We start from the raw sequence: 57,671 nt of genomic DNA, 5'->3' as shown, positions 1-57,671 counted from the left end.
GAATGGTTCTTTCAGCACCATAGATTTCAACGTCATACTCAATCTGCACACGAGGAGCGCGGTTTCGTGCAATGAACTTCTGGCCGCTTCTGCGTGACGACATTCGTGTAGCCATTCTTTTACTCTCCAACTCTTGGCCGGCTGAACCGGCGGATCATATTTATCTAAATCTGTCTACTCTTCGCGAGGCAGCCAGTTTTCAAACTGCTCGGCATTACCAGGGGTGAGGTTTTTCAGCATTTCATGAAAATTAAGGGGAATGGTCTGCTGAACCCGTCGAATCAGGAACGGAGCTGGGTGGCTCGGTTCATGAATTTCAAAATAACTGCTGACTTTTTCCAGTGCAACCATTGCCTCGTCGCGCGTTTTGATTTGTACTTCCGTCCATGACACCGACCTTTCTACCGTTTGCTGTGGTGCGGTTGCGATATCACCGGCGACCGGTTCAACCATACCTTGCCCGCCATTGTTGTCTGAACCCGTGTTATCGGACTGTTCCGCTTGCAAAGTTGCCGAAGCACCTAATGCATTTGTAATCAGCTCAAAACTTCGCAACAGCGTTTGCACGGACGGCGCCCACTCTGTGCCAAGCTTTTCGGTGACCAGCTCTACGATACTCTGCAGGCTAGTTGCTGCACTTGCCAATCCGACCATTTCCGGTGCACCCGCAATGGTGGCCTGGTTCAGCGTTTCCACCAAGCGAGCCCGGCCACCAGGAAACAGATCGGCGCGCGACCCTTCCATGATGGATTCAGCATCGCGCAACGACAACTGGCCGTGCGCGCCGGTGAGCAGGTTGGCGCTGCGTACGCTTCGTCCCACACCTTGCATGTCTGCCAGGGAGTTCAAGGCGTTGATGCGTGGCAACGGATCTTCGTAATCATCTTCGACCAGCAGCGGATAAACGCCCGCCCAGCATTTTTGCAGGGCATTGTGCGCCAACCGGACACCGCTGGCATAACCGACGAGACCATTTTGTGACGTCCATACGCAGGTCAGCGCGTGGATCACGCGCAAATCGCAGGTTCTGTCACAAAGCGCAAGCGCTTGCTTTTCAACCTGGTTCCAATCCGGAGCCTGAGCATCAATAATCGTATCGCCAAACTGTTGTTCGGGCTTTTCTACAACTGCCTGCTGCAATGCCAGGAAAGCGGCATCGTACTCCAGATTTTCACCACCGTTGTCTTCGCTAAACGCAGAGAACAATTCATCAAATGTTTTCATGTACCCCGGCTATCCTAAACATGCATTATGAAACGTGTGTGACGTTTGCTCTTCACACAAGTTGCGCATTTCGCTACACGTTACACATTAAAATTCATATTGAGAGTAGTGGAAACCCTAGCGATTCGTTTAAATGCCAGTTGAAATCTTACAAAAGTTATCTTTCATCAACAGATTTCAGTCTTAATACAATTACGCCCATTAAACTTAAAAACACTTTATTACATATGCACACAAAGTATTTTTGAGCTTTTTCGATTTACTTTGGCGATGATCCTGCATTTTGCGCCGCATTTGCCACACTCAGCCATGTACTATTGCAACATTTACATTACGCAACACGCGCGTGGCCTGTTGCGCTGCCCCCTCCTAGCGTACGTTCTGTGGCAGCCACAGCACCAGGTCCGGAAGCCAGTAAATAATCATCACGCCCACGATCATCAGAAAGAACATTGGCATTGATACTCTGGCGATATAGGGCAGTTCCTTTTTGGTCATACCCGACAAAACGAAGAGGTTAAATCCCACTGGCGGCGTTATCTGTGCCATTTCAATAACGAAAATCAGGAAGATACCGAACCACACCAGATCAATACCTGCCGCCTGCACAGTCGGCAACAACACGCCGATGGTGAGGACCACCATTGAGATCCCATCCAGAAAGCAGCCCAATATAATAAAGAACACCATAAGGGCCATCACCAGGCCAAACTGCGACAACCCCAGGGAGGCAATCCATTCGGCCAGCGCGCGTGGTAGCCCGATGTAGCCCATTGCCAGCGTGAGGAACTGCGCGCCCGCCAGAATCAGCGCGATCATGCAATACAGTCGTGTGGCGCCCAGCAGCGATTCCTTGAATGTTGCCCAGCTCATGGAACCCTGGACACTCGATAGAATGAGGGAGCCCACAACGCCCACAGCGGCCGCTTCCGTGGCGGTCGCAATCCCGGTATAGATGGAGCCGAGCACGGCCACAATCAGCAGCACTACCGGTATCAGATAACGGGACTCGGCGATTTTCTGCCGAAATGTCATTGTGTTCTGCTCAGACGGAATGGCCCCGGGATGAAGCAATGACCACACAATGATGTAACCCATGAACAAACCAGCCAGCAAAATGCCGGGCACCACACCTGCAATAAACAGCCGGGAGATGGACACGTTGGCGGCAACGCCATACACAATCATAATAATGGAGGGCGGAATAAGCAGACCGAGCGTACCGGCGCCCGCCAGCGTACCCAGCACCTGATCATCGGGATAACCACGACGCTTGAGCTCAGGAATTGTCATTTTGCCGATAGTGGCACAGGTCGCTGCCGATGACCCCGAGACGGCGGCGAAAATGGCGCAGCCAATAATATTGGTATGCAGCAGTTTGCCCGGCAACCGGTTCAGCCACGGAGCCAGGCCCCGAAACAGATCGGTAGAGAGCCGGGAACGAAACAGAATCTCACCCATCCATAAAAACAGCGGCAACGCTGTGAGCGTCCAGCTTGAGGAAGCGCCCCAGATAGTGAGCGACATGGCATCGCCTGCCGGCCTTGATGAGAACAGCGCCATGGTCAGCCAGGCGCAACCGGACAAAGTCAGGCCGACCCAGACCCCCGCCCCCAGAAAGCCGAAGATGGAAACCAGCAGGACAATAATGACAAGTGACTCATTCATAATGCTTTCCGCGCAGTATGCGCATGATTGGCCGGCGATGTTGCCCGGCACGGATTACCGAAAGAAAGAGGTCCTGACCAGGGATCAGGTCTGCATCGACACAGGTTCTTCCTCTGTGCGCGAGTAGCCTTTTTTGAGCGAACAGATGAACTCATCCACAATCGCAATACAAAATAGCAGGCAGCCAGCGGCCATACCCAATTGCGGTATCCACAAGGGTGTAGCATCTTCTCCGGTAGACAGGTCGTGATAGCTATAGGAATCCATGACCAGCTTGATACTGAACCAGGCCAGCGCACCCGATAGCACGATCGCAACCACAAGTGTGAACAGGTTCAGATAGTGCCGCGCGCGCGGCTTGAGCGCAGCCAAAACCAGCGTGACGCGGATATGTTCATTATTGCGAAAAGTACTGGCCAGCGCCAAAAATCCTGCCGCAGCCATGGAGTAACCGGCATAGGCATCAAGCCCCGGGAAATTGGTTCCCATTTGCCGGATGATGATAGACCAGAGCACAAATACCAGGATGCCGATCATGAACAGCCCGGCAAGCCAGGCGGCGCCTTCATAGACACAGTTGAGCAAACGTCTCATTTTGATTTGTAGTCGTTTAGCAGTTTCTCACCGTCTGCACCCGCTTTCTTGGTCCAATCGGCAATCATGCCCTCGCCGATTTTGGTCAGACCGGCAATCAGCTCACTGGAGGGTTTGACAATTTCCACGCCGTTCTTGACCAACTGCTCGTTGTACCATTTGGTTTTTTCCTGCGACAATGCCCAGCCGGTTTTTTCAGCTTCGGCCGCGGCATCCAGCAATGCCTTGCGCTCTTTGTCATCCAGTGCATCAAAGGCCCTTTTATTGACGATCAACGCATTTTTGGGTAACCAGGCCTGCGTATCGTAGAGCTTTTTCAGGTACTCATAGGTCTTGGTATCGTAACCCGTAGAGCCCGATGACATATATGAATCGACCACGCCGGTGGCCAGTGCCTGGGACAGTTCCGCTTGCTGAATAGTAACCGGATGGGCGCCCACTTCCTGTGCAATTTTGGAAGTAACCGGGCTGTACGCACGCCATTTCAGACCTTTCATGTCTTCAATCGAATTGAGCGCCTTATTGGTATAGATCCCTTGCGGTGGCCAGGCCACGGAATACAACAGCTTCATACCCTGGGATTCCAGTTTCTTTTCCAGATAAGGCTTCTGGGCCTGGTATAGTTTCCAGGCCTGTTCATAGCCTGTGGCCAAAAACGGCAGGCCATCCAATTCATAAATAGGATCTTCGTTGGCGAAGTTGCTAAGCAGGATTTCACCGGCCTGAGCCTGGTTACCTTGCACTGCCCGCTTGATTTCCGGCGCCTTGAACAATGATGCGTTGGAGTGAACATTAATTTTGAATTCGCCGCCCGTGGCATCGGACACGGCCTTGACAAATTTCATGGTAATTTCAGTATGGAAATTGGAATCCGGGTAAGCCGTGGGCAGGTCCCATTGCGTGGCAGCTGAAGCATTCACACTGAACAGAGCGGCAGCAAGCGCGGTCAGAACCAGAGCATTATTTTTCATGGGTGCATCCTTCAATGGCAGAATTACGCGGCCGCAGATGCAATCGACTCATCGACAAAATCTGGCGGACTGGCAGTTACGGTTATATCAGCCTCATGGCTGTCATATTTCAGAGAATATAAGATTTTTGCCGCAAGGGCACGAGAAGATTTTCAGGCAAAGGGAAAACACTGATAGAGTCTGCACCGAAATCGGGCGCTATTCGGGCATGCATGCCCGAAGCCCGTGCGGCATATTGACCGGCTCACGGGCAATTTACCGAAACGATCATCCCATGCAACCCGTGCATCTTGGCTTCATCCGCATTTCTGTTTAAGCCCGCTTCATGTTTTGCCGCACCCGCGACTTGCTGCATCGCTTCATGTGCGGCCTGATATGCCCGTTCGGGACGACAGTGCCCTTTGCTGCAGTGATACGCGCCACCATGCAGGCAGGTTTCTGAAGTGAGCGAGGCATGCATTGGTTTATGCAGTTCAAACGTGACCGGCAAAATCACTGGCATGATTTGTGCTGATACACTTGCATGACGCCCGTTTAGAAAAATGACGCGCGCAATTTTCAGAACCCGTATTTTTATCAGAGACAGGCAGGACGTAAAACATGAGCAAGTGGCAATTCTGGGTAGACCGTGGAGGCACCTTCACCGACATCGTCGCAATCACTCCGCAAAAAACCTTACTGACCAGAAAATTGCTCTCGGACAATCCCGATCATTATGAAGATGCAGCGATTGAGGCAATACGCGATCTTCTTGGCGTTACCAAGGGCGATCCGATCCCGGTGCAAAACATCGACTGCGTCAAAATGGGGACCACGGTTGCCACCAATGCACTACTGGAGCGCAAAGGCGAACGTGTTGTTTTTTTGACAACCGGTGGCTTTGCCGATGCCCTGCGGATTGCGTATCAGAATCGCCCGCGATTGTTCGACCGTCATGTCGTGCTGCCCGAGATGCTTTATGAGCTGGTGCTGGAAGCCGACGAACGGATCGACGCAGCCGGCCAAGTGATCACAGCAATGGACCAACAGGCGCTGCGCGCGCAACTGCAGGCCGCATACGAAAAGGGCTTGCGCAGTATTGCAATTGTATTTATGCATGCCTGGCGCAACCCGGCTCACGAGCAGCAGGCTGCACAACTGGCCCAGGAGATTGGATTCACGCAGATCTCTGCCTCGCACGACGTCAGTCCGCTGATTAAGTTTGTGTCGCGCGGAGACACTACGGTAGTGGATGCCTATCTGTCGCCAATCCTGCGGCGCTACGTGGATCGCGTCGCCACGCAATTGCCTGGCGTCAATCTGATGTTCATGCAGTCTTCGGGCGGCCTGTCGGACGCGCATCGCTTCCGCGGCAAAGACGCCATTTTGTCAGGCCCGGCCGGCGGCATCGTGGGGATGGCGCGCAGCAGCCAACAAGCGGGTTACAAGAAAATAATCGGCTTTGACATGGGTGGCACCTCGACCGATGTGTCGCATTTTTCCGGCGTTTACGAACGCGACTACGAAACCTCTGTGGCCGGCGTGCGCATGCGCACGCCCATGATGCGTATCCATACGGTGGCCGCAGGCGGCGGCTCCATTCTGCATTTTGACGGCGCGCGCTTGCGTGTCGGGCCGGATTCGGCAGGCGCCAACCCCGGCCCCGCTTCTTATCGCAAGCAGGGGCCCCTGACCATTACCGATTGCAATGTCATGCTGGGCAAAATCCAGCCGGATTACTTTCCAGCGGTATTCGGCGCGAACGGCAATGAGCCGCTGGATGCACAGGTTGTGACCGAAAAGTTCGGTTTGCTAAGCATTCAGGTTAGCCAGGCTACCGGCCGGCAGGTGAGCGCCGAGGAGATGGCCGCAGGCTTTCTGGCCATTGGCGTACAAAACATGGCCGAAGCAATCAAACGAATTTCCGTACAGCAAGGCCATGATGTCACGCGCTATACGCTCACCACGTTCGGCGGCGCTGGTGGCCAGCACGCCTGCCTGGTTGCCGATGCGCTTGGCATGACAACTGTGTTCGCCCATCCATTGGGTGGCGTGCTGTCAGCCTACGGCATGGGTTTGGCCGATCAGGTGGCCATTCGCCAGCAGACCGTGGAAAAGCCGTTACAAGACAGCCTGATCCCGGAACTGGAGCAATTACGCGGCCAGTTAGGCGAGACGGCCAGCGCAGAATTGTTGACACGGCTGACCACCGGCATGCAGATCGTGCTGAACACCCGCGCGCAATTGAAATACCAAGGCACCGACAGCGCCCTGGAAGTGGACTTTGCCAATGCCCAAGAGATGCTTGCTGCATTCAATGAACAATACCGCCAGCGGTATTCGTTTCTGATCGAAGATCGCCCATTGGTTGTCGAATCCTTGCTGGTTGAAGCGGTGATTGCCGGCACCCGGATTGATGAGGCGATTATTACCAGGCGCGATGACAGTGCGCCTGTGGCGGATGCACGTCGTCAAATGTACAGCAACGGCGCCTGGCATGACACACCGGTATTTCGGCGGCAAGCGCTGCAGGCAGGTGACGTTGTCGCCGGCCCGGCGATTATTTCCGAAGCTAACCAGACCACGATTGTTGAAGCGGGTTGGTCAGCAACCCTCAATAGCAAGGATCATCTGATTCTGACGCGTACCGTCCCCCTGCGCAATGCGCTGGCGGTCTCCACGGATGCCGACCCGGTGATGCTTGAAGTATTCAATAATCTGTTTATGTCGATTGCCGACCAGATGGGCTTGAGTCTGCAGAATACTGCCTATTCGGTCAATATCAAGGAACGGCTGGATTTTTCCTGCGCCATTTTCGATGACCAGGGCAATCTGATTGCCAATGCGCCGCATATGCCGGTCCATCTGGGCTCCATGAGCGAATCGATCAAGACGGTCATGCGGGAAAATGCCGGAAATATGCACCCGGGCGATGCCTATGTGGTGAACGACCCCTATCACGGCGGCACTCATTTGCCGGATATCACGGTTATCACACCCGTGTTTGATCGCGACCAAAAGCAGATCATTTTTTATGTCGGTTCGCGCGGTCACCACGCCGATGTCGGCGGGCTCACGCCCGGCTCAATGCCGCCGGATTCGACGACCATTGACGAAGAAGGCGTGCTTTTCACCAATTTCCAGCTGGTGCGCAACGGTCGGTTCCGTGAACGGGAAGCGCGAGACATTCTGATGTCAGGTAAGTATCCGGCTCGCAACCCCGACCAGAACCTGGCCGATCTGCAGGCACAGATCGCTGCCAATCAAAAGGGCGTCAGGGAACTGCATGCCATGTGCGAGACGTTTGGACTGGAGGTAGTGCAAGCCTATATGCAGCATGTCCAGGATAATGCCGAGGCGTCGGTGCGGCGCGTGATCCCTTTGCTGCGTGACGGCAGCTACACCTACAAGCTGGACAATGGCGCAGTAATACAGGTAGCGATCAGGATTCATGACGATCGTCAATCGGTGACTGTGGACTTTACCGGCTCATCTGCACAACTGACCAATAACTTCAATGCACCGGCCTCCATCGCCGTGGCCGCCGTGCTTTATGTCTTCCGTACGCTGGTAAACGATGAGATCCCGCTCAATGCCGGTTGCCTTAAGCCTATCAATATTGTGATACCGCCGGCGTCCATGCTCAACCCCGAGCCGCCCGCTTCCGTGGTGGCCGGCAATGTGGAAACATCCATGTGCATCGTCAACGCCCTGTATGGCGCACTGGGAGTGCTGGCGGCCAGCCAGGGCACCATGAACAACTTCACTTTTGGCAATGCACGCTACCAGTATTACGAAACCGTCTCTGGCGGCACCGGCGCCGGCCCCGTGAACCTGGACTCGGATGACGAAGGCTTTGACGGTACATCGCTGGTGCAGGCGCATATGACCAACTCCCGGCTCACCGACCCCGAAGTGCTGGAGCTGCGTTTTCCGGTACGTCTTGAATCCTATGCCATTCGTCACGGTTCTGGCGGTAAGGGCAAATGGCACGGAGGCGATGGCGGCGTCAGGCGCATGCGTTTTCTGGAATCGATGACCGCCGCCATTCTTTCCAATAATCGCAAATACGCGCCCTTCGGCCTCAAGGGTGGAGAGCCTGGCCAGACAGGCCGGAACTATATCGAGCGGGCCGATGGTTCTGTGACGGAACTGGGCCCGCAGGATAGCGCCAATCTGCTGCCGGGAGATATATTCGTGATTGAAACACCGGGCGGCGGTGGCTACGGTCAGGCACAATGATGGTCCTGATGCTGTCCTAATGCAGCCCGACGCAAGCCCAAGAACCCGGCACGGTTGTGCCGGCCGCCAATGGGCTGCTGCGGCTGCACAAAAGACCGGTTATTCAACTTGCCCAACCGACACTGGGCAACAGTACCGCTCGCGCGTTCAAATGATCTTAGCGCCACAATCAGCCATTCCGCCGTGCAAAACGCCCAACGAACCAACATCGGGCAGATGAAACCAGTTCATTCATATTTCATTTGTATTGGTCCTGGAAGCGGATACACTATGCGGAAGGGGTGTCCACCCGGACACCCGACAGTAATACGACATAACGATAAAAACACGCATCCAAAGGAGACATGCTATGACATCCACTTCCCATACGGTCACACCGATCCGGTCCCTGGCGCTGGCGACCCTTGCTGCCTGCTGTGTCGCCAGCGCAGCGCACGCAGCCGGTTATCCCGAACGCCCTGTTACCCTGATTGTGCCCTTCCCGCCTGCCGGCACGACCGATCTGATCGCCCGGCATGTTGCCCAGGCACTGGAAAAGGAGCTGGGCCAGACCATTGTGGTTGAGAACCGGGCCGGCGCCGGCGGCAATGTAGGCATGGGTGCGCTGGCACGTGCGAAGGCTGATGGCTATACGATAGGTTTGGGAACCGTGGGCACGCAAACCATCAATCAGTTTCTTTACAAGGATATGCCTTTTGATCCGCAAAAGGATTTTCTACCCATCGCACTGGCGGGAACCACGCCCAATGTGATTGCTGTGAATGCCAAATCAGATATTAAATCGCTGAAGGACCTGATCGCCAAGGCCAAAGCAGCCAAGGACAAGCCGCTGAGTTATGCATCGCCTGGCGTGGGTTCTTCCGTACATCTGACTGGCGCGTATCTTGAGGATGCCGCTGGCATCAGTATGCTTCACGTGCCTTTCAAGGGCGTTTCAGGCTCCATGCCGGCGCTCATCGGTGGGCAAGTGGATATACTTATGGACAATCTTCCCAGCACACTTTCGCAGGTAAAAGATGGTAAAAATGTGCGGGGCATTGCGGTGACCGGCGCACAGCGAGATCCATCGGTGCCGGATATTCCAACAGTGGCCGAATCTGGTCTTCCTGGGTTTGACGTAAGCGCGTGGTTTGCCCTTTACGCGCCTGCCGGCACGCCGCCCGGAGCAATGGAAACACTGACGGCGGCGGCAAAAAAAGTGCTGGCTTCAGACGATCTGAAGCAAAAGCTGCAACAGACCAGCACACGGCCGGGTACGCTTTTCGGTAACGATCTGGTTGCCTTCGAGAAGAAGGAACGCGAGCGCTGGAGCAAGCTGATCAACGACAAGCATATTCAATCTAAATAAATATCCAGTCCAAATAATTTTATTGTTAACCCGTTCCGTGCGCGGAACATAGTTGAAAAAGGTTTATAGATTCATGAACGGAGCAGACAGTCTTTGCGATACCTTGCTGGAAAACGATATTGATGTATGTTTTGCCAACCCCGGCACCTCGGAAATGCATTTTGTAGCAGCGCTGGATCGCAAACCGCAGATGCGCTGCGTACTGGGTGTGTTCGAAGGCGTGGTGACAGGCGCCGCCGACGGTTATGCACGGATGGCTGACAAGCCAGCAGCGACGCTGCTGCATTGCGGGCCGGGCATGGCCAACGGCCTGGCCAACATGCACAATGCCAGGCGCGCCCATACCCCCATGATCAATGTCGTGGGCGATCACGCCAGTTATCATTTGCAATATGACGCACCGCTGACCAGTGATATTGAAAGCCTGGCCACACCGATGTCCGATTGGGTAAGGCGTATTGCGTCGGCCGACGATGTATCGGGCGCAGCTGCGGCGGCCATCAGTGCGGCAAACAGCGGCTATGGTGCAGTTACCACGCTGATTCTACCGGCCGATGCCGCATGGACGGAAACATCGACGCCCATACAAAAGGCGACACCGGCCAAGCGCACTCAAGTTAGTCCCCAGGCCCTGCAAGCAGCAACCGAAGCGCTCAATAACGGTCGTAATACAGTGATCCTGCTGTCTGGCAAAGCACTGCGCAGCAAAGCGCTGGAGACCGCGGCCCGGATTGCCGAGCGTACCGGCGCGCGGCTGATGGCGCAGCAGTCCAACGGTCGTATTGAGCGGGGCGCAGGGCGTGTGAAGATAGAACGTGTGCCGTTCAGCGTTGATCTTGCTCTCAAAGCGCTACAAGATACCGAACAGTTGATTCTGGTGGGCGCGAAAACGCCCGTTGCCTTTTTTGCATACCCGGGCAAGCCTGGCGAACTGGTTCCGGAAAATTGCAAACGTATTGAACTGACGCAGCCGGACGATGATCTGCCCGACGCTCTGGAAGCCCTGGCTGATGCCGTAGGCGCAACCAACACGCCCATCAGCCTGCTGGCAGAGCGAATCGATATCGGCCTGCCGACCGGGACGCTGGACGCGGCTGCCGTGATTCAGGCGATTGGCAGCCTGCTGCCCGAGAACGCGATTATTTGCGATGAGTCTGTTACCTCGGGAAGAGATTCGTTCAAATCAACCTTTGGCTCGGCGCCACACGATTTTCTGCAGATCACAGGCGGTGCCATCGGGATCGGAATTCCTATGGCCACCGGCGCAGCTGTTGCCTGCCCGGATCGCAAAGTCGTGCTGATGCAGGCTGACGGCAGTGGCATGTATACCCTGCAGGCCCTGTGGACACAGGCCCGCGAACAACTGGATGTGGTCACTGTTATTTTTGCAAATCGCAGTTATGCGATATTGCATAATGAATTCAAACAGGTTGGCGCCGGCGCGCCCGGCCGCAATGCTCATCGCATGCTGGATCTGGACAATCCCGCATTTGATTGGGTGCACATGGCCAACGCGGCCGGCGTTGAAGCTGCCCGGGTGACCACGACGGCAGCCTTATCCGATGTGCTGCGCAGCGCCATGGCGCGCAAGGGGCCGTTTCTGATTGAAGCGGTTATCTGATCCAGAGCCCGGTGAGCGCAGCTGGGATGCTGCTGCGCTCACCACATATGTGTATTGCCTTTACTGTGATTTTCGGCCTGAGGATTTAGCCGGTAAGGCACCCAGCAGATCATCTATCTGTGTTTGCACTTCACTCATTTGAATACGCATGAATTTAAGAAACTGCTTGGAACTTTCCGAAAATAGTTTATCTGTACGAAACAGCAGGATCGCGCGAAACTCAACATCGAATGCGGCTCGTTTGATGACCAACCCGCTGTCGGCATAGCCTATCGCGGTGACCGGATTGGCAACGCCGATGCCCACCCCTTGCCTGGCCAGTTCACATACGGTTTGCGAATAAGGCGTTTCAATAATACGCCTGGGCACCACGTTGGCGTTCTGTAGCAGGGCATCCAGGCGAATGCGACTACTGTCTTCGGCGTTGAGTGCGATGAAATCCATATCCTGAAGATCGGTAAGCGCAATGACCTGCTTATTGTTCAGCGGATGGTCTTTGCGCATGACGACCACGGATTGGGTTCTGTAGAACAGCGAGTGCTCCAGGCCGGCCAGCGACATTTCATCTGCCATTAAACCAAAATCGGCCTGCCCTGAAGTCACATGCGCATGCACATCTTTGGAACTCATGATTTGCAATGAGATAAAAGTCTCGGGAAAGCGATGACGAAAGGACGCGACAACGTGCGGCAGAAAGCTAAAGCCCAGTGCAGGGTACACGGCAGCGATCAGCCGGTCGGCGCCACCGGACTTCAGGCTGCGAACGCGATGTTCTATTGCCTGCATTCCGATAAAATGCCGCTCTATGTCATTGAGCAGTATTTGGGCTTCGCGGGTGGGCACCAGGCGTCCGCGGATTCGTTCGAACAAGCACAGATCTGCAGAGGTTTCCAGCTTACGCAGTGATTGGCTGACTGCCGATTGCGAAATGCCCAGCAAAGCAGCGGTCTTGCTGGCCGTCCCGGACACCATGACCGAGCGGAAAATTTCGATGTCCCGGGCGTTCATACGCAGCTCCTGGAAGGAAAATGATCGCTGCCGGCAGTATGCACACAGACGTGAGCGGCCAGCTCAAACAGGCTAGGCCAGCCGCCCCACTACGAATTGCTAATGGTCAGGCTAGTCCACCTGTCCAAGAAACTGGGTAATGCGCGAATTGCCCAGATCGCTGAAAAAGCGTTTGGCCGGGCAGTTTTCCAGTATGGAACCCTGCTCCATGAAGATTATACGGTTTGCGACACTTTTGGCAAACCTGACCTCATGGGTGACAACAATCATGGTCATGCCATCATGGGCCAATGCCCGCATGACCTGAAGCACGTCGTCACGCAATTCGGGATCAAGCGCAGAAGTCGGCTCATCAAACAGGATAACCTCGGGATCCATCGCCAACCCCCTGGCAATGGCAACCCGCTGCTTTTGCCCGCCCGACAAATGGGCCGGATATTCATTTGCCTTTTGCGCCAGACCGACGCGCTCGAGCAGTTGCATGCCTTTGGCCGTTGCCGGCGCTTTGGCCATGCCCTGAACACTGATCAGGCCCTCGATGACGTTTGCAATTGCCGTCATGTGTGGGAACAGATTGAAAGACTGAAAGACCATGGCCGATTTTCTGCGTATCTGCTGGATCTCATGCTTTTGCCTGCCTGTATAGTGCTGTTTGGGCTCCACTGTTACGCGAATCCCAGCGATCTGGACCATGCCACTGTCCGGTTGCTCCAGAAAGTTCAGGGATCGCAACAACGTGGTCTTGCCTGAACCCGAGGGCCCCATGATAACGACCACCTCTCCCTTATCGACGTCCAGATCAACACTATGCAAAACTCGCGTCCCCGCGTAACTTTTGCAAATGGCGCGTGCCCGTACTGCGTTTGTAAGTTCTGATGTCATCGAATATGCCTCGCACACCGTTGCTCCAGATAAGTCTGAAGGATTGTCAATATTTGGTTGATGATCCAGTAAATGGCGCCAACCATCAAAAACATCTCCATGTAGCGGAACGTAGCCGCGCCTACCTGGTCAGCCACCCTGGTCAACTCCACCACCGTGACCGTAGATGCAAGCGAAGTGTCCTTGACCAGCGCGATCAGGCGACTGCCTACCGTGGGAATGGCAATAACCAGGCCTTGCGGCAAGATAATCCGCTGCATCAGCTTGCGATAACTCAATCCCATGGACAGCCCTGCCTCCCACTGCCCCTTGTCCACGGCATTGATACCGGAGCGAAAGTTTTCACTCAGATAGGAAGCGGAAAACAGCGTCAGGGCAATAATGGCGGAGGGCACAGGTTCAAGAACAATACCTATGCGCGGCAGACCAAAATAGATGAGCAGCAGTTGCACCAATAACGGCGTCCCGCGAAAAATGGACACATAAACGAATGCCGCATAGCGCAGTACTCTGAATGACGAGATCCGTGCCAGCGCAATAAACAGACCGAGTATGCAACCCAGGATGAAAGAGCTGGCCGATAGCAACAATGTCAAAAGCAGTGCGTTTTGCAGGAGCGGCAAGGCTCGCATGAACAGCTCTAGCATGGTTATTTCCCCTTTGCTGCAATTTCTTCTTTGGCCGCCGCTATTGAGCCCAGCATGTGGTAGTCCTTGCCGACAAACTCGTTGCTTATGCGTTCGACGGTGCCGTCCTTGAGCATGCTGTCCAATGCACTGTTGACGGCTTCACGCAAGCCATCCTGTCCTTTTGGCAGCGCCGCAGCGGCCAGTTGGTATGTCAGGGGTTCGCCAACCTCCTTGACCGGAATCCCTTTGGCATGCGCGTACTTCATACCACCGAAATGCGAAATGATGACGGCATCAATCCTGCCATTGGCGATATCATTGAAGATCAGCGCGCCATTATCGTAGCCTCTTATATCCGAATCGGTCAGATTCTCACGGGCCCAGCTTTCGTTGGATGATCCGGTCGAAACCCCGACCTTTTTGCCGGCAAGCGTTGCCTTGTCTGTAATATCAGTATTGTCGTTACGAACGAAAATGCGAAACACTTCGACCCCATAAGGGATGGAAAAATCAACCTGTTTGCGACGCATCTCGGTGGGCGTCATATCGTTCATGACCAGATCGTATTTATCGGTCTTCAACCCTTCTACAAAATTCTTGTAGGTATCGCCAACAAATTTTATTTTGGGCGTTCCCATGCGTTGTGCCATCTCCTTGGCAATGGCAACATCGTACCCGGTCAGCTGATTTTTTTCGTCGAGCATGCTCCAGGGTGGGCTGGCCTGAGTATTGGCAATGCGTATGACGCCTGTGCTTTTGATTCTTTCCAGCAAATCTGTTTGCTCTGCATGTGCGGGCGCAGTAGCGCTGGCTCCCCCTATGGCCAAGACCAGGATGGTTGCCAATTGCCGTGATCCACGTACCCATGTCGTTGTTTTCATATCATGTCTCCACATTGATTTGATGTTGCGTTCGATCGGCATCCGATGTCGCAGTTGCTGGCATATACCGGATGTGAGCTTCTTTGTTTTCAGCAGATTGATCTATTGACGCCTGCCGCCCACGCATTTTCTATGCGCAGGCCCGGGCATAGGCGCTGAGGGCCTTTTTTAAATCCTGGATAATCAGGTCCGGGTCTTCCAATCCTGCCGATAATCGGATGATGGCCTGGTCCGTTCTCGGAAACACCCTGTCGCGCTGCATTTGCGCCGGATAGAATGCGATCAGACTGTGCACGCCGCCCCAACTGGCGCCAAGTACAAGATGCTCCAGTGCAGCGAAAAATGCGCGATACGCCTGTTCATTGTCCTGGTTGAGCGTAAATGAAAACAGGCAGCCGCCCGGCCCGAAATCACGCTTCCATACTTCATGCCCCTTGTCACCGGGCAGGCAGGGAAACAGCATATCCCTGACTTCGGGCTGTTGCTGCAGCCATGTCGCAATTGTCATGGCATTCTCACTCTGCCGGCGGTATCTGATCTCGAAGGTTTCCAGCCCGCGCAATACCAGAAAACAATCGTCGGGGCTGGTCTGCAGACCCATAATGCTCTGCGTCTCACGTAACTGTGCGAACTGCTGGGCGTCATTGGTAGCGACAGCGCCAACAAGCAAGTCGGAATGGCCACCGAAAAACTTGGTTGCGGCCTCAACACATAAATCAACGCCGTGCTCCAGCGGGCGAAAGCCCAGTGGCGAGGCCCAGGTATTGTCCATCATGGTCATCACACCGTGCTTTTTGGCTGCAGCCACAATTGCCGGAATGTCGGGCATTTCCATGGTGACCGTTCCTGGCGCCTCGGTACAGATCATCTTCGTATTGGGCCTGATAAAGCGCGCTATTTCATGTCCAATAGCGGGCGGATAATATTCAACCTCGACCCCCAGGCGGGCCAGCCATTTTTCTGCATAGGTTTTCAGGGCACCATAGCTTGCTGCCGATATAAGCAAATGGTCTCCACCCTGAACAAATGCCATCACGGCAAGACATAATGCGGCCTGTCCGGATGGCGTCACCGCGCAGTGGCGGCCACCTTCAAGGCGCGCGATATCCTGTTCCAGCAAACGGGCGGTTGGCGTGCCCGTGATGCCATAGCTAAAGCCGTCAGGTTGCCGCGCCTTTCTGTGTATGAAGGATTCAACATCGTCAAAAACAACAGTGGAGGCGCGCCAGACCGGGGCCGACAGGCTTGCAAATGCTTCGTTCGCTTGGTAATACTTCTTCATGGTAGTCAGAACTCAAATGGGGAAAGTCTGGTCAGTGTTGCAGAAGTTGGTACCAGCGGCTACGCCTATAATTATTGACTCTATAAGTAAAACTTAAGTACTGCCGGGAAGCTGTCTTTGTTGCCCGCCAAAAACCGGCAATGCCCTGCACCTGACAATCACCACGTGGCCGGGCCCATTCCCTCTAGTTTTTTCTATAAAAACCGCATAAGCAGCGATCAAGTATCCATGTCACCCATAAGACATGACGCAATGCCTGACCCGCTCCAATGCCAACTGTAATACGTCCAGCGTGACCGACCCAAGCGCCAGGCGAATTGCATGCGGCACATGGACGGTGGTCGCAAATGGCTCTGCAGTTGAAACGGAAATCTGTTCGCGCATGAGGGCCATCGCGATCTGGTCAGCCCGCACCTCTTCGGCCAGAGGGATCCAGAGAAAATAGGATGAGGGGTGGCCAACGCACGCTATACCTGCCAGTATTTTTCGGGCCATTACCTGGCGGTATTGTGCGTCTTCGCGTTTTTCGCGTTCAAGCTGCAAAACGGTGCCGTCGCGAATCCATTCAATTGTCATGGCAGTCATCACGCCCGGCGTACTCCAGGTTGTGGCGCGTATAGCCCGTTCCAGCGATGAAACATGCGCAAGCGGCGCCGCCACCAGGCCCACGCGCAAACCAGCAGCAACATTTTTTGAAAACCCGGTGATGTAGATCGTAATATCCGGCGCCAGTTGGGCAATAGGCGCAGGCGCGTCGTCCACCAGAAAAGCGTAGGCGGCATCTTCGATGATCAGCAGGCTGTATTTGCGTGCGACCACCACCAGTTGCTCTCTGCGGGCCTCGCTCATGACCCAGCCCAGCGGGTTGTTCATGGTGGGCATGGTATAGATCGCCTTTATGCGACGCGAACGACACAGCTTTTCCAGCGCGGCAATATCGGGGCCATGATTGTCTGCCGGGATGGGCACCAGTTCCAGATGCAGCATCTGTGCCAGTACCCGAAAGCCGGGATAGGTCAACGCATCTACTGCAACCACGTCGCCTGGGTTCAGGCGTGCCATCACCGTGATGGCCAGGCCATCTTGCGCGCCGTTCACGATCAGAATCTGCCCGGCATCCACGGTAAGCCCGCGATGCGCCAGATACTGCGCCATCACGGCCCGGTCGTGTGCTCTTCCACCATAGGGCTGATAGCGCAACAGCGAAGCCAGGTCGCCCGAAGTGGACAACTGCCTGAGCGCGTTGCGCAGCAGTTCAGCCTGCTGTGGCAGCGAAGGGTAATTGAAATTGAGATCTATCATGTCGGCAGCAACCACGTGCTGATCCGTTCCCTGACCCGGCGTGAGGGTGATGGCACGCACATAGGTGCCGCGCCCGGTTTCGCCGCTGACCAGCCCCATGGCTTGCAGCTCTGCGTAGACGCGGGTTGCGGTTACCAGAGACATGCCTTCGCGCGCAGCCAGTTGCCGGTGGGTCGGCAGCCGGGTTCCGGGCGCTAACTGGCCTGCCTGAATTTGCTGCGCAAACCGATCGACTACTGTTTTGTATCGCAGGCGGGCCATAGGAAGATGTATCCATGACAATAATTTGATTGTCATGATTATAAGTTCTAAGATTGCATTTTGCCATTGCTGTTTCACGAATACGGGCGCAATTGCAGGTGTGATAGATGACGGATGTTCAATCGGGTGAATACATGAAACACGGAAATGGGCAGGCAAATACAGCAGGCGGCTGGCTCAATGGATTTCTGGGCGTGCTGATTTTCAGTGGTTCGCTGCCGGCAACGCGCGTGGCGGTGCTGCAATTTGATCCGATATTTTTAACGGTCGCCCGTGCAACCATTGCCGGCGTGCTGGCACTGATCCTGTTGCTGGTGTTCAGGCAAAAACGCCCCACCCGGGCCCAGTTGGCTCCACTGTTCATTGTGGCCCTGGGGGTGGTGGTGGGGTTTCCGCTGCTGACAGCGCTGGCGCTGCAGCATGTCACGTCAGCGCATTCCATTGTATTTATCGGTCTGTTGCCGCTGGCCACAGCAGTATTCGGCGTATTGCGGGGTGGCGAGCAGCCGCGCCCTGCCTTCTGGTTTTTCTCTGTCACCGGCAGCCTGCTGGTGGCAGGATTTGCCCTGTCGCAGGGCCTGAGCGCTTCTCTGACCGGCGATCTGTTGATGCTTGCCGCCGTGCTTGTCTGCGGACTGGGCTATGCCGAGGGCGCGGCGCTGTCACGCAAGCTGGGCGGCTGGCAGGTGATCTGCTGGGCTTTATTGCTATCTTTACCTGCCATGCTGGTTCTGTCGCTACTGACCATGCCGGCTTCATTCGCAGGTATCGGCACTCCCGCCTGGGCAGGGTTGGCTTATGTGTCGCTGTTCAGCATGCTGATCGGTTTTGTGTTCTGGTATCGCGGCCTGGCTCAGGGTGGCATTGCTGCTGTGGGCCAGTTGCAATTGCTGCAACCTTTCTTTGGCCTGGCGCTGGCCGCAACGCTACTGCATGAACCGGTCAGCATGCTGATGGTCGGCGTTACAGTGGCGGTTATTGCATGCGTCGCAGGGTCCAAGCGTTTTGCCTGAGGCAAGTGCAATAGCACCCTATGGTACAACTGTCACCGCAGTTGACCTACTCCTGTGGACTGCCCTGCTTCCAGTAATTGCTGATACGCATCCGTGATTTATCAATGCCCTTTTCTTCAAGCAGGTACTGGCTGATGGTCCGCATTTGAGCGGCCTGGCCACCGCCCCAGATATAGCCTTCGCCCGCCGGCAGCGTAAAGGCGCGCACGGCGTCAGCCAAAGTTTGCTCAGGCTGCTGCTGCCGATGCAGCCAAGTCGTCTGCACATCGGCCTGCGTCTGAAAGTGCTGTTCTTCGGCGGCGTTTTCCACCAGTGCAATCACGTGGACTTTGGCGCCTTTGGGTAACTCTTCAAGACGCCGACCGATAGCCGGCAAGGCGGTTTCGTCGCCGATCATCAATTGCCAGTCGAAGTCTGGCGCCGTGACAAATGAGCCGCGAGGGCCGGCAACAACCAGTTGATCGCCCGCAGTTGCGCCGGCGACCCAGGTTGAAGCCGGCCCATCACCGTGCAGGACAAAATCAATATCCAGTTCGTTATCCGCGGGACGGTAGCGTCGTGGTGTGTAATCGCGCGCCGGCGGACGCGCTGCTCCTTCAGGAAACTGCGGCCCGGCTTCGGTGTTTGTCGGAACGACAGGCTGGCCATCGGCAGGGAAAAACAGTTTCATATGGTCGTCAAACGAGGCGGAGATAAAATCGCCAAGATCGGGACCATGAAATGTGACGCGCACCATGCGCGGCGTCAGGCGGGTGACCTGCCTCACTTGCAACAGGCGGGCCTTGAGCGGGTGGCGCACGCGCTGGGGCATGTGTTCGGTGGAAATCGGGGTTTGCATCATTGTGAGGGTACTCATATTTTGAATCCGTTGAAAATGCCATCGATCAACAGATAAACAGGGTTGGGCGGCGCCTTCAGAGGCGCACATCTTAACGGCCCGCAGCTTCGGGCAGGCGCAGCGCCGCACAGGTGTTCACCCGTTTATCCTATCGTGGCGGTGTACAGGGCTGGTTAATTTGCGCAATGGCCTCTTGCAGAATTGAGGTAATGCGTTTTTGCTCCTGTGGATCGGCGGCGCTTTTAAGCAGCAATGCGCGCTTCAGGGCCAGGCGCGCTGCCAGAAACTCAGGGAGCCATCCGTCATTGCCAGTGGCATCGCTATCAGCGGCCATCGCTCCCTGGATGTACTTCATTTTGTTGGCCAAATGCACCAGCATGGCCAGCAGCTCCTCTGCCTGATCGCGGTGTTCATTCAGGAATGCCAAACCCTCAGGCAACAATGCATAGGATTTTTTATTGCTGCTGACCGACACCGAAGCGTAACCAATTTCCTGGATGTAGGTGAGCGCCGGATACACCATGCCAGGGCTGGGCTTCCAGTATCCGCCGGAACGGCTGTCCAGTTCCTTGACCAGTTCATAACCGTGACTGGGCTGTTTTTCAAGCAAGGCCAGCAACATAAGTTGCAGATCGTCAGAGGAAAATTTGCGGCCGCGAGTAAAATTGGCTTCCTGGCGATGCCGACCGTGTTCGCGCAAGCGGTGACCTGGCTGCTTGTCTTTTCTCATTTCATTTCCTTGTAAATATATATCTTACGATATATTTTATGATCTTAATAGTCAAGTGAAATAGCAGCATTACCAATTATTTTCATGATAATTTTTAGCTAATATTCTACGGAAAAGCCATTAACAGGGAATGGATACGTGGCAATTTATTCCATAATTCACTGATTTTTAATGATAAATTAAATATTCACATTACTCGCAGGATGGCCATAATTGATATATATAATAAAAATCATTACTATTTGCATAAGCGATACAAAATAGTGCGATGGAGGCTTTATGCTGAATGAAATAATGACCGAAGCGTGTGCTGTAAACGGCCAGGATTATCTTGTGCGCTGGCGTCAGGCTACGACAGATGGCAATGATGCGTTCAGCAGCGGCAGCTACAGGGAAGCGATCGGACACTATGATCTTGCCCTGACGATCGCTACGGATTTCTTTGGCCAGGTTGATGACGCCGATACCGTCGTTGCCGCCTATGTGATTGCCCATCACAATCTGGCCGACACTTACGAACGTCTTGGCAGCGTGGCGCTACAACGCCTGCACTTGTGCCTGGCACACGAGAAACTGTGCACGGCAATGAATGATCGCGCCCTGCCCCAAGCGTGGCAAATGGCGGCCATGAGTCACAGCCGGCGCACCTATGGCGAACTTACCCGTTTTCTGGGCTTGCACCCGGACGATAAGCAGGCGCAACTGGTGGCCAGCCAGGGCGCGGCAGGTATCACACTTGAGATAGCCGTTCATTGACGGGTTTTCTCTTGCATTCACGATCCGTAGGTTGAGCGTCTTGCATTGGATCAACATCGCCAGCCGGTGACTCATCCTGCTGATTCCTTTATCACTGAATTACATCAGGAGCAGTTCATGTCTTATACCCTTCCCGCTTTACCTTACGCTTACGATGCGCTCGAACCCAATATCGATGCGCAGACGATGGAAATCCACTACACCAAGCACCACCAGACGTATATCAACAACCTGAATGCGGCGCTGGAGGGCGCAAACCTGCCCAAGCCGGCTGTCGAAGAGTTGATTGCCGATATCGATAAACTGCCCGAATCCGTGCGCGCCGCGGTACGCAATAACGGCGGCGGCCATGCCAATCACAGCCTGTTCTGGCAAGTGATGTCGGCACAAGGCGGCGGCCAGCCCGATGGCAGTCTTGCCGCAGCCATTGACACGGACCTGGGCGGTCTGGACAAATTCAAGGAAGCCTTCACCAAAGCAGCCATTTCCCGCTTCGGCAGCGGCTGGGCCTGGCTGAGCGTTACGCCCGAAAAGAAACTGGTTGTTGAAAGCACAGCAAACCAGGACAGCCCGCTGATGACCGGTAACACACCGATTCTGGGCCTTGATGTGTGGGAGCATGCTTACTATCTGAAGTACCAAAACCGCCGGCCCGAGTATATTGCGGCGTTCTACAATGTGGTCAACTGGCCAGAGGTAGCACGCCGCTACGAAGCGGCAATAGGCTGATAGTATGTACCAGAGCGCTTTCACCTGATTGCGCCCGTCCGATCGCACTCATGTGAACCGGAAGGCAGGCCTGGCCTGCCTTTTAGAACACTGAGCACAGCGCAGGCCTGCCATGACACCAACGTAGGAAATCTGCGCGGCCGGCAGCGCGCTCATCAGCAAAACAATAACAGACCCGCTGACTTATTTTGCGCTGGCGTATTTGGCCGCCGCATTTCGCTGACGCGTTCAGTTTACGCGCGACGAGGTCGCGGAATATGACTCATGAGCGACTGCGTAAAGCCTCCATCCACCACTATTTCTGCACCATTGACGTAGGCCGAACGATTGCTTACAAGAAAGACGGCCACATTGGCGATATCCTCCGACATGCCGATGCGACGTTGAGGCACGGCATTTTCCCGTTGCTCGCGCACCTGCGGATCAACATAATAGGGTTCGCTCAGGGGTGTGCGGATCAGCCCGGGACTGATCGCATTGCTGCGCACCCCCTGTGGCCCCCATTCAACCGCCAGTTGCCTGGAGAGCATCAGAATTGCCGCTTTGGTGGTGCTGTAAGCGCCGCTGAACGGCTGAGGATTTGAACCGGCGATGGATGCGATATGAACGATAGCGCCTTCGCCCCGGGCCTGCATTGACTGGCCAAAGGCGCGGGCACAGCGCAAATAGCCTGTCAGATTAACGTCAATCTGGCGCTGCCAGTCTGCAATATCAATCGCATCAAGATGCCCCTGTACGGAAACCGCCGCATTATTGACCAGTGCAAAACAGTTGCCCAGTTGCCTGGTCACGATTTCTGCAGTCGCAGCGACCTGGTCATCGTTGGCAACGTCGCAGGCCAGTGACAGACATTCTCCCTTGGCATTGGCACGCAGCTGGGCCACCTCGCCAGGCGATAATGCCTGACGATCCAGCATGGCGACATGTGCGCCATTTTCAAGCAGTGCACGCACCGTTGCGCGTCCGATGCCGCCGTTTGCCCCCGTGACCGCCACGACCCGTCCCGCAATGCCCAACCACGTATCATTCATCCTGACTCCTTTGCTCCGTCTGGTTTATGTTGATTCTGTGTGCAGATCTGCCGTTGCTGCGTATAGCGGATCTGCGCCTGTCTGCCATGGGCTTTGCCGATCAAACGCGCCCAGGATAGCCACGACCGCGGTGTGCAGCCCGCTGAACCTGTAGACTGTCACCTGCCCGGGGCGTGCCACAGCCAGCCTGTTTTCATCTTATCCGGCATGCGCTGCGCGCACTAGCCGCAAATCATGCAAAACACAATCGAGCTTTTGGCGAGCAATAGTAGTGCAAGCAGCAAGCCGATGCGCGAATCACTATTGTCATCACTTTACCGCAGCCGCTTGATAACGACTGTGATAAAAATTGACCACAGGTCATTGCTCCTGAATTTGCAGTATTGTTCTGCGCCTGTGCCCCTTATCGCTCAAAAGCAGTCAGTGTATAAAAAGCTTTTGCCACAAAGATGGCAATGTAATTGAAGACAAAGTTTCCAACTGGAGCGAGACCAAGCATGAATTTTTTTCCAAGCGCCGTCCTGATCGGCGCATCTGTACTGGCTTTTACTGCCACCACGGCACATTCGCAAACCGCAGAACACTACCCGGATAAACCGATCAAGATCGTGGTGCCCTATTCGCCTGGTGGCTTTACCGATATTCTGGCGCGTCTGTTATCGCAGAAGCTGTCCGAAAAATTGTCGCAACCGGTAGTGGTGGAAAACAAACCGGGCGCCTCGACCATCATTGGCGCAGAAGCGGTCGCCCGAGCCCGGCCAGATGGATATACGCTATTGATGGCCGTTACCACAACACTGTCGACCAATCCACACCTGTTCAGCAAGCTGCCGTATAAAGTGTCTGACTTCAAGCCGGTCGCGCTTGCCGGCCTGACGCCATTTGTGCTGGTTGCCAATCCAGCCGTGCCGGCCAACAATGTGCGCGAGCTTATTGATCTGGCAAAAAAAGAGCCGGGAAAACTGTCGGCGGCGACGCTGGGCAATGGCTCTTCGACCCATCTGGTCCTGTCCATGTTACGCGGTGCCACGGGTGCCGATATTCTGGACGTTCCCTATAAGGGCTCATCGCCAGCCATGTCCGATCTGGTGGCCGGGCATGTCGATCTGTTCTTCGATGCCATTACTACCTCGCTGCCGCATATTCAGGCCGGCCGATTAAAGGCCATTGCAATGACATCTGAAAAGCGTTCGCAGGCAGCGCCATCCATTCCGACTTTTGCAGAAGCGGGTACGCCAAACATGCTGGCCTATTCCTGGTACGGTTTGCTGGCGCCTGCCGGAACACCGGACACCATTACGGATAAACTAAATGCGGCCGTCAATGAAGCCCTTGCTTCTGAAGAGATCAGGAAGAAGTTTTTGACAGAGGGCGCCGAGGCGCGCATGATCAGCGCCACGGCATTCGGCGATCTGATTGCAGCGCATTCGAAAACCTGGGGCGCCGTTATCAAGTCACTGGGTATTCGCCTGGACTGAACGATTCATTGCTACGTCATGCTCAGGCAGGCGCAACGCAAACGGATACTTTGCTGCCATCCTGAATGGTAGTGAGCGCAAGTTTGTTGGCTTATTCATTCCCGGATCAGGGTGGATTGGGTCTGGAGCACCAATCGGCCCGTGTCAGTCGTAATATCGCAGGTGACATGAGCAAGGTTGCGTCCCTGGTTAACGATACGACTGCTTGCTTTCAATATGCCTTCGGTTCCTGGACGAATGAAGTTGGCGCTTATCTCAAGCATGCGCCAGCCGTGCTCTACAGTAGCAAGGCTGGTGCTGATCGCAAGCCCCAGCAGTATCCCGCCCTGTACATGACCGACCCGATTGCCAATATGAAGGCCGCATTCGATCTCGCATGTGGCTGCCTTGCCGTGCGCTTGCGGCATCAACCCCCAGAACCTTTCTGTAAAAGTCACAGTTGTATCGCGATCGCCCGCGCTGTCTCCATCTTGATGTCTGCCGTCGACACTGGCTTTCTGTGCTTTGAGATAAACGCGTCTTTCCTGATCGGTAAGATCATTGATACCAAGTTGCTCAACTTGTTCCAATGACTCAGGACTTGGCAGCGCTTGTGCAGGTTTATCTGCCGGACGATTCAGAACGGCAAAATTGGCTTCCGCAAAACATATTTCCGTATCCCCGGAAAGAACCGCCACACTGCTGTTGCGGATTGCAATTGTGTTTGCGTCCGAGCGAAACCGGGTATGGCTTCTGGCAGAAAGCCGCTGTGTTCCGGATCTACCGGTAAACGTGAGTCTGGCGCTGACCGTCGCCAGCCGGGTAGCAAATCCCACTTCTCCGCGAATGGCGGCCGCCAGCGCAACATCGGCAAGTATGCACAGGGCAACCGGTAGCGGCTGGCCGTTGCGGTCTACATTGCTATCCAGATCCATTGTCAGCGTTGCCGCGTCAAGACCCACCGATTCATATGTAATACCCAGATAGTAGCCGGGAAGATGCCATCCGCTGATGCGCTGCAGACTCAAGGCCTGCAAAACACGCAATACATCCGCGTCAGGCGTGGCGGCAACGCTGGAGGAATAAGTTTGGGTTTGAGTCGGGTGCATATGTCAATTGAATTGAACAGAAAAGTATTGGCGGGCGCATTGTCTTTGCATAGACGGCCATTTTACACGGCTTGCCCAACGTGCCCGTTAGCCCCTGCCAAAGCCGGTTAAAGCCCGCCAATGCCTGGCCAACGGGGCTTTACGCGGCCGAGTTTGACTGGCGCCCCCTTGCGCAGCCAAGTACTTGAGCGGTAATGCACTTCATTTTTCTGCAGAATTGTCCGGCACACCAGACCGAACGCTCTCTTCGAATGTATTGGCTCCCAGCGCGGTACCGTGAATGGATAAATGCGCCCCAAGCTGAATGGCTTGCAGCAGTTCCGCCTGGCTGATATTCATTTTCAGCGCCCCCCGGATGCGAATGCGCAACATTGTTTCATTGAAACCGGTAAAGCAGGCAGCCAGGGCAACTTCAATAAGCCTGCGTTCGGCGGGCGCCAGACCGCCGGGCGCTGACTGACCGTTTTGCTCTTCAAGAAAATCGAGCACTACGTCCAGATAGCCCGGATCCAGTTGCGCCAATGTCTCCATGAAAGCAGGCGTTTCCTGAAAGTGCTGCAGCACGCGCTCGCGCTGTTGCACGGACATCGCCGCGCGGGATTCAAGGCCGGTTTCTTCCGCAAGAATGCTCACGGCGTCATAGACGTGGCTGAGGCCCTGGGAGGCCACAATATGCAGCACATCAAAAACGTCTGCCGCGCTCACTCCTGCCGCGCGGGCAAAATCCAGATGGGTTCTCAGACCTGTCGGGTACAGATGGGTCGCGGAGCTATCGAGCGCGATGTAGATCAGTTCCACCAGGCGCTCGGACAACGGACCCTGCCGTGCCGGATAACCGGCATAGGATGCATAACCGTTCAGAAATTGCGGTTTGTGGCACAAGATGGCCTGTGTCCAGGGTCTCCAGTAGCCGCGCTCGGCAATGAAATGCGCTTTAATCTGTTCCTGCTCAAGGGTATGGTCGGTCATGATGCGTTGCTCGTGTTCGTATTCGTGGCGATGGGGCAAGGGCGACCACCATCAGGTGGCATGCGCCCGAATGGTCTGCCCCGTCAGAAACTGGGCGCGGGCGCCCGCCACAAACAGCAGTAGCGGAGCCAGTTCAGAGGGACAAACAGCCGGATCCATTTCAATGGCATTGACGCGCATGGCACGTGGACCCAGTTCACACGCCAGGGTGGCGATCAGCATGCGCGCAGCGGCCATGTCCCCTGCCTGCTGCCAACTGACAGCCTGATCTTGTGCAGGCAGGAGCACGGTCAGGCTGCTATGCGCTACGTTCTGGCTGGCATAGCGCCGTGCCGCTTCATGAACGGTGTGCAGCATCTGGCCAGCTTGGGCGTGCAGGCAAGAAAAATCAAGGGTGGCGGTGTATTGCCCTGGTGCACTGGTCGCGTCATCAACAGCCAGTGCCGCGGTCCAGGGCGCAGCCGGGTTGCCGGCAAGCCGAAACGCCACAGGGCTATCGGACGGCAGCGGGAGGCGCTCGGCGGCTTTGAAAGGCGTGCTGCCACCGAATACGGATGAACCGCCATCCAGGCTGAATCGCTCTCCGCTAAGCGGGGCTGCCGCTTCCGATGCGAGGAAAAACAGGGCTTCGGCCATTTCCTGTGGGTCTGCCATGCGGCCCAGCGGAATTTTTGCCACGATGTCGGCCGGCTGAAGACGACCGATGTCGATCAGTTCAGCCACCAATTCGGTGCGTACAAACCCCGGGCACAGCACACTGACGGCAAGATCAGGTCGGGCAGCAGCCAGCGCCTGTGTTTGTGCAAGCAAGCCGGCTTTGGTGGCGCTGTACGCGCCGCGCCAGGGAATGGCGCGCAATGCGGCGCCTGAAGCCACATTGACGACACGGGCGCCCGACGCAAGTTGCGGGAGTAATGCCTGGACCACCAGGGCGGGCGCACGCAGGTTCAGTGCGGCCAGACGGTCCAGTTGTGTCGCATCCTGATCGACCAGTGGCAGACCGCTGGTATCGGACATGCCGGCGTTATTGATAATGGCATCCAGGACAAGGGAGGCGTCTGCCAGGGACTGTATCTGCGTTGCCTGCGTCAGATCGACCGTGCGCACCAGATGCTGGACACCCGCAACGCCTTTTGCCGCGCTAAGCATTTGCATCAATTGGGCAAGTGCCGTAGCATTGCAATCGACCAGCACGCAGCGCCAGCCCCGGCTGGCAAACAGCATCGCGCTGGCCCGGCCAATGCCGGAAGCGGCGCCGGTAATGAGTATGGTGGGCATTGCGTTCGCTTGCTGGTCAGATATTCGTAAAGGTGATGCCGCCGTCGACAACCAGCGCCTGCCCTGTGATGAAACCGGCTTCTTCGCTGGCCAGAAAGCAAATTCCCCTGGCAATGTCGGTCACCGTGCCCAGTCGCCCCAGCGGGGTACGTGCGACGCGATTGGCATCCCGTTCTGCGTTGCGGTTGCGTTGCGTGCCTTCCGTGGGTACCGCCGAAGGGCAGACGGCGTTCACGCGGATATGACGCGCTCCCAGTTCTGCCGCCGCTGCACGAGTGATACCCAGAACGCCGGACTTGATGCCGGAATACACCACTGAATTGGCGGCCGAGCGCAGGGCCGCGGTAGAGGCCACATTGACGATCACGCCTCCCCTGTCGGGATCCATGACCTCGACGGCCGCCTGCAGCCCCCAAATCACGGATTTGAAACCGATGTCAATCATGCGATCCACGGTTTCCGGCATGATATCGGGCACCGCCTGATAGCGCACCCAGGCGGCGTTGTTCACCATGATATCCAGGCGACCCATATGCCGATGCGCCTGGGCGACGGCAGCGGCCACCCCTTCGCGGGTGGCCATGTTCTGCACCACGTCAAAGGCCTTGCCGCCCGCCTGCGTGATCTCCTGCACAGTGGCGCTGACAAATTCTTCCTTCAGATCGTTGACACCGACAATAGCGCCCCGGGCAGCCATCTGTTTCGCCGTTTCCTTGCCGATGCCGTTACCCGCGCCGGTGATCAGGGCCACGCGGCCCGCCATATCCTGTTGCATTGCTTTGATTCCTTATACCGTTGCGATGAACTGTGCACCCAGACTTTCCAGTCTGCGCCCGTTATTGAAAGCGGCTTCGATCTTGCGCACTTCCCTGAGGGAGTAATGCAAGGGAAGCTCCCAGGTGAACCCCATGCCACCGTGCAGGTGAATGGCTTTTTCGATAATAAAAACGGCATTGCCCAACGCGCCCGAAAATGCCGGGGCCACATCGCGTGACGCACCGAATTCATTGGTGAGCAATGCGCGGCGCAGTGCGGCTGTCGACGTCTCGTGCAGCAGTTGCATGCGCGCCAGGGTATGGCGCACTACCTGTTTGGCCGACAGCGGGCGTGCAAACTGTACCCGCGTGGACGTATATTGCGCTGTTCGCGTCAAGGCCTCGGCGCTCAGACCGTTGATAAAACCGGCACTCAGGACCAGTGCATCATCCTTCAATGTAGCAAACGCGTCTGCCGACAGGCGCGCCTTGACTACGGCGCTCGCCAGATCAACGTCAAATTGCGGGTACTCGGGATCCATCGTACCGTTAGCCTGCAAACGCAGCGAGGCGGTTTCGAGCAGGCTTGCGCCCGTTTCATCGGCCACCAGAATCCAGTCGCACGCGTCAGCATAACTGGCATGGCTTGCGGATTTTTCTGTCAGACTGCCTTGCCAGGCAATGGTGGCGATTTTCTCGCCGGCCACCAGAGCCTGTGCAATGTCGCTATCGCCAAATGCCTTTGCCAGCACCATCTGCTGCACCAAAGGAAAATGCAATTGCAGGGAGCCGGCAGCCTCGCATACCGGTACGCCGAATGCCAGACCCAGGCCCAGGCCACCTCGGTTTTCCTGGGCGCACACACCGAACAAGCCGGCAGCAGCCAGTACGGTGGCTGTGTCGCGCACCTCGCGACCCAGCACGTCACTGACTGCAGCGGCGGCCGCTTCTGCGAATTCTTCGGGGCGCAAACTTTCTTCCTGATGACTCATGATCAGATATCCTTTGGCAGTTGCATAATACGCTGGGCGATGATGTCCAGTTGCACTTCGGTGGTGCCCGCGTAGATGGTCTCGGCATGTGAGAACAGATAGGCAGTGCAAAAATGCTGGCGTGCGCGCTGCGCCAGCGGGCTTGAAGACGGCCCAACCTGGGAGACGATTTCCTGCGCCAGTGCCATGAATGCCTGGTGGCATTCCGACCAGAACAGTTTGGTCAGCGAACCTCGCGCACCAATAGCCGCTCCGGCAAGCAACTGGTCGACCGATTGCTCCACCAGCCCCTTGAGCGCGTCGATTTCACACACAAGTTGGCCAATGCGGCGCTGATAGTAGCTCTCTGCTAATCGCCCGCAAAGGTGCGCATCTGATTGACACGCCTGAACCAGTTGGCGCAACTCACACTCGAACCGCCACGGACGGTACATGCGATTGGTGGCGCGTTCAATGGACAACACGCGAATGGCGGCGTTCCAGCCTTCATCGGGTGCACCCAGGCGAGCACTGTCGGGAACCATGACATCATCGAAAAAAACCTCAGCGAACGATTCTTTGTTGTCAATGGAGCGGATTGGCACGACACGAATACCTGGCGTATCCATGGGCACAGCAAACATGAGCAGGCCACGATGTTTGTCAGCCACCGTGCCGGTGCGCGTCAGCAAAAGGCAGTAATGCGCCTTGGCCGCGCCGCTGGTCCAGATTTTCTGGCCGTTGATCCGCCATTGGTCGCCCTCTTGCGTGGCGCGGGTCCGTAACCGCACCAGGTCGGAACCGGCATCGGGTTCCGAAAAGCCCTGGCACCAGTAGTTCTGCATTTGCAAAATTGCGGGCAGGAACGTCTGTTTCTGGTCTTCTGTACCAACAGTCATAATGATCGGGCCAGCCAGTTCCTTGCCGATAGAGCTGACGCTCTCGGGCATGGCCAGCGCGCCGATTTCCTTGTTGACCGCCAGGTGTTCACGCAGGGTGAGCCCATGGCCGCCGTACTCCACCGGCCAGGTCATCCCGGCCAGGCCGGCGCGATACATGGCGGCTTCCCATTGGCTCGATTCCTCCAGCGTCGGGCTGCGGTAATCCAGGCTGTCCGCCCGCATATGCGCGGGCAGGTTATTTTTCAGCCAGTCGCGGGCATGTGCACGATAGGCGTCAGGTGCGATAGCAGGCTGAGTGGTCAGCGGGTTGGCGTGAAAATCCATGCTTGATCTCGAAAGTGTCATACTGCGTGGTTGGTCGGAATCAGAAGTGCATCGAGCACGACCGCCCCCTGCCCTTCGGGAAGGATGCGTACCGGGTTCATATCGATCTCGGCCACATTGCGTGCGTAGCGGCAGGCAAACTGTGACAGCCGTGCCAGCGTCTGCGCCGCCGCCGGTACATCGGCCTTCGGTTGTCCACGGGCGCCATCCAGGATCGGGAACAGTTTGAGTGATCGTATCATTGCGTGTGCTTCGTCTTCGGAAATCGGGGCGGTCTGCACGGCAACGTCCTGCAAGATTTCAGCATAGATGCCGCCTGTGCCCACCATCACGACCGGGCCAAAAACCGGATCTCTTGAAACGCCCATGATCAGTTCGATGCCGTCTTTGGCCATCGGCGTGACCAGAATGCCGTCGAGTCTGGCTGCAGGCGCATGTGTGGCCGCTGCCTGCATGATTTGTCCGTAGGCGGCGCGCACCGCCTGCTCATCGCCAAGATTGAGGACGACGCCGCCGATCTCGGTTTTGTGGGCGATATCTGCGGAGGCAATTTTAAGGACAACTGGAAAACCCATGCGGCACGCCGCTAGTACCGCTTCGTCTGCACTGGCAGCCACGGTTTCATCCTGCACGGCAATGCCGGCCGCGGCCAGGGCTTTCTTGGCGGTATATTCGTTGCGAAAGGCACCCTCTTCCAGCGACTCGACAATATCCTGGTAACGCGGTGCCGCACCCAGGCGGGCCAGTTGCGCCATGCGGATCAGACCGGCCAGTCCGTGGGCCGTCGCGTCAATGCCCGCAAATACAGGAATGCCCAGCGCATTAATTTCCTTGACTGCGTCAGCGGGGCCCTGGCTGGTAACGACCAGCAGACGGTCCGGGTAGGATGCGCGGATGTTGCGCAGCGCTTCCATGTACACACTGCGCAAACGGGGGTTGTAAAGCGCCAGCGACAGAAAGATCTGGGTAACGTCAGCGCTGTCATCTTCCATCAGCGCCGACAACATGCCAAACAGGACTTCGGGGCGCGCCGATACCTGGGCGGTGGCGTCAACGGGATTGTTGACGCCGGCCAGCGGCAGCACCTGCCGGATCCGGTCCTTGGTAGATTGCTCCAGCGTGCTCAGCGCGAGCCCGGCTTTGACGGTGGCATCGGCCATCATGATGCCAAATCCGCCAGAGGCCGCCAGCACGGTAATCCGGTTTCCTTTTGGCAGGCCGCCCGGCAGCAGAATGGAGGCGGCGTGTCCCAGTTCCATCAATGCTTCGATGGAGTCGACCCGCAAGGCGCCGTAGCGCCGGAACACGGCGTCAATGACCGCATCTGAACTGGCCAGCGCGCCGGTATGCGATGCGGCAGCCGCCTGCCCCTGCTCAGTGGAGCCAATTTTCAGCACCACCACCGGTTTGTTCTTTTGCCGTGCCAGGTCCAGCGCCCGGGTCAATCTGCCGGCATCGCGGCAGGTTTCCATGCAGCACAGTATCAAGCGGGTCTGTGCATCTTCAGCCAGTGCGGCAATGCCATCGGCAACGTCAATGTCCGCCTCGTTGCCGGTAGCGATAAAGTGACTCACCCCCAGGCCTTTGCGGGCGACGTTCTGGACGACATAGCTGCCGATATTTCCGGACTGGGACACGATGCCCATATGGCCGGCGCAAGGCATGCTCTGTTCAAGAATAATAGAGAATGAGCCGATCACCCCTTGAGCCACACTGATTATGCCCAGGCAGTTGGGGCCCAGCAAACGCATGCCATGCTTTCGGGCAATGGCAACCATTTGCGCCTGCAGCACGGCGCCTTCGGGCCCCGCTTCTGCAAACCCGGACGACAACACAACCACTCCCCTCACCCCACGGTCGGCACAGTCCTGCAACGCCTGCACGGCTGCCGAGGCGGGAACGGCCAGCACCGCCATGTCTGGCGCCTGCGGCACATCGGCCAGGCAAGCATAGGCGGGCAGGCCCTGGATGGTGCCACCTCGCGGATTGACTGGATAGATTGTTCCCCCGTAGCCGTACTTGCGCAAAAAATAAATGGGACGCCCACCGATCTTGGTAATGTCGTTGGACGCTCCAACAATGGCGATCCCCTTGGCCATGAAGAACGCATTCATTCCGGCGCCCGGCTCAGGTGCAATGCATGTATCCATTTTTCAGCAGCCTTTGAACTTGGGTTCGCGTTTTTCCAGAAAGGCCATGCGCGCTTCGCGTGCATCTTCTGTCTTGGCCAGCAGCATGGTGAACTCTTGCTCAAAACGGTAGGCGTCACGCTGCGGCATCACATCGACCATATTGGCGGCGCGCTTGGCGTAAATGGTAGCCAGCGGCGCCTTGGCGGCAATTTCATGCGCCAGCGCCATGGTGACCGGGAGCAGTTCTTCCGGCTTGAGCACATCTTCCAGGACATTGCGACGCAGCAGTTCATGCGCGGTCAATCGCTGGCCGGTATAGAACATGCGGCGCAGCGTGGAACGGCCAAATAGCGTACGCAGCATGGAGGCGCCCCCTGCCAGCCCTACATTGATTTCGGGCATACCGAAAGTTGCGTTTTCAGAGGCATAAAGGATGTCGCAGGCCGCTGCCAGGCCCAGGCCAGCCCCCAGCGCTGTCCCATTGACGGCGGCGATTACCGGTTTGGCGCACTCGCGTATCGCGTTGCCGGTTTCCCGGGTAATGCGGTTGTGTTCCAGGAAGTCGCCGGCAATGTTTTCATCGGGACGATCTTTGAGGTCTGCACCGGCGCAGAAAACCGTGCCCGTAGCCGTCAGAACGGCGCAACGCACATCGCTGCGGGCCGATATCTCATCAAAAGCCGACACGAGCTGGCGTCGCATCTCGCGGTTCAGCGCATTGACCGGCTTGCGATCCATGGTAACCAGCGCAACATAATCGGATACGTCGATATGAACAAATTTTTCAGTCATGGTGTTTTGTCTCGAAAGGGTGTTGCGTGCCGGACAAGTGCGCCAGGCCGCTTTGCCTGGTCAATCCGGCAACAATGGATTAGCTAGAGCGGTAGCGGCTCCAGTCGGTGCGTGCCGGCATTGAAGTTGATCATCGGGCTGGCTTGCCGGCTGACCGAGCGGCGGATTTTGCCCACGATCATCCGATGGGTGCCCAGCGCCTGGGTGTTGACAATGTCGCACTCCACGCTGGCCAGCGCATCGTTCAGGACCGGCTGGTCATGCAGGCCGCTGCCCCAGTCGCCCTTGGAAAATCGGGCGGGACCTTGCTTTTCGCACAGAAAAGCCGACATTACATCGCGATGCGCCTCGCCCAGCACATTGGCGACAAAACGGCCATTGGCCAGCAACGCCGGCACAATCGATGAACTTTCATTGATAAAGAAACCCACCAGTGGCGGTTCGGCCGAAATCGAAGTCAGACTCGATACGATGATCCCGGCCACCTGTTGCCCGCTGCCGGTTGTCACGGCGCTGATGCCCGCAGGCAGCGCACGCATGGCGGCTTTGAATTCAACTTCGGTCACGACCTCGTCAATTTCGTTGCGTTCGATATGCACGCGCACGTCGCCGTGTTCATCCACCCAACCGGCCTTGGTTGCATAAGCCATCATTTGTGCAAACCCGGACTCCCATTGCGCATCGCCGGCCCGATCCGCCAGAAACCGCAGTACCGCCGGTGACAGCCGGATATGATTGTCATCTTCTCGTCGACCGATTTTCAAAATCGCTTGTTCCAGCTTTTCGGGCGCAAGCGGGTCGACCAGAACGTCAAGCTTGCGAAACTCGGCAGCATCAAGCACGGTGATGGCACCGGTATTTGTCAAATGAATGCGCATGGTGGTCCCCTGCGGGTCGGTCAGGCAGCAGCCCGAAGACCCAGTTCCTTGTTGATGGCCGGGATGATTCTGTCACCCCACAGTTCAATTTGCTTGAGCATGGTTTTTTGATCGAAGTCGCCCAACTGCGTTTGCAAGGCAATATGGTTCGGCTTAAGGATGCTGATTTCTTCCAGCAGCTTGTCGATAACCTGGTTGACCGAACCCACTGGCAGATTCTTGCGCAACTCGTCAAAAGTGACGTCTGTCTGTGAAGGCACTTCCTTGATCATATAACCGTCTTCGGACTGGGCGCGACGAAATTTCAGGCTCTCGGAAATACGGCGCTGGAACCGCGCACTGTCCAGATAGGCATCAATTTCCGCCTTGTTATCCGACGCGTAACCACAGCGCAAAAAGCCGAACTTGACGTCACGATCCAGATCGCGACCATTATCATCAGCCACCTTCTCCAGGCGCTCGCGCAGCTCTCTGATGCCATCGTTACCCTTGAGCAATGCGGTGACAAACAGATTGTGATTCTCGCGTACGCCGCGGCCAAGGGCTACCGGATTGCCCGAAGTAATCCACAGTGGCGGCATGGGCTCCTGCAGACAGCGTACGGCAATGGAGCTGGGCGGCATGGACAGGAACTGGCCGTGATATTCGAAGGTCTGTTGGGTCAGCCCCATGGGAATCATGTCCAGGAATTCGTTGTATATCTTGGAGGCGTCTTCCATCTTCACGCCGAACCGTTCGAATTCGAAAGCCTGATAGCCCGAGCCGATGCCCAGGTCAAGACGACCGTCCGAGACGGTGTCGACAAAGCCGACTTCAGCCAGGAAACGGGCTGGATGATACAGCGGCAGGATGCAGACAGCGGTTCCCAGACGAATCCGCTTGGTCGCGCCCGCACAATGGGCCACCATCATCAGCGGCGAAGGCGACAGCGAGTAGTTGTTGAAGTGATGCTCTGCATACCAGGCATTATTGAATCCGGCCTGTTCTGCCGCGATGGTCTGCTCGACCGAATTGCTGATGACTTGCTTGGACGTCTGGTGGTAGCCACGTTGTTGCGCAAGAATAAATACACCGAATTCCATAAGGATTCCTCTTTAATATGTATTGATTGACTTGCTGCAATCTTAAATTATAATTACCAGGTGATGGAATAGACAAAAATCGCTTGTCTGTCCTGCATATTCTGAGGTAATCAATGGATCGTCTTAAAGCAATGGAGCTTTTCCTGTCGGTGTCCCGCAGCGGCAGTTTCACCGAAACAGCAAGGCAATTCGGTATTTCTCCAACGTCCGTGTCCCGAATGATTACCGAACTGGAGCAGGCGCTGAACGTCAGATTGCTGCTGCGCTCAACGCGCCAGGTCATGCTGACAGAAGCCGGCCAGGAATATGCCCATCAGTTGGAGGGCATCCTGTGGAGTATCAACCACGCGCACGACAGCATTACGGCCATCAGCACCTCGCCTCAGGGGTTGTTGCGGGTCCATTCCCGGGTCATGTTCGGGCTGGGCGTGCTCACACCGCTCGTAGCGCGCTTTCGTACCCTGTACCCCGACATTCACGTCGAACTTATTCTGGCCGAAGCACAGGCTGATCTGCGCCTTGCGCAAATAGATATCGATTTTCGCATCGCCCCGCCGGTGGAAGCCGGATTAAAACGCAGGATTCTGTTCAAAAGCGAACGCCATCTTGTGGCATCCCCGGACTATATTGCGTCGATGCCCGCGCTTACAGCGCCGCCGCAACTGGCTGACCATGCCTTGATATGCTATTTGAAACCGGGTGAGGGCTATGTTTTCCGCTTTCTGTCGGATAAGGGCATTGACGAAGTGGCCCTGCACCCGCGCCATGTCACCAACAATGGTATTGCCCAGCTGGAACTGGCCAGGCTGGGAGAAGGCATTGCCCTACTTGACGACTATACGGTAGCCAACGATATTGCCCAGGGTCGCCTGGTACGCCTGCTGCCTGATTTTCGGGTAACCAATTCCTCTTTCGAAGACGGTATCTATGCCACGATTCTGGACACGCCCATGATCCCGGCCAAAATCCGGGTCTTCCTGGATTTCGTGGCCTCCGAAGTCTCGGGCAGCGACCGCCGGTTCCTGGCATACCGCCAGCTTGGCGGATAGGCGGTTATCACGCAAGACCGATACGGGTGCGGGCCGGTGCCCGTCCCTGCGCACCCATGCCACGAACACGCAGCACGGCTCCGTCCAGCGGCTTGTCACCCCTCAGACGGCCGCTATCGCGGATTGAAGTGACGAACAGTTCATCCAGGTTTTCACCGCCGAAGCACAGTGACGCAGGGTGAGTCAATGGCAGCTCAATTTTGTTTGTCAGGGCGCCGTCCGGCCCAAAACGGGCGATGGCGCCGGCATGCACCAAGGCAGTCCACAGCCCGCCGGCCGAATCAAAACAGCAACCATCAGGGCCGGACACATATACCTGGGTGTTGACAAACAGGCGCCGGTCGGCAAGCGTGCCATCACCTGCAATGGCATAGGAATAAATGGTGCGAACGCTGCTGTCGCTCACATAGAACCGCCCGTCCACTGGACTGACGCAGGGCCCGTTGGTTATACCGATGTTGCTGGCCAGCTTGATGAACCCGCCATGTGGATAAAGCCGGTAAAGACCGCCCAGGGGCGGCTCGCCTTCGTTGCGCAGCACGTGCATGGTGCCGACGATAAAGGAACCATCGGCCAGGGCCTCGCCATCATTCAGGCGCAAGTTGGGATGGCTATCTTCAATCTGCGCGATTGTCTGCCACACTTCGGTGGCCGGGTCATAAAGCGCGATGGCTTCTTTTAACGCCACCACCAGACGACCATCTGCGTTCAGGGCAAAGGAGCCGGCCGGCGCCGGCACCTCGCTGGTCGCAACAGTCCGGCCCGTTGCCGGATCAATCTGATGAATAAGGCCGGCGCGACAGTCCATGAACCAGAGTCGCTGATTTTCCATATCCCAGATAGGGCACTCGCCAAGCGCAGCGCGGACCGAGCCTAGCGGTTCAATATCAATAGTCATAAGCAACGCAAGAGAGAACGTAAAACGTTAGTTGATGATGATTTTGTTGTCGCGGATCACTTTACCCCAGTGCTCACGGTCAGCCTGCAGTTGCGCATCCAGCGCGTCGGGGCCTCCCGCTTTTTCAGTTTGGCCATTGTCCCGAAGCAGTTTGCGGAATCTGTCGCTCTGTACGGTTTTGACTGCAGCGGCCGCAATCTGGTCGATGATTTTGCGTGGCGTCCCCTTAGGCGCATGCAGGGAAGTCCAGTAGGACGACTTTAACTGCGGATAACCCAGTTCAGTAACCGTAGGGATATCGGGAAACGCTGGATCGCGTTTATCGGTTGTGAGCGCCAGGATTTTCAGATCGCCGGCGCTCTGGTGTTGAATAAGGGAAATCGGTGTGGCAAATGAGAGATCGCCTCGCCCTGCCATCAGGTCAATCAACGATGCCGTATTGTTTTTATACGAAACCGCCGTGGTAGGCGCGTTGAGGGTTTTGGTGAGAATCCACCCAAAAAGATCGGTTACGCTACCCGGACCCATCGTCCCATATAGTAGCGGCCTATCGGATTTTTTCGCATAGGCAACCAGTTCGTCCATCGAGTTGACGCCAAGCGACGTTGGAACGGTAATGGTCAGCGGGCCATCGAACAGCATGGCTACGGATTCAAAACTATCGAAACCGTACTGTAAATTGGGACGCAACATGATGTTCAGGGAAACAGGTCCGGTCCCACCCAAAAGCAGCGTATTGCCGTCAGGGCGAGCGCGAGCCACATAGGACGAACCGATAATGCCATTGGCGCCGCCCTTGTTCTCCACAATCACGGGGCGCGCCAACTCCTTGCTCATTCCCTCAGCCATCAGCCGGGCCAGACTATCGTTGGCTCCCCCTCCCGCGTATGGCACAACAATCGTAATGGGTTTGCTACCATCGATGGCAAACGCAGGCGCTGCCCAGGCCAAAACCGTACTTATTACCGCGACAATCAAGCCGCGCCGCATATGATTGCACATTCGTGCTCCTCCTGAAATCCTGCTGCCTGACCGCACCCGGCTGTAGCCGCCGGTGAACCGGACGCCATGCTCCCGCCGCAACCGTTATCGTTTCCGACGGCACGGCCCGCTGTAACAACAGCATTGGCTGCTAGTTGATGACGATTTTGTTTTCGTTGATGACTTTGCCCCAGTTTTCGCGATCGGCCTGCAATTGCGCGTCCAGCACTTGCGGACCACCGGCCTTCTCGATCTGCCCGTTGTCTATGAGCACCTGCTGGAACGCTTTGGTTTTAACTGTTTTCATGGCTGCGGCGGCCACCTCATTGGTGATCGCCGCCGGTGTGCCTTTTGGCGCCAGCAAGGCTGTCCAGTAGGATGTTTTCAATTGGGGATAGCCCAGTTCGGCCACCGAAGGAATGTTTGGAAAATGCGATGATCGTTTCTCGGTACTCAGGGCCAGCACTTTCAGGTTTTTGGCATTCTGGATCATGGGAACCGGCGTGGCATAATTCATGTCGCCGCGCCCTGCCATCAGATCGATCAGTGCCGAGTTATTGTTCTTATAGGCCACGGCTGTTAACGGGATACCGAAGGTTTTGGAAACGATCCGGCCATACAGATCCGAGACGCTGCCCGGACCCATTGTGCCGTACAACAGCGGCTGTCCGGTCTTTTTACCGTAGGCAACCAGCTCGTCGACAGAATTGACGCCCAGCGACGTTGGCACCGTGATGGTTAGTGGCCCGTCAAACAGCATGGCCACCGAATCAAAACTGTCAAAACCGTAGGGCAGCGACGGGCGCAGCAGAATGTTCAATGAAACCGGTCCCGAGCCGCCCAGCAGGAAGGTGGTCCCGTCCGGCCGCGCACGGGCAACGTACGATGCGCCGATAATGCCATTGGCACCCGGCTTGTTTTCGACGATCACATGGCGGCCCAGTTCCTTGCCAATACCGTCGGCCAGCAGGCGGGCGAAGTTATCATTCGTACCCCCGGCAGCATAAGGCACGACGATTGTGATCGGCTTGCCATCGCCCTGCGCGTACGCGGGCAGCCCGATTGCGATTGACATGACGACACTCAGTGCAGCAGCAATTAATGTGCGTCGCTTGATATGGCGCATTGATGTTCCTCCAAAACGATTGCAGTGCCGGGCCTGACGAGGTCGCTGCGATTGCGGTAAATGAATCGGCATCCAATCCCTTGGTATTTACCCTGATACAGTGGCAGCAGACCGTCACGTCGGCTTGTGGCTTGTTGTGAGGAGTCAATCATATATTTGATTTGAATCAAGTATTACCCCGCGCAATTGCAGAACTGTTTTACATTGCAGCGATAAATCCCCCCGCCCCCGGCTGCACCGCAGCCGCACGCAAGTTTGGAAATCCTGTCGGCCCGTCAGTTTGCGAGTGACATCCATGACCTATCTGTCGCAGAAAATCGGTCGGCAATTTGTGGATGTGTTTATGATTGTGATTGCCGGCCGAGCACATATGACGCTGGTAAAAAACGCCATGATGCTGAAACACGCGCAATGGCATCCGAGGCCAGGGCGCGTTCCCTGCGCTTTCAGTCCAGCGAAATCCGGTTGTTTTCTATCACTGTTTTCCACTTGGCACGATCCTCGTCAACAAACCGATCGACCTGTTTCTGCTCGCGTGGTTGCTGTATATAAAGACCCAGCGTCTCGAACCGCTTCTGGAATGCTTCATTCTTTAGCGTGGTATCGATCGCCGTCCTGAGCGCGTTCACCACAGCATCGGGCGTACTTTTGGGCACGGCAATACCGAACCAGGTCGATGCCTGATAGTTGGTCTTGCCTATTTCCGATACGCTTGGCACATTGGGCAGAACATCCAGGCGCTTGGGCGACGTGACGGCCAGCGCCTTGATTTTTTTATCCTTGATGAGCGGTAGCGAAGTACTGACAACATCGATCATCAATTGCGTATCATTGCTCATGAGTGAAGTCAACGCCGGCGCACTGCCATTGTATGGAACGTGGGTTGCCTTAATGCCATATTGGCCGAGCAATAATTCGGTGGCCAGATGCAAGGGGTTGCCGTTTCCCACGGAAGCATAGTTTAGTTTTCCTGGATGCTGCTTGGCGTAGTCTACAAACTTCTGCATGCTATCCAGGCCGGATTTTTCATTTGTGATTACAACAAGCGGAATGTCGGCGACGATAGAAACGATACGGTAATCGCGTTCGGGATCATAGGGAAAATTTTTGTATAACAGAGGGTTGAGCACCATGCTGGAATTGCTTGCTAAAAAAAGGGTATAGCCATCGGCGGGTGAGCGCGCCACCTGGGTTGCGCCTATTTTGGTGCTGGCCCCGGGCTTATTTTCCACCACTACCGCTTGTCCTAGCGCCTGACCCATGTTTTGCGCCAGCGCCCGCGCCAGTTGATCTGCCGCGCCTGCCGGCGTATACGGTACGACCAGTTTGATGGGCTTTTCTGGATAGGCGGCGCAGGCCGGCGCAGCCACTCCCAGGCCCAATGTAGCAGCAATAATGATGTTTGCAATGCGTTGTTTCATGATCAGTCTCCTTGGTTATTTGTTTTGCCACTCAACGGGCTTTTTTTCAATGCGCGATGACACTTGTATTAGACTTTCCGGCTGTGGCCAGCCCAGTATTTATCGCGTAGCAAGCGCTTATATATTTTCCCGGAGTCATCCCTGGGCAGGGCCGCATCGATAATGAACTGGCCCGGAATCTTGAATTTAGCCATGCGCGACTGCAACCAGCATCCGATCTCCTGGGTGTCCAGGGTTTGACCGGTTTGCGGTTGTACAAATGCAAGAAGCGATTCGCCGAACTCGGCATCGGGGATTCCGATAACCGCGCAATCGGCGATGCCTTCATATTGCAAGAGCTGGTGTTCGACCTCGGCAGGATAGATATTGACCCCACCGGAGATCACCATGTCGGATTTGCGGTCGCAAACAAATAAAAAGCCATCTTCGTCCAGGTAGCCGATATCACCCAGGCTGATGAGTCCCTCTTTATCGATGTCGTTACGCGCCTGCGGATTATTGCGGTAGTGAAAATCAGCATACGCCGGTTGCCGGACATAGATATAACCGGCAACACCAGGTGCGCACTCGACCCCATCTTCGTCATAGATTCTGATCACGGCTTCGCCCACCGGTTTGCCCGCGCTGCCCGGCTTTGCCAGTGCCTGATGTGAGTCCAGCAATGTGATTAAGCCAGCCTCGCTGGAGGCATAGGTTTCATAGACAATGGGACCTAACCAATCGATCATCGCCCGCTTGACGTCCGGTGCACAAGGGGCGCCCGTAGAAGCGATAAATCGCAGGGAACTGAGGTCATAGCGTTGGCGCGACTGCTGGTCGAGCTTGAGCATGCGCACATACATGATCGGCACAAGGTACAGGACTTCAATGCGGTAAGCCTGCACCAGTTGCAGCACTTCCAAAGGATCGAAGCGGTCTGTCAATACAAAGGTATCGCACATTTGCAACGCATTCTGGGCAAACAGACTGGGCGCGCTGTGATAAATGGGCGCCGGCAGCAATGCCCTGCACCCCTGAACCAGGCCGAACGTTTGTTGCAGCAATTGTTGCGCCGCCCGCTTGCGCTCGGCGGCAATCTCCGGCGGGAACACATGCCGTACCACACCTTTTGGCTTACCGGTCGTGCCAGACGTATAGGCCATGTGCCCGCGCGGCGCGGCAGCGTATTGGACACTTTCGGGGAAGCCATCGCGCCAGCTTGCATAGGACAATGGCGCGTTCTCCTCACCATTGCAGGCGGCGTGTTCACCTACAATCAACACGGGCATGGAAGGTGGCACCACCGCTTGTATGCGGTCCCAGAAATCGGCATGCACGATGAGCACTCGCGCACCGCTATCGTTAAGCAAAAAGCCGACTTCCGCTGCGGCAAAATGCCAATTGATGGGGCAATATGTCGTGCCGATCTGCCGGCTGGCGTCGATGGCTTCAAGAAAGGCTTCGCTATTGCGCAACATGATCGCAAACGTGTCGCCTGGTTTGAGGCCAAGTGCACGCAGGCCGAACGCCAGGCGGCGGGCTCGTGACTGATGCATTGCCTTGCTGGTTTTTCTGTCCTGGACAACAATCATCGGTTCCATTGTTGCTCCTTATCCTTAGCTTTGCGTATCTGGGGCCGTTCGCGCCTGTATGCGTTCACGGGCAACCTGCCAGTCGTTTTTATCCCATTCGAAATACTGCTTGAAGTACGCACCGTTCGCCAGCCAGTCACCACCGTCCAGGGCGATAGTCTGGCCGTTGAGCCAGCTGTTTTCCGGGCATAGTAAAAAGGTGGCCAGATTGGCAATGTCGCTGAACTGGCCCAGCCGTTGCATGGGATTCTGGCTGACCAGCGCGTCAGTGTTGCTCTCGGTAGGACGCAACCTTGCCGATGCCCCCTCGGTTGGAATGACTCCCGGGGCGATGGCATTGAATCGAATACCGTGACGCCCCCATTCGATGGCCAGCGATTTGGTCATGGTATCGATGGCAGATTTGGACATGGCCGAAGGCACGACAAAGGGTGACCCGGTCCAGACCCAGGTGACAACGATGGATACTACGGAGCCGGGATGCTGTGTGGCAATCCAGCGTTTACCAACCGCCTGGGTGACATAAAATGTGCCATTGAGCACCGTTTCGGTAATCGCCTTGAAACCATTGACCGAAATATCCTCGGTCGGACAGATGAAGTTCCCTGCCGCATTGTTGATCAAGGCATCCACGCCACCATGCTCGTCCCAGATATGCTGAACCATTTGATCAACTTTATCTGAATCCCTGATATCGACCGAATGCACGAAAACACGACTGTCCGCAAAGCGCGTCTGCAAATTGGCAGCGGCCTGCTCCAGCACGTGCTGCCGGCGTCCGCAAAGATGTACTTGTGCGCCAAGACTGACCAGCTTTTCGGCCATGGCCAGCCCCAGACCGGTTCCGCCTCCGGTTACCAGCACACGCTGACCCTGAAATAGATTTTCTGAAAAAATTTGGTTTTGCATGGGTTGCCTCCTGTGCAGACGAGTGTAGCAACGCCATCTGCTGGCAACAATACGGATAAATAGCTAATATATGTTTCCTGCCAGTTGACAATAAAAACACGGAGATTTCCGCCTGAAATTCGACCAACCAGGAAAAGGAGCATGATGGACAACTACAGTGAGCTGGACCTGAACCTGATCCGCTTGTTCGTGACGATCATAGACACCGGCACGCTTAGCGAGGCGGCAAAACGCCACCACATTACCAAGTCACACGTGAGCAAGAGCCTGAAGCGACTGGAAGCGCAGTTAAATACCCAACTGATTCGCCGGTCAACCCGACGTCTGGAACTTACCCAACAGGGGGAGGTGCTGTACCAGCACGGGCTGGGCATATTGCGTGAACTGGAAGCCGCAACCAACCAAATGTTACTGCTGGGCGCAGAGCCGACCGGTACAGTCAGACTGAGCGTTCCAACCGGACTGGGGGAACTGATCTTGCAGCCGATTTTGATTGATTTTAAGAAAGCCTATCCGCGACTTAATCTGCACATCATGTTTTCGAATCGCGTAAATGATCTGATTGAATCCCGGGTAGATATCGCCTTGCGCGTCGTGGCCGAACCGCCCCAGGATTATGTCGCAAAGAAAGTGTGCGATGTGCAGTGGCGCCTTTGCGCCTCCCCCGGCTATCTGGCTGCGCATAGCACCGCAGCGCAGGACCCGCAGCAGATAGCACAACTGCAATTCATTTGCTCATCGAACCGGCGTTTCCACGAGCAGATCATGCTGGAAAACGGCAAGACTTCAACAAGGCTGAAGCTCAACCCTGGCCTGCAGTCGGAGAACTTCCGCTTTTTGCTCACGGCCGCCAAAAACGATCTTGGCGTAGCGCTGTTGCCCAGTTACGTTGTTGCACGTGATGTGGCTGACGGCAACCTTCAGTTGGTATTGCCACACTATCGGATCGCCGGCATTGACGCGACACTTTATATCCTGACAACGGCCAGACCACACTTGGCATCGGCTGCCATTAAGACACTCACGCAATACCTGCAGGCCCAGCTCAAAACAGTGTTCGGTGAATGACGGCAGGCAGGCGCAGTGCAAAAGCGATCCGCGTTACGCCACGCTCAGGCCGCCATCGACCGCCAGCACCTGCCCGGTGACCCAGCCGGACTCGGCAGAAGCAAGCGCAACAATCCAGCCGGCCACATCTGTGGGTAGCCCGCGCCTGCCCAACGGAATGCGGGCACGCTCATCCGCTTTGACGCTCTCTATCTGCTCGGCCGACAGCTGCATTCTTTCGGACAGAAAATCCGTTTCCGTCGGCCCTGCGGCGACGGCGTTCACGCGTATACCATCAGGCGCCAGCTCAAGCGCCCAGCAGCGGGTCAAATGTTCAAGCGCTGCCTTGCTGGCGGCGTAGTGCGACAACGCCGCGGCGGCCTTGTGGCCAAAGGTACTCGACACATTGATGATATTGCCCGCCGACTGTTTCAGGTACGGCAATGCGGCAGTCACCAGCAAAGACGGACCGATAACGTTGACAGAAAAGATGTCGTTAATCTGCTCAGCTCCGGCTTCTGCTAGCGGCAGAATGGCGCCTGCGCCTGCATTGTTGACCAGCACATCCAGACGCCCATGGCGACGTATGACCTCATCGATGGTTCGCACGGCATCGCCGGGCTTGCCGGCATCTGCCACCAGATGATCGATGCCCGGGACGGTCTGTGCAGACTGCGCCAGGGCAGCTTGCCTGCGTCCGGTAATAATTACCTGGGCACCGCCAGCGACAAACTTTGCGGCGGCTGCAAGACCGATGCCAGCGCCGCCGCCGGTGATCAGTACAACCTTGTTTTCGAATAGATTCATCGTTTTACTCAAAATAAAAAAGAGGTGAATGGACTGGTCGGGCAGGCGAACTCCGGCACTAGCGCTTGTCTGTCTCGTCCAGGCAAGCCAGCGCGACAGTATTGGTGATGCCTTGCCGCGCCATTTTTGTATAGGGGCAGAAGCGTTCTGTATTGCGCACCAGTTCCTGCGCAAGGGTACGCTCCACACCCGGCAGGCGAATATGGGTGCACGCAATCAGCATAAACAGACCATCGACTGGATCGCGACAGAAGTCGACCGTGACCTGCACAGAACTGCCGGCAATAGGAATGCCCGCGCGCGCGGCCAGCAGGCTCAGCGCACCATGAAAACAGGCGGCATAGCCAGCCGCGAATAACTGCTCCGGATTGGTTCCCCCGCCCGGCCCACCAAGCGCGACAGGCAGGCGTAAATCCAGGTCCAGATAGCCGTCATCAGAACGGGCAATGCCCGAGGCGCGCCCGTGCCCGGCATCACCACCCGTTACGGTCACGCAGGTGGAATACAGCGTCCTGGCTTCGCGCCCATAATAGGCGTCAAGCCACGACAAAGACGGCGGTTGCAGATCAGCCATGCGATGTGGTGCTCTTCTTATGTCGACAACTGTGATTGAGCGAACCAGGTATCAAAATTTACCACGCCAAGGCGCGGATTGGCCGTGCCTGGAATAAGCGAATTTTCGCTGAGCCGGGCGCCGAAATACAGGGCCTGCACATCTTCCACCACCGTGCGCGAATCGGCGCTTGCCTGCAGGTAGCGTTGCACCATGTCCGAAAATTTCATGCATTCCGGACCGGCAATTTCCACGCTCCCATTGCATGGCGCGCCCAGCGCATAATCCACCACTGCCGCAGCCACGTCATCCGAAGCGATAGGCTGGAACAGCGCGGGGGAAATACGCACGGTCTGGCCCTCGCCACCAGCTTGCGCAATACTGCGCAGGAATTCAAAAAATTGTGTTGACTGCACAATGGTATAAGGGATACCTGATTCGCGTATCAGTTTTTCCTGCACCAGCTTGCCGCGAAAATAGCCGCTTTGTGTCAAGTTCTCGGTGCCCACAACAGATAATGCCACGTGGTGCTGTACGCCTGCGGCGCGCTCGGCAGCAAGCAGATTACGTCCGGACGTTTCAAAGAACGCGAGCACATCCTGATCAGCAAACGATGGGGAATTGGCAAGGTCGATAACGATATTGGTATCTTGCATGGCTTGCGCCAGGCCTTCACCCGTGATGGTATTGATTCCTGTTGAAGGTGCTGCCGCAATGACCTGATGTCCTTGTGCTTGCAGCGTATTTACTACTTTGCTACCGATAAGGCCGGTGCCGCCGACGACGACGATTTTCATGGAATGCTCCTGGCGTTGATGTATACAGCAAATTCTAGGGTGAAGTGCAATATCGCGGTAGCGCCGCAAAGGGCCTCACGGTGTTGCACCAGGCGCATCAATGACAATGGACCGCGACGAGCTCGGGATTGGCAACGCATCCATGCAATTGAGGTCAAGTGCACGCGTGTGCTCGGCAATATGGTCGACAAATACGCGAATTCTGGCCGGCAGTTGCTTGCGGCTTAAATAACAGACATAGTGACCGCCGTCATCGGGTGCATGCTGGGCCAGACAGTTCAGCAGTTGGTGCCGCCTGAACAAATCGCACACCAGATACCCGGGAAGCTGGGCGATACCCTGCCCTTGCAGCACTGCCTGCAGCATCAGATCAAGATCATTGAATGTATGCTGGCCTGGCAGCATACACCGGTGAGCCAGGCCATCTATCTTGAATTCCCATTCCCTGATGCGGCCCAGCGCGTTACGAAAATTGATGCAGCGATGACTGGCCAGCTCGTCAACATGGCGCGGCAGACCGTAAGCCTGAGCATAGGCGGGCGAAGCGCAAACGAACATTTGCATCGGGACAAGTTGTCGTGCAACGATGTCGCTGTCCTGCATCCGACCATCGCGAAATGAAACGTCTATGCGATCGGCCGTGAAGTCAGCAGGGCGAACATCGAGCAGTAATTCAAGTGTGATAGCAGGATATTGCGCATGAAAACTTTGTAGCAGTGGCGCGATTACCTTGCGTCCGAACCCGGGACTCGCATGGATGCGCAGATGGCCTTGTGCCGGCCCATTGCGCAATTCGCGCATCTCTTGCAGCGCATGAACGATCCGCTCCACGCCAGGCTGGCAGTTCTCATAAAACAATTCGCCTTCGCGGGTCAGCGATGTGCTGCGTGTCGTGCGTTGAAACAGGCGTGTATCGAGCTGTGCTTCCAGCTTTTGTACACTGCGGCTGACAGCCGAGCGACCGATGCCCAGCCGGTCTGCCGCTCGGGAAAAACTGCCTTCGTTGGCAACAGCCAGAAAAGCCACTACCCCAGCGTAACTGGTGACAAAGCTGCTCGCAAGCGCGTCCGCGCCCGGGCCGATCTGGCGTGCTTGTTCGATCTGCACTGAAGGAAAAGTCGTAGTATCCATACTGAACCAGACGTATGAGCACCATGGTTTGTGACAGCAATTGCCACCTTTGCTCCATTATTACAATTGCTTGCAACAGACTGGCTAATGCGCCGGGATAAAGAATGGAACGTTCTGGTCCTTCAATAACAGCACGACGAATTTTGCCGGCTCGGTCTGGCTCGCATTGCGCCCGACGGTATGGATGTCGTTTGGTCCTTCATAAAAGCTTTGGCCCGGACCCAGCGTCACTGCCTTGCCTCCCTTGATCTGCATGACAATAGTGCCCTCTTGCACATAGACAAAGCTGTGAGCGTTATGCCGATGCACCGGATCTACCGCGCCCGGCGGGTAGTCAACCGTAATCATCAGCATTTCCTTGCCGGGATAATCGGCCAGAGGTTGGGTCATGACCTTGTTGACCACCGCTGCGGGTGGCGCTGCCTGGGCACTGCCCGTATAGGTCAGCGGGATCATGACCAGAGTAAGTGCGACATGTTTCAGATTAAGCATATAAGCGTTCCAAAAAACGGCCCGGGCATACAACCCTAATGCCGATCGGGTGAATGAAAAGGGGCCGGCTCAGGAGAGATTGGCCTTGTCCAGGCCAAACGCCTTGTCGGCAGAGCCGGGGACCGTCTTGAACGCGACATTGGCGCGATTCCATGCATTGATGGCCATCACATCGAAAGTCAGGTCAGACAGTTCTTTTTCACTCAGGTGTTCCCGCACCCGCTCGTATATATCGTCCGCGACGCCATGCTCGGGCAACCTGGTCAGCACTTCGGTCCAGGCGAGCGCTGCCCGCTCGCGCGGCGCAAAAAGCGTTGACTCGCGCCACGTTGCCAAGTGATAAATACGCAGTTCCCGTTCACCATGGATGCGCGCCTCTTTGACATGCATATCAAGGCAAAATCCGCAACCATTGAGCTGGGAAGCACGAATCGAAACAAGGTCGCGAATCGAGGTTTCTATGGCACTGCTTGCCAAGGCGGTGCTAAATGCCATGAATGTCTTGAACAGTTCAGGCGATTGCTGAATATAGTTGATGCGCTGTGTCATGATTGCTCCAAAGGATGAAGGCAGCGCCGCGGATAATCGGGCGCTGAATACGGCAGGAGGCCGCATTCCATCATCGTAGGCAACAAGCGGGCGAGGCGGTAGGTAGGCAGAAGGGATCACCGTGTTGTCCGGCAGGCACCAAACACCCAGGGTGATGGCTGCGCTGGGACCGCAGGCGCGAATCAGCGTTGCGTCACTGCTGTAGCAATGCGAACGAGCTTGTCAGGATTGCGCTGAACATAAATGCGGTTGATGTGCTCACCATCCACTTCAAACATTAACGCCGATTCAAGCTGACCCTGGATGTAACGCAACAAGGCCCATTGCTCATTGAGCACAACCATCTGAATATGAAGCCCGGTTTTGTAACGTAGCGATGCGGCCATGAATAGCTGTGCAATACGCCGTCCGCCAACCATGGGTTTGGGAAAACTGGTCACTTTGCCGCCACCGTCGCCCATCAGCACGGCATCTTCGGCCAGCAGTGCGTTGATTCCGGCAAAATCGCCACGCTCGAGCACCTGTGCGAAGGTTTGCAGCAGGCGATGATGCGTTTCAGGCGGCACGGTAAACCGCGGCTGCTCATTGCGTAACTGCGTACGCGCCCTGCTCACCAGCTGTCGACAGGCTGCCTGTGTTTTTCCAAGAATTTCCGCGATCTGGTCATAGTCCGCGTCAAAAACCTCATGCAAAAGAAAGGCCGCACGCGCTTCAGGTGTCAGGCGTTCGAGCAGCATCAGATAAGCCATGGACACGTCGTCCGCGCGTTCGCTGATCTGTTCAGGTGTGGGCGGCGATTCCATCATGAATGGCTCGGGCAGCCAAATGCCTGCGTAATGCTCGCGCTGCGACTTGGCTGCGCGCAGCCGATCGATCGACAACCGTGTCGTCACCGCCACGAGCCAGGCTTCGACATTTTCGATGTGATCCTGCACGGCGCCATGCCAGCGCAGCCAGGCATCCTGCACGACATCTTCTGCTTCGGCTACCGATCCCAGCATGCGATAGGCGATTTTCTGCAATCGTGGGCGTAGCTCATTGAAAGTGCGCGCAATATCGTCCATGGATCATTAACCGTGGTGGTGGCCGCTTCTGGGGTGAACGGGTCTCAATAATATCCGTGCAAGGTGATTTTGTCCATGAATGTGCTTGCGTTGGGGGCTGCACCAATATCCGCTAGCGCTTCCGACGTCATCGGCGCTCAATGGCAACCAGTGCATCAAGAGAGCACCCAGGGCTTTGGAGTAGACAGCAAAAAGCCTTCAACAACTGACCGTCATTGAAGGCTTTTCGGGATCAAGCTGATATTAAATCAACCGCGCACTTGCGCGATCAAAATGATTATGTGTACAAAAAAATGTAAATATCATCTGATATGCAGTAATTTCAAAAAAATAGCTAATTTTTCGATTTCTATTTGTCAATATCTATATTGAATTTGGGTTATTTGTTTACATTTGCCCATAGTGACCGCGCATTACCGTCTAACAAACGATTTGCCGAAACTCCGTTTGTCTAAAATATATATCGTGTCCGTAACTGAGCTGCAAAAATTTACTCTCATCACAAATCCCCGGAATCGCTTGCGCCTAGCGGCTACTCGCTGATGAATGATGATGTGAGACGGTCGCAGCGGCTTAGCAAACCTACCTATCAGAACTGGGCACACGGACCCGGCCGCAGGTGGGGCACCATTCATATCCATGTCTTCTATGTAATGGCTAAGAGAAAAACAGCTCATGTGATCATAGGAGAAAATCACAGATGAATAGGATCATGGAAGACGAACTCAAACGTTGGACATCTTAGCCCTGAACTGGTCATGAGGAATGAAAGCCTGTCGATCATCGACTGCTTCTTGGACTGTAGATACGACAATGATAGGGCTTGACGTAATAGTTACTATTTAAATTTTAATATTATGCTTAAATTTGACGACGAGACTTTGCAAACCGGAGTTTCCAATCCTATGGTTGCTGCTGATTTAAAACCGTACTATAAATGGAAGGAGAGCGTTACTGTCAAACCATTGATAAACTACACTATCGGCGGCAGCTGCTTATTTGTAGTATTTAAGCAAGTGGTCCATATCAGCAGACCTGTTTTTAACCAGAACAGGCACACATTCTGATTTGTTCGATGATTACTTAAATATATTTTCTCAAAGATCAGTTAAGGAGTGGAGTATGGCCCAAATTGACATCCAACTAATTCGAATAGCACCTCGACTACTTTGCATTGTCGCTATAGTGATATTTATCATTCAGGCCCTGGGCGTGGTCATGGGAATTATTGAAATGCTGAACTCTGGGCCAGGATCTGGAGTCATGCTTTGGCTCGGCCTCTTCGGTGGGATCGCCTCAGCCGCCTTTCAGCCAGCAATCTTAATAGCCGTTGCCGCAGCAGTTACGCATCTTGAGAGAATAGCTAATCTGCCTAATTTAGAAAAATAAATTGTCTCATCTAGGCATTGAGCAGGATCGGCTTTGCCGCGAAGCGCCTTCGACTTGAATGAACTGTTAGACCTCCGTCTACTCTGGCAACACAGGCATGAGTAATCAACCTTCTGATGCTTGCTCTTCTTTCTCTTCGCGCAACACTCTATATTTTACACCCCACCCTTCGGGCACCATTACTACTACAGGAACAGTTCTATTTAAATGAATGACGTCTTTTTTTGCCCTCACATCCACTCTTCTTTTCCAATCATCGCCGCACTTACCCTGTTCTCCATATAATATATTATTAGTGTCCAACTCCCAATACATCAGCCCCCTACCCGGTACTAGCTTAGGATTGAATTCTCCACCTATTTTATTTTTTCGGCAATTTACCTCAATATTTTTGAACGCCCACACCTCGATCTTTTGCACATCTTTTTCTATTATTTTTTGACTATTTATTATGTATCTAATATACCCTTCTTTGGCATCTGGGTATTGCCTTAATATGTCATTCCCCTCTTTTGCCTCATCGGCATAAGCCGCCTCGGCAGGTAACAACAATACCATTGCTATCAGCGACAGTGCACAAGCAACCCTAATCATTTTATTCCTCTTCATAAATAAAATGCACCCGAGCCACAATAATGGCTGGGCGCACTATTTCCCCTGAAACATCAATGCACTGTTTCATCCTTGACTTCTTTACCGCCACTTTCCCTTATAGCATCCGCAGTCCCCTGTATATATGCTTTTATGGCGCTAACATCATCTTGCGACAGCTTGTCAGTAAAATCCGGCATCCCTAAGCTATAGAATGGTCCTTTGAATACAAAAATTCCCAGATTCTCCAATATATTTTTATCCACGTACGCCAGATTTGGCAACGCTCCGCCTTTTGTAGCCCCTGGGGCTCCATGACAAGTTGCACAGGAACTCGTATAGAGCTTCTCTCCAAGTTCTATTTTCGACGGGTCATAATCAACGCCTTCAACTAATTTTCCTGTTCCTTCCTGCAAACTTCCCGGAGAAACGGCATCACCGCCCAGCTTAAACGTATATACAGTGCCGGATCCATGCTGTTCAGCCACCCTTCTCGGCAATCCATATGCACCACCCCAGCCTACTGGTATTGAAATATATTGCTCTCCATCAATTTCATATGTTGCTGCTCCAGCTCCTGCCCCACCATTCAAATCAAACTGCCATAATTTATCGCCGGTCTCTGCAGCATACGCTATAAATTTCCCATCAGACGTTCCTTGGAATACCAAATCCCCACCGGTAGACAACACACCTCCATTCCAAGGGGCATCATATCTAACCCTCCAACGCGATTTTTTTGATACTGGATCCCATGCCACTAGCTCACCAAACTCGCTAACAGCGTCGCTACTCCCCATTGTTTTTGCTTCGTCCCTACCAATAAACGAGCCTCTCACCCCGGGTTTCGGATCTTTGAAGCGCCAATCCATTTGATCCTTATATGTTACTGGTATTTGCTGAGCCGGTATATAAACAAGCCCCGTATCTTTGCTATATGACATAGGCTGCCAATTATGTGCGCCCAACGGTCCAGGTATCTGCAAATATTCATTTTTTGTGTCTCTTGCTGCCGCAAATTCTATTGGCCTTCCATCCTGACCATAGCCTTTCGCCCAAGTGACGTCCATATAATTTTTAGCGGATATAAACTCCCCTGTCTCTCTATCGATCACATAGAAGAATCCATTCTTCGGAGCATGCAATAATACTTTTCTTAATTTTCCATCTATTTTTATATCAGCCATAATTATTGGCTGTACCGATGTATAGTCCCAATTATCGCCTGGCGTCTCTTGATAATGCCACTTATATTCCCCGCTGTTAGGGTCTATAGCAACGATAGACCCTAGATATAGATTGTCTCCGCCCGCTGGGCTCCGAACTGCTGCCGCCCATGGACTTCCATTGCCTGTGCCAATATATAACGTATCAAGCTCTGGGTCATATACCATAGAATCCCAGACAGTTCCACCGCCACCGTTCTTCCACCACTCCCCAGCTGGGTCCCAAGTCTCAGCCGCCTTCTTCATCGCTTCATTCTCAAAGGGCTCTTTTGGGTTTCCAGGAACGGTGTACCATCTCCATTCCTTTTCTCCAGTATCTACATTGTAAGATGTAATATACCCACGTCCAGAATAATCCGCTCCTCCGTTACCTATAACTACATGACTTCCCGCTATTCTTGGCGCACCAGTTATCGTATAGTACCCCTCTTCTCCATCGAATGTATCTTTCTCCCAAACGAGCTTCCCGGTAGATGCATTCAGAGCGATCAGCCTCCCATCAAATGCAGCTACATAAACCTTATCTCCAGATAAGGCAACGCCTCTATTTACCGCATCACAGCATGCTTTGACGCCCCATTTCCCCTTATCCACCTCTGGATCATACTTCCATATGCTTTCTCCAGATTTAGCATCAATGGCATGAACGACCCCCCAGTTAGAGGTTACATACATTATGCCATTCGCGACTACTGGGGTTGATTCTATTCCTCGGCTACTTTTTAAATCATAAGACCAAGCTAGACCCAAATCTTTAATGTTAGATTTATTTATCTTATTCAATGGACTATAATGCGTCTCATAATAGTCCATTCCAGTTGTTAGCCATTCCGCACCTTTTGTTGAATTTTCTATTATTCTATCCTCTGTGACTGGCTTATATTTAGGTCCGCTATTTTCCGCATGAGCGCCGGTAATTGCCATACCGAACACCATAGACGACATAATAACTACAGCTGTTCGCGAATTCATTTTATCTCCTCAGTTATAAATACCATTTATTAAATCTTCTAATTTAGCCTTGACGCGCTCGGGCGTGAATGGGATCTGGCGCAGGCGCACACCGGTGTGCGTCAAAGACGGCGTTGCTGATGACAGCGGCCGGTGGGGTTGGTGGAGGGCTCGCCACCACCAGTAGACTTGTGTTCGGGGTCGTTGTTGACGAGCACCATCTCTATGTCGTCGGGGATCTCGGAGAAGTGCAGGATGGGGTAGGCGGTCCACTCCAGGCTGGTGACGCGGCTGTGGTCGAAGGTGACTTCCTCGTGCAGCTGAGCGACTGGATGATGTTGCCCTCTATCTGGTTGTGCAGGCCGTCGGGGCTGATGACAAGGCTGCAGCCAAACTTGGGGCGGTGCAGTTCCATCGCATCGCGCAGGACGTAGAGCAGCATGGTGTTCGCCTCAACGTTGACATCCTGCGTGCTGCCGTTAACTTTCAGCTTCAATTTACTTGTCATTTCCTCAACTTTCACTCATCCATGGCAATCTAGGCTAGATAACAATTAAATCCACAACACTATAAGTTTTAAAATCAATTGAATTGACAAGAAGCAAAAACTAATTACACACAAGATCGCCTCAAGGCACCTTATAGTCGTCCCTTTATTCATGGTGCAACACGCTATGGAGGGTGGCATACACAAGCTATACGAGCGCGCATACACACTCCTTTCCATCGTGTTGTTTAGATCGTTTAGATTAAACACGTGAATTAGTAGACTTGTCAAGGAATCCATCTACGCTAGGCGCAGCCTCCTTAATCTAGAATTATTGGTATTTGTTCAGCTGATTTGTGTGTAATTATCACTATTCTCATAACACCACCAAAAGGTTTACGAAATTAGAATAGCCAAAATTTTTTAAATTGACAAATACACTCAATATACGATTTATGAAAAGTACAAATCTTATGCAAAGAGAAAAGCCTTCGAGTTGTTTACACAATTCGAAGGCTTTAAATTTTAATTTTCTTATTTAATTCAAGGAATTACTATAAGATATATCCAGAATAATTTAACACTAATTACTTTATGTCATTCAGAACGGAATATCGTCGTCCATATCCATGATATTGGCTGCAGGCTTTTGCGCGGGGCGCTGCTGTTGCGGTGCCTGGCTGCGCTGCTGGGGTGCCTGGCGTTGTTGCGGAGCGGAATAAGACTCATCGCCACCAAAACCGCCATCGTCCATGCCGCCAGTACCTGTACTTTCGCGACCACCCAGCATTTGCATCTGGTCTGCCACGATTTCAGTTGAGAAACGGTCTGCGCCCGTGTCCTTGTCCTGCCACTTGCGGGTTTTCAGACGGCCTTCGACATAAACCGGGCGGCCTTTCTTGAGGTATTCACCGGCGATTTCCGCCAGGCGGTTATAAAACACCACGCGATGCCATTCGGTTTCCTCACGGCGCTCGCCCGAACTCTTGTCTTTCCAGTTTGAGGTAGTGGCAATGGAGACGTTGCAGATGGCCGCGCCATCTGGTGAATAGCGAATTTCCGGGTCGCGTCCCAGATTGCCGACGAGTATGACTTTATTGACTGATGCCATGGTTAAATCCTGACTGTAGATGGTAATCAGGACAGTATATTAACTGCCCTTACCGGCTTGCACAATTGGGTCATTATAGCCACCGCGGGCTTTACGTAGGAGATTTGAAGCTTCTGGCGGTAAAGAACCAGACGGCAGCCAGTGCCGCGCCCATGAGAAAAACCGCCGGTACGCCCGTGTAGCGGGCCAGCAGGCCGCCTACCGCGCCCCCGGCGGCAACACCCAACGCCTGAGACATATTATAGAACCCAAGGGCCAGCCCCTTGTGCTCTGCCGGGGCTACGCGCGATACCAGAGACGGCTGCAACGCTTCCAGAATATTGAATGCCACGAAATAACCCACGAAGAGCACCACAATGGCGGCAAACGAATGGGTCGCAAAAGCCATGATGGCCATGACGATTGCCAGGCCGGCTACGCTCCACTCCAGGCTCTGCTTGTGCACGTGCCGCGTTTCCGTGTAGAAAACGACCGGCACCATGGCCACAAATGAGGCCAGAATCACGGGCAGGTAGACTTTCCAGAGCGTACCGGTAGTCAACCCACCTAACCCGATCAGCAGTGGCGGCGCCACCACGAAAATGGACATCAGGATGCAGTGCAGGCAGAACACGCCAAAATTCAGTCGCAAGAGATCGCCATTTTTCAGGACATCTTGCGCACGTGACTGGATGGCGGGCGTCTGCAAGGGGACGACCGGTACAATAAAAGTGGCCAGCAGCAGGCTGACAAAGCCCAGCAGGGAAATAACCCAGAACAAGCCCGACAGGCCGCTATATTCGACCAGCAGGGGCGCGAGCACCAGCGCCAGGGCAAACGAAATGCCAATGGAGCCGCCCACCATGGCCATGGCACGGGTGCGCACTTCCGGGCGCGTCGCGTCTGCAACCCAGGCGGTAATGGCCGCGGAAATCGCGCCCAGCCCCTGGATGGAACGGCCTATCACAACGCCGGTCACCGAATCACTAACCGCGCAGACGATACCGCCGATAATGAACAGCACCATACCGGCAATAATCACGGGGCGGCGTCCGAACCGGTCCGAAGCCATGCCCAGCGGAATCTGCAAAATGGCCTGAGTCAGGCCATACGCACCAATGGCTGCCCCCACGAGGACTGCATTGCTGCCACCGCTCAGGCTTTTGGCAGCATCGGCGAAAACCGGTGTCAGCAGAAACAGGCCCAGCATGCGAACTGCAAAAAGCAACGCCAGCGTCGTGCTGGCACGGCGTTCAGTGGGCGTAAGTTTGAGTTTAGCCGGTTTGGCAGCATCTGCTTGAGCGGGTTGACTTGGCGCAGCGGAATTCATTCAGCAAATAAAAAGACAAAGTGGGAGGAAGGTATAACTGGGATTGACACCTGCGTTATAGTAATGGATTAGTCCGAGAAAAACCCAGTTCGTTCAACAGGAAAAGATAATTTCATGGATGCCATCCGCATTCGCGGTGCCCGTACGCATAATTTAAAAAATGTGTCGCTCGACCTCCCCCGTCATAAACTGGTCGTTTTGACCGGTTTATCCGGTTCAGGCAAGTCTTCGCTTGCCTTTGACACATTGTACGCAGAAGGGCAGCGCCGCTATGTGGAAAGCCTGTCGGCCTATGCCCGGCAGTTCCTGCAACTGATGGACAAGCCCGACGTGGACCTGATCGAAGGCCTGTCGCCGGCGATCTCCATTGAACAGAAGGCGGCGGGCCATAACCCCCGCTCCACTGTCGGCACTATTACCGAGATTCACGATTATTTGCGGCTGCTGTACGCCCGCGTAGGCACGCCCTACTGTCCCGTACATGGCGAACCCCTGCAGGCGCAGTCGGTTGCGCATATGGTGGACCACATTCTGGCCATGACTGCCGACACGCGCATTGCCATCCTGGCCCCCA

The 57,671-nt window shown here is 55.1% G+C and carries 53 protein-coding genes (2 of these 53 only partly in view); 11 read left to right on the top strand and 42 right to left on the bottom strand.

Features of this window, described 5'->3' with window-relative positions:
* The 6 genes from tssB to EV681_RS12825 form a co-directional block, all read right to left on the bottom strand.
* Positions 1-115 carry the start of a type VI secretion system contractile sheath small subunit gene (gene tssB / locus EV681_RS12850; protein WP_128393105.1) on the bottom strand. Its footprint begins 452 nt before the window's first position, so the window shows 115 of its 567 coding nt (coding positions 1-115); it begins with the start codon at positions 113-115; the stop codon falls past the left edge of the window.
* A gap of 59 nt (positions 116-174) precedes the next feature.
* Complete coding sequence (gene tssA / locus EV681_RS12845; protein WP_130304201.1) at positions 175-1,224, bottom strand: type VI secretion system protein TssA; 1,050 nt, start codon at positions 1,222-1,224, stop codon at positions 175-177.
* 369 nt (positions 1,225-1,593) lie between these two features.
* Positions 1,594-2,892: a TRAP transporter large permease gene (locus tag EV681_RS12840; RefSeq protein WP_128393107.1), complete on the bottom strand. Its 1,299-nt coding sequence runs from the start codon at positions 2,890-2,892 to the stop codon at positions 1,594-1,596.
* An 84-nt stretch (positions 2,893-2,976) separates the two neighbouring features.
* Entirely contained in the window at positions 2,977-3,486 is a 510-nt protein-coding gene (locus EV681_RS12835; RefSeq protein ID WP_128393108.1) for a TRAP transporter small permease, read from the bottom strand.
* On the bottom strand, positions 3,483-4,457 hold the full coding sequence (locus tag EV681_RS12830; protein ID WP_128393109.1) for a TRAP transporter substrate-binding protein: 975 nt from the start codon (positions 4,455-4,457) through the stop codon (positions 3,483-3,485). The genes EV681_RS12835 and EV681_RS12830 overlap by 4 nt, the downstream gene beginning before the upstream one ends.
* 244 nt (positions 4,458-4,701) lie before the next feature.
* Entirely contained in the window at positions 4,702-4,959 is a 258-nt protein-coding gene (locus EV681_RS12825) for a hypothetical protein (protein ID WP_130304200.1), read from the bottom strand.
* A gap of 98 nt (positions 4,960-5,057) precedes the next feature.
* Between EV681_RS12825 and EV681_RS12820 the strand changes: the two genes are divergently transcribed.
* The 3 genes from EV681_RS12820 to EV681_RS12810 all read left to right on the top strand — a co-directional run bounded on the left by EV681_RS12820 (position 5,058) and on the right by EV681_RS12810 (position 11,647).
* On the top strand, positions 5,058-8,678 hold the full coding sequence (locus EV681_RS12820) for a hydantoinase B/oxoprolinase family protein (protein WP_130304199.1): 3,621 nt from the start codon (positions 5,058-5,060) through the stop codon (positions 8,676-8,678).
* A 349-nt stretch (positions 8,679-9,027) separates the two neighbouring features.
* Positions 9,028-10,026 carry a Bug family tripartite tricarboxylate transporter substrate binding protein gene (locus tag EV681_RS12815; protein ID WP_128393112.1) on the top strand — a complete coding sequence of 333 codons (999 nt, stop codon included), beginning with the start codon at positions 9,028-9,030 and terminating at the stop codon, positions 10,024-10,026.
* Between the two features lie 73 nt (positions 10,027-10,099).
* Positions 10,100-11,647 carry an acetolactate synthase large subunit gene (locus tag EV681_RS12810; protein WP_130304198.1) on the top strand — a complete coding sequence of 516 codons (1,548 nt, stop codon included), beginning with the start codon at positions 10,100-10,102 and terminating at the stop codon, positions 11,645-11,647.
* Between the two features lie 60 nt (positions 11,648-11,707).
* Here the strand turns inward: EV681_RS12810 and EV681_RS12805 are convergent, their stop codons facing one another.
* From EV681_RS12805 to EV681_RS12780, 6 genes are all read right to left on the bottom strand, one after another.
* A complete protein-coding gene (locus EV681_RS12805; RefSeq protein ID WP_128393114.1) occupies positions 11,708-12,655 on the bottom strand; it encodes a LysR substrate-binding domain-containing protein in 948 nt (315 codons plus the stop codon).
* A gap of 111 nt (positions 12,656-12,766) precedes the next feature.
* Positions 12,767-13,537: an amino acid ABC transporter ATP-binding protein gene (locus EV681_RS12800; protein WP_130304197.1), complete on the bottom strand. Its 771-nt coding sequence runs from the start codon at positions 13,535-13,537 to the stop codon at positions 12,767-12,769.
* A complete protein-coding gene (locus tag EV681_RS12795; protein ID WP_128393116.1) occupies positions 13,534-14,184 on the bottom strand; it encodes an amino acid ABC transporter permease in 651 nt (216 codons plus the stop codon). Before EV681_RS12795 ends, EV681_RS12800 begins: the two co-directional genes overlap by 4 nt.
* A 2-nt stretch (positions 14,185-14,186) precedes the next feature.
* On the bottom strand, positions 14,187-15,047 hold the full coding sequence (locus EV681_RS12790) for a transporter substrate-binding domain-containing protein (protein WP_128393117.1): 861 nt from the start codon (positions 15,045-15,047) through the stop codon (positions 14,187-14,189).
* A gap of 130 nt (positions 15,048-15,177) precedes the next feature.
* Entirely contained in the window at positions 15,178-16,329 is a 1,152-nt protein-coding gene (gene metC / locus EV681_RS12785) for a cystathionine beta-lyase (RefSeq protein ID WP_130304196.1), read from the bottom strand.
* A 231-nt stretch (positions 16,330-16,560) separates the two neighbouring features.
* Positions 16,561-17,892, bottom strand: a complete 1,332-nt coding sequence (locus EV681_RS12780; protein WP_130304195.1) for an aminotransferase-like domain-containing protein — start codon at positions 17,890-17,892, stop codon at positions 16,561-16,563.
* 134 nt (positions 17,893-18,026) lie between these two features.
* Here EV681_RS12780 and EV681_RS12775 point away from each other — a divergent pair, with 134 nt between their 5' ends.
* Positions 18,027-18,905: a DMT family transporter gene (locus EV681_RS12775; RefSeq protein ID WP_128393120.1), complete on the top strand. Its 879-nt coding sequence runs from the start codon at positions 18,027-18,029 to the stop codon at positions 18,903-18,905.
* 46 nt (positions 18,906-18,951) lie between these two features.
* On the opposite strand, the gene EV681_RS12770 is transcribed toward EV681_RS12775, so the two are convergent.
* Both EV681_RS12770 and EV681_RS12765 read right to left on the bottom strand, forming a co-directional pair.
* Positions 18,952-19,761 (bottom strand): siderophore-interacting protein, encoded by an 810-nt coding sequence (locus tag EV681_RS12770; protein ID WP_242612245.1) that lies wholly within the window; start codon positions 19,759-19,761, stop codon positions 18,952-18,954.
* Between the two features lie 130 nt (positions 19,762-19,891).
* Complete coding sequence (locus EV681_RS12765; RefSeq protein WP_130304194.1) at positions 19,892-20,473, bottom strand: PadR family transcriptional regulator; 582 nt, start codon at positions 20,471-20,473, stop codon at positions 19,892-19,894.
* Positions 20,474-20,752: 279 nt separating this feature from the next.
* Here EV681_RS12765 and EV681_RS12760 point away from each other — a divergent pair, with 279 nt between their 5' ends.
* Both EV681_RS12760 and EV681_RS12755 read left to right on the top strand, forming a co-directional pair.
* Complete coding sequence (locus EV681_RS12760; RefSeq protein WP_128393122.1) at positions 20,753-21,229, top strand: hypothetical protein; 477 nt, start codon at positions 20,753-20,755, stop codon at positions 21,227-21,229.
* A gap of 117 nt (positions 21,230-21,346) precedes the next feature.
* Positions 21,347-21,958: a superoxide dismutase gene (locus tag EV681_RS12755; RefSeq protein WP_128393123.1), complete on the top strand. Its 612-nt coding sequence runs from the start codon at positions 21,347-21,349 to the stop codon at positions 21,956-21,958.
* Between the two features lie 233 nt (positions 21,959-22,191).
* On the opposite strand, the gene EV681_RS12750 is transcribed toward EV681_RS12755, so the two are convergent.
* Positions 22,192-22,989 carry an SDR family NAD(P)-dependent oxidoreductase gene (locus EV681_RS12750; protein ID WP_128393124.1) on the bottom strand — a complete coding sequence of 266 codons (798 nt, stop codon included), beginning with the start codon at positions 22,987-22,989 and terminating at the stop codon, positions 22,192-22,194.
* Between the two features lie 497 nt (positions 22,990-23,486).
* Here EV681_RS12750 and EV681_RS12745 point away from each other — a divergent pair, with 497 nt between their 5' ends.
* Entirely contained in the window at positions 23,487-24,467 is a 981-nt protein-coding gene (locus EV681_RS12745; RefSeq protein WP_130304193.1) for a Bug family tripartite tricarboxylate transporter substrate binding protein, read from the top strand.
* 95 nt (positions 24,468-24,562) lie between these two features.
* On the opposite strand, the gene EV681_RS12740 is transcribed toward EV681_RS12745, so the two are convergent.
* From EV681_RS12740 to EV681_RS12695, 10 genes are all read right to left on the bottom strand, one after another.
* Positions 24,563-25,555 carry a hotdog domain-containing protein gene (locus EV681_RS12740; protein WP_130304192.1) on the bottom strand — a complete coding sequence of 331 codons (993 nt, stop codon included), beginning with the start codon at positions 25,553-25,555 and terminating at the stop codon, positions 24,563-24,565.
* 201 nt (positions 25,556-25,756) lie between these two features.
* On the bottom strand, positions 25,757-26,524 hold the full coding sequence (locus EV681_RS12735) for a carboxymuconolactone decarboxylase family protein (RefSeq protein ID WP_130304613.1): 768 nt from the start codon (positions 26,522-26,524) through the stop codon (positions 25,757-25,759).
* A 51-nt stretch (positions 26,525-26,575) separates the two neighbouring features.
* On the bottom strand, positions 26,576-27,802 hold the full coding sequence (locus EV681_RS12730; RefSeq protein WP_130304191.1) for an SDR family oxidoreductase: 1,227 nt from the start codon (positions 27,800-27,802) through the stop codon (positions 26,576-26,578).
* A 16-nt stretch (positions 27,803-27,818) separates the two neighbouring features.
* A complete protein-coding gene (locus EV681_RS12725; RefSeq protein WP_128393129.1) occupies positions 27,819-28,577 on the bottom strand; it encodes an SDR family NAD(P)-dependent oxidoreductase in 759 nt (252 codons plus the stop codon).
* A gap of 12 nt (positions 28,578-28,589) precedes the next feature.
* On the bottom strand, positions 28,590-29,549 hold the full coding sequence (locus EV681_RS12720; protein ID WP_242612244.1) for an acyl-CoA dehydrogenase family protein: 960 nt from the start codon (positions 29,547-29,549) through the stop codon (positions 28,590-28,592).
* Positions 29,550-29,551: 2 nt separating this feature from the next.
* Positions 29,552-30,754 carry an acyl-CoA dehydrogenase family protein gene (locus EV681_RS12715; protein ID WP_128393130.1) on the bottom strand — a complete coding sequence of 401 codons (1,203 nt, stop codon included), beginning with the start codon at positions 30,752-30,754 and terminating at the stop codon, positions 29,552-29,554.
* Positions 30,755-30,771: 17 nt separating this feature from the next.
* Positions 30,772-32,904 carry an acetate--CoA ligase family protein gene (locus tag EV681_RS12710; RefSeq protein WP_130304190.1) on the bottom strand — a complete coding sequence of 711 codons (2,133 nt, stop codon included), beginning with the start codon at positions 32,902-32,904 and terminating at the stop codon, positions 30,772-30,774.
* 3 nt (positions 32,905-32,907) lie between these two features.
* Positions 32,908-33,678 (bottom strand): enoyl-CoA hydratase/isomerase family protein, encoded by a 771-nt coding sequence (locus EV681_RS12705; RefSeq protein ID WP_128393132.1) that lies wholly within the window; start codon positions 33,676-33,678, stop codon positions 32,908-32,910.
* An 83-nt stretch (positions 33,679-33,761) separates the two neighbouring features.
* The gene (locus tag EV681_RS12700) at positions 33,762-34,556 is read right to left on the bottom strand and encodes a flavin reductase family protein (protein WP_128393133.1); all 795 of its coding nucleotides are present in this window, start codon (positions 34,554-34,556) and stop codon (positions 33,762-33,764) included.
* Between the two features lie 20 nt (positions 34,557-34,576).
* Positions 34,577-35,638, bottom strand: coding sequence for an LLM class flavin-dependent oxidoreductase (locus EV681_RS12695; protein ID WP_130304189.1), 1,062 nt, complete (start codon positions 35,636-35,638; stop codon positions 34,577-34,579).
* A 113-nt stretch (positions 35,639-35,751) separates the two neighbouring features.
* On the opposite strand from EV681_RS12695, the gene EV681_RS12690 reads away from it, so the two are divergent.
* Positions 35,752-36,687, top strand: coding sequence for a LysR family transcriptional regulator (locus tag EV681_RS12690; protein ID WP_128393135.1), 936 nt, complete (start codon positions 35,752-35,754; stop codon positions 36,685-36,687).
* Positions 36,688-36,694: 7 nt separating this feature from the next.
* Here the strand turns inward: EV681_RS12690 and EV681_RS12685 are convergent, their stop codons facing one another.
* From EV681_RS12685 to EV681_RS12660, 6 genes are all read right to left on the bottom strand, one after another.
* Positions 36,695-37,585 carry an SMP-30/gluconolactonase/LRE family protein gene (locus EV681_RS12685; RefSeq protein ID WP_242612243.1) on the bottom strand — a complete coding sequence of 297 codons (891 nt, stop codon included), beginning with the start codon at positions 37,583-37,585 and terminating at the stop codon, positions 36,695-36,697.
* Positions 37,586-37,612: 27 nt separating this feature from the next.
* Positions 37,613-38,587 carry a tripartite tricarboxylate transporter substrate binding protein gene (locus tag EV681_RS12680; RefSeq protein WP_128393136.1) on the bottom strand — a complete coding sequence of 325 codons (975 nt, stop codon included), beginning with the start codon at positions 38,585-38,587 and terminating at the stop codon, positions 37,613-37,615.
* A gap of 130 nt (positions 38,588-38,717) precedes the next feature.
* Positions 38,718-39,641 carry a tripartite tricarboxylate transporter substrate binding protein gene (locus tag EV681_RS12675; RefSeq protein ID WP_242612242.1) on the bottom strand — a complete coding sequence of 308 codons (924 nt, stop codon included), beginning with the start codon at positions 39,639-39,641 and terminating at the stop codon, positions 38,718-38,720.
* A gap of 497 nt (positions 39,642-40,138) precedes the next feature.
* Positions 40,139-41,113, bottom strand: a complete 975-nt coding sequence (locus EV681_RS12670; RefSeq protein WP_128393138.1) for a Bug family tripartite tricarboxylate transporter substrate binding protein — start codon at positions 41,111-41,113, stop codon at positions 40,139-40,141.
* Between the two features lie 68 nt (positions 41,114-41,181).
* Positions 41,182-42,693 (bottom strand): AMP-binding protein, encoded by a 1,512-nt coding sequence (locus EV681_RS12665; RefSeq protein ID WP_130304188.1) that lies wholly within the window; start codon positions 42,691-42,693, stop codon positions 41,182-41,184.
* A 15-nt stretch (positions 42,694-42,708) separates the two neighbouring features.
* Positions 42,709-43,581 (bottom strand): SDR family oxidoreductase, encoded by an 873-nt coding sequence (locus tag EV681_RS12660; RefSeq protein ID WP_130304611.1) that lies wholly within the window; start codon positions 43,579-43,581, stop codon positions 42,709-42,711.
* Between the two features lie 153 nt (positions 43,582-43,734).
* Between EV681_RS12660 and EV681_RS12655 the strand changes: the two genes are divergently transcribed.
* Positions 43,735-44,661 (top strand): LysR family transcriptional regulator, encoded by a 927-nt coding sequence (locus tag EV681_RS12655; protein ID WP_242612240.1) that lies wholly within the window; start codon positions 43,735-43,737, stop codon positions 44,659-44,661.
* A gap of 33 nt (positions 44,662-44,694) precedes the next feature.
* Here EV681_RS12655 and EV681_RS12650 read toward each other — a convergent pair whose 3' ends face one another.
* From EV681_RS12650 to EV681_RS12620, 7 genes are all read right to left on the bottom strand, one after another.
* Entirely contained in the window at positions 44,695-45,447 is a 753-nt protein-coding gene (locus EV681_RS12650) for an SDR family NAD(P)-dependent oxidoreductase (protein WP_130304187.1), read from the bottom strand.
* A gap of 58 nt (positions 45,448-45,505) precedes the next feature.
* The gene (locus EV681_RS12645; RefSeq protein WP_130304186.1) at positions 45,506-46,021 is read right to left on the bottom strand and encodes an Ohr family peroxiredoxin; all 516 of its coding nucleotides are present in this window, start codon (positions 46,019-46,021) and stop codon (positions 45,506-45,508) included.
* Positions 46,022-46,038: 17 nt separating this feature from the next.
* Positions 46,039-46,797, bottom strand: a complete 759-nt coding sequence (locus tag EV681_RS12640) for an SDR family oxidoreductase (protein WP_130304185.1) — start codon at positions 46,795-46,797, stop codon at positions 46,039-46,041.
* Between the two features lie 75 nt (positions 46,798-46,872).
* Entirely contained in the window at positions 46,873-47,928 is a 1,056-nt protein-coding gene (locus EV681_RS12635; RefSeq protein WP_130304184.1) for a LysR family transcriptional regulator, read from the bottom strand.
* Positions 47,929-48,012: 84 nt separating this feature from the next.
* The gene (locus EV681_RS12630; RefSeq protein WP_130304183.1) at positions 48,013-48,420 is read right to left on the bottom strand and encodes a cupin domain-containing protein; all 408 of its coding nucleotides are present in this window, start codon (positions 48,418-48,420) and stop codon (positions 48,013-48,015) included.
* Positions 48,421-48,489: 69 nt separating this feature from the next.
* Positions 48,490-48,969 (bottom strand): carboxymuconolactone decarboxylase family protein, encoded by a 480-nt coding sequence (locus EV681_RS12625; protein WP_130304182.1) that lies wholly within the window; start codon positions 48,967-48,969, stop codon positions 48,490-48,492.
* Positions 48,970-49,151: 182 nt separating this feature from the next.
* Positions 49,152-50,033, bottom strand: coding sequence for an RNA polymerase sigma-70 factor (locus tag EV681_RS12620; protein ID WP_130304181.1), 882 nt, complete (start codon positions 50,031-50,033; stop codon positions 49,152-49,154).
* 1,122 nt (positions 50,034-51,155) lie between these two features.
* Here EV681_RS12620 and EV681_RS12615 point away from each other — a divergent pair.
* Complete coding sequence (locus EV681_RS12615; protein ID WP_130304180.1) at positions 51,156-51,422, top strand: hypothetical protein; 267 nt, start codon at positions 51,156-51,158, stop codon at positions 51,420-51,422.
* A 105-nt stretch (positions 51,423-51,527) separates the two neighbouring features.
* Here EV681_RS12615 and EV681_RS12610 read toward each other — a convergent pair whose 3' ends face one another.
* The 4 genes from EV681_RS12610 to EV681_RS12590 form a co-directional block, all read right to left on the bottom strand.
* Positions 51,528-52,016: an ecotin family protein gene (locus EV681_RS12610; RefSeq protein ID WP_165393043.1), complete on the bottom strand. Its 489-nt coding sequence runs from the start codon at positions 52,014-52,016 to the stop codon at positions 51,528-51,530.
* Positions 52,017-52,087: 71 nt separating this feature from the next.
* On the bottom strand, positions 52,088-54,211 hold the full coding sequence (locus EV681_RS12605) for a PQQ-dependent dehydrogenase, methanol/ethanol family (RefSeq protein WP_128393149.1): 2,124 nt from the start codon (positions 54,209-54,211) through the stop codon (positions 52,088-52,090).
* A 1,067-nt stretch (positions 54,212-55,278) separates the two neighbouring features.
* Positions 55,279-55,788: a single-stranded DNA-binding protein gene (gene ssb, locus EV681_RS12595; RefSeq protein WP_128393150.1), complete on the bottom strand. Its 510-nt coding sequence runs from the start codon at positions 55,786-55,788 to the stop codon at positions 55,279-55,281.
* Between the two features lie 91 nt (positions 55,789-55,879).
* Positions 55,880-57,097, bottom strand: a complete 1,218-nt coding sequence (locus EV681_RS12590) for an MFS transporter (RefSeq protein WP_130304179.1) — start codon at positions 57,095-57,097, stop codon at positions 55,880-55,882.
* A gap of 114 nt (positions 57,098-57,211) precedes the next feature.
* On the opposite strand from EV681_RS12590, the gene uvrA reads away from it, so the two are divergent.
* A protein-coding gene (gene uvrA / locus EV681_RS12585; RefSeq protein ID WP_128393152.1) for an excinuclease ABC subunit UvrA crosses the window boundary here: on the top strand, positions 57,212-57,671 show its 5' end (the start). It continues 2,396 nt past the right edge of the window; the window shows 460 of its 2,856 coding nt (coding positions 1-460); it begins with the start codon at positions 57,212-57,214; its stop codon lies off the right edge, out of view.

The organism is Advenella incenata (assembly GCF_004217095.1).
In the GTDB taxonomy this organism is placed as follows: domain Bacteria; phylum Pseudomonadota; class Gammaproteobacteria; order Burkholderiales; family Burkholderiaceae_B; genus Advenella; species Advenella incenata.
Note: the sequence above shows the minus strand (reverse complement) of the source record. Positions and strands in the feature narration are given on the sequence as shown.

Bases quoted from the DNA above. Each gene is read 5' to 3' on its own strand.
- EV681_RS12760 (WP_128393122.1), top strand. From the start codon at position 20,753: ATGCTGAATGAAATAATGACCGAAGCGTGTGCTGTAAACGGCCAGGAT.
- EV681_RS12715 (WP_128393130.1), bottom strand. From the start codon at position 30,754: ATGGATTTTCACGCCAACCCGCTGACCACTCAGCCTGCTATCGCACCT.
- EV681_RS12635 (WP_130304184.1), bottom strand. From the start codon at position 47,928: ATGGATACTACGACTTTTCCTTCAGTGCAGATCGAACAAGCACGCCAG.
- EV681_RS12770 (WP_242612245.1), bottom strand. From the start codon at position 19,761: ATGAGTACCCTCACAATGATGCAAACCCCGATTTCCACCGAACACATG.
- EV681_RS12805 (WP_128393114.1), bottom strand. From the start codon at position 12,655: ATGAACGCCCGGGACATCGAAATTTTCCGCTCGGTCATGGTGTCCGGG.
- EV681_RS12590 (WP_130304179.1), bottom strand. From the start codon at position 57,097: ATGAATTCCGCTGCGCCAAGTCAACCCGCTCAAGCAGATGCTGCCAAA.
- EV681_RS12830 (WP_128393109.1), bottom strand. From the start codon at position 4,457: ATGAAAAATAATGCTCTGGTTCTGACCGCGCTTGCTGCCGCTCTGTTC.
- ssb (WP_128393150.1), bottom strand. From the start codon at position 55,788: ATGGCATCAGTCAATAAAGTCATACTCGTCGGCAATCTGGGACGCGAC.
- EV681_RS12655 (WP_242612240.1), top strand. From the start codon at position 43,735: ATGATGGACAACTACAGTGAGCTGGACCTGAACCTGATCCGCTTGTTC.
- EV681_RS12745 (WP_130304193.1), top strand. From the start codon at position 23,487: ATGAATTTTTTTCCAAGCGCCGTCCTGATCGGCGCATCTGTACTGGCT.
- EV681_RS12795 (WP_128393116.1), bottom strand. From the start codon at position 14,184: ATGCTAGAGCTGTTCATGCGAGCCTTGCCGCTCCTGCAAAACGCACTG.
- EV681_RS12615 (WP_130304180.1), top strand. From the start codon at position 51,156: ATGGCCCAAATTGACATCCAACTAATTCGAATAGCACCTCGACTACTT.
- EV681_RS12625 (WP_130304182.1), bottom strand. From the start codon at position 48,969: ATGACACAGCGCATCAACTATATTCAGCAATCGCCTGAACTGTTCAAG.
- metC (WP_130304196.1), bottom strand. From the start codon at position 16,329: ATGAAGAAGTATTACCAAGCGAACGAAGCATTTGCAAGCCTGTCGGCC.
- EV681_RS12790 (WP_128393117.1), bottom strand. From the start codon at position 15,047: ATGAAAACAACGACATGGGTACGTGGATCACGGCAATTGGCAACCATC.
- EV681_RS12820 (WP_130304199.1), top strand. From the start codon at position 5,058: ATGAGCAAGTGGCAATTCTGGGTAGACCGTGGAGGCACCTTCACCGAC.
- EV681_RS12725 (WP_128393129.1), bottom strand. From the start codon at position 28,577: ATGCAACAGGATATGGCGGGCCGCGTGGCCCTGATCACCGGCGCGGGT.
- EV681_RS12780 (WP_130304195.1), bottom strand. From the start codon at position 17,892: ATGGCCCGCCTGCGATACAAAACAGTAGTCGATCGGTTTGCGCAGCAA.
- EV681_RS12710 (WP_130304190.1), bottom strand. From the start codon at position 32,904: ATGGATACATGCATTGCACCTGAGCCGGGCGCCGGAATGAATGCGTTC.
- EV681_RS12670 (WP_128393138.1), bottom strand. From the start codon at position 41,113: ATGAAACAACGCATTGCAAACATCATTATTGCTGCTACATTGGGCCTG.
- EV681_RS12755 (WP_128393123.1), top strand. From the start codon at position 21,347: ATGTCTTATACCCTTCCCGCTTTACCTTACGCTTACGATGCGCTCGAA.
- EV681_RS12680 (WP_128393136.1), bottom strand. From the start codon at position 38,587: ATGTGCAATCATATGCGGCGCGGCTTGATTGTCGCGGTAATAAGTACG.
- EV681_RS12810 (WP_130304198.1), top strand. From the start codon at position 10,100: ATGAACGGAGCAGACAGTCTTTGCGATACCTTGCTGGAAAACGATATT.
- EV681_RS12645 (WP_130304186.1), bottom strand. From the start codon at position 46,021: ATGGCTGATCTGCAACCGCCGTCTTTGTCGTGGCTTGACGCCTATTAT.
- EV681_RS12610 (WP_165393043.1), bottom strand. From the start codon at position 52,016: ATGATTAGGGTTGCTTGTGCACTGTCGCTGATAGCAATGGTATTGTTG.
- EV681_RS12685 (WP_242612243.1), bottom strand. From the start codon at position 37,585: ATGACTATTGATATTGAACCGCTAGGCTCGGTCCGCGCTGCGCTTGGC.
- EV681_RS12675 (WP_242612242.1), bottom strand. From the start codon at position 39,641: ATGTCAATCGCAATCGGGCTGCCCGCGTACGCGCAGGGCGATGGCAAG.
- EV681_RS12650 (WP_130304187.1), bottom strand. From the start codon at position 45,447: ATGAATCTATTCGAAAACAAGGTTGTACTGATCACCGGCGGCGGCGCT.
- EV681_RS12640 (WP_130304185.1), bottom strand. From the start codon at position 46,797: ATGAAAATCGTCGTCGTCGGCGGCACCGGCCTTATCGGTAGCAAAGTA.
- EV681_RS12840 (WP_128393107.1), bottom strand. From the start codon at position 2,892: ATGAATGAGTCACTTGTCATTATTGTCCTGCTGGTTTCCATCTTCGGC.
- EV681_RS12835 (WP_128393108.1), bottom strand. From the start codon at position 3,486: ATGAGACGTTTGCTCAACTGTGTCTATGAAGGCGCCGCCTGGCTTGCC.
- EV681_RS12630 (WP_130304183.1), bottom strand. From the start codon at position 48,420: ATGCTTAATCTGAAACATGTCGCACTTACTCTGGTCATGATCCCGCTG.
- EV681_RS12720 (WP_242612244.1), bottom strand. From the start codon at position 29,549: ATGAGTCATCAGGAAGAAAGTTTGCGCCCCGAAGAATTCGCAGAAGCG.
- EV681_RS12620 (WP_130304181.1), bottom strand. From the start codon at position 50,033: ATGGACGATATTGCGCGCACTTTCAATGAGCTACGCCCACGATTGCAG.
- EV681_RS12700 (WP_128393133.1), bottom strand. From the start codon at position 34,556: ATGCGCATTCATTTGACAAATACCGGTGCCATCACCGTGCTTGATGCT.
- EV681_RS12665 (WP_130304188.1), bottom strand. From the start codon at position 42,693: ATGGAACCGATGATTGTTGTCCAGGACAGAAAAACCAGCAAGGCAATG.
- EV681_RS12815 (WP_128393112.1), top strand. From the start codon at position 9,028: ATGACATCCACTTCCCATACGGTCACACCGATCCGGTCCCTGGCGCTG.
- EV681_RS12750 (WP_128393124.1), bottom strand. From the start codon at position 22,989: ATGAATGATACGTGGTTGGGCATTGCGGGACGGGTCGTGGCGGTCACG.
- EV681_RS12825 (WP_130304200.1), bottom strand. From the start codon at position 4,959: ATGCCAGTGATTTTGCCGGTCACGTTTGAACTGCATAAACCAATGCAT.
- EV681_RS12605 (WP_128393149.1), bottom strand. From the start codon at position 54,211: ATGAATTCGCGAACAGCTGTAGTTATTATGTCGTCTATGGTGTTCGGT.
- EV681_RS12695 (WP_130304189.1), bottom strand. From the start codon at position 35,638: ATGGAATTCGGTGTATTTATTCTTGCGCAACAACGTGGCTACCACCAG.
- EV681_RS12690 (WP_128393135.1), top strand. From the start codon at position 35,752: ATGGATCGTCTTAAAGCAATGGAGCTTTTCCTGTCGGTGTCCCGCAGC.
- EV681_RS12800 (WP_130304197.1), bottom strand. From the start codon at position 13,537: ATGACATCAGAACTTACAAACGCAGTACGGGCACGCGCCATTTGCAAA.
- EV681_RS12730 (WP_130304191.1), bottom strand. From the start codon at position 27,802: ATGCCCACCATACTCATTACCGGCGCCGCTTCCGGCATTGGCCGGGCC.
- EV681_RS12740 (WP_130304192.1), bottom strand. From the start codon at position 25,555: ATGCACCCGACTCAAACCCAAACTTATTCCTCCAGCGTTGCCGCCACG.
- EV681_RS12735 (WP_130304613.1), bottom strand. From the start codon at position 26,524: ATGACCGACCATACCCTTGAGCAGGAACAGATTAAAGCGCATTTCATT.
- EV681_RS12765 (WP_130304194.1), bottom strand. From the start codon at position 20,473: ATGAGAAAAGACAAGCAGCCAGGTCACCGCTTGCGCGAACACGGTCGG.
- EV681_RS12705 (WP_128393132.1), bottom strand. From the start codon at position 33,678: ATGACTGAAAAATTTGTTCATATCGACGTATCCGATTATGTTGCGCTG.
- tssA (WP_130304201.1), bottom strand. From the start codon at position 1,224: ATGAAAACATTTGATGAATTGTTCTCTGCGTTTAGCGAAGACAACGGT.
- EV681_RS12775 (WP_128393120.1), top strand. From the start codon at position 18,027: ATGAAACACGGAAATGGGCAGGCAAATACAGCAGGCGGCTGGCTCAAT.